This is a genomic window from Mycobacterium sp. DL440, from assembly GCF_011745145.1.
In the GTDB taxonomy this organism is placed as follows: Bacteria; Actinomycetota; Actinomycetes; order Mycobacteriales; family Mycobacteriaceae; genus Mycobacterium.
Window position 1 is genome coordinate 2,557,054 of record NZ_CP050191.1, and the last position, 57,106, is coordinate 2,614,159.

Genomic DNA, 57,106 nt, shown 5'->3' on the forward strand with positions numbered 1-57,106 from the left:
CTCAGCCCTGCATCGGATTCCAGGGCCGGGTGGCCATCAGGTCGGCCGTCCACGTACCGGACTTGACCAGGGCCGCGACTTCTTCACGGATGTTGTCGCCGATCTTCACGCTGAGTTCGCGTGGCAGGTCGAGTTGTGCCGTCGCGGCGACACCGAGCCGCTGAGTCAGGGACGCATCTCCGATCGGTGCGAATCGCAAACGCCCATCATCGATTTCGCGACGGCATGCCGACAGAGGCAAGACCCCGTAGGAGATACCCGCCTCGATCACGTTCTTCATCACGGCAACGGAATCGGTTGTCGTCTGGTGACGGAACGTGACCTTCGTGCGCAGCGCCGCATTCTGCAGCGCCGTACCGACGCCCGACGCCGACCGTGGCACCACGAGGGGCAACCCGACGACATCGCCGAACCCGACGGCGCGGGTGGCGTCGAGGTTCGATTCGGGTCCGCCGATCAAGAACAGCTGTTCGGACAACAACTCTCGATAGAAGACTCGCTCATCGGGCACCGGGTTGATGAGCGCTATGTCGACGGCACCTTTGAGCATGGCCTCGACGAGATGGTCGGTGCTCCCGGCGGTCACCGAGAACGTCGCCTCGGGGAACACGGTCGTCAGATTGCCGAGAAGTGGTGCGGCCAGCAGGTCGACGGTCGACTCTGGTAGGCCGAGACGCAGGGTCCGGTCGAGCCGGGCCAACGGCGTCCCGGCGTACTGGACGGCCAGTTCCAGCTGCCGCAGCGGCCCGGCCGTCGAGGCCCGCAGCCGTTCACCGGCCTCGGTCAGCTCGACACCGCGCCGGGTGCGGGTGAACAACGTAACGCCGAGGTCCTCTTCGAGCAGCTGCAGTTGACGGCTCAACGCCGGTTGGGCGATACCCAGCACGCCGGCCGCGCGCGTGATGGAGCGTTCCTCTGCGATGCGCAGGAAGTACTTGAGCCGGTGGGTGTCCATACACTTCGAGATATACCAGCCATCGAATATCGGCATGACTGGATTCCGAAATCGGTATTACCTCACCATTCGGCCGCGGCCCTAGCGTTTCCCTCGAAGCCATGGTGAGAGGAGCCAACCCCATGACGGTCCATAACGATGCCGACGCCATCGCGGCACTGAATCTCGACAGCCTGCCCCGGCACATCATCGACAAACGAGTCACCGAGTTGATGGATCTTTCGGGCAAGAAAGCGTTTGTCACCGGTGCCGGTGGCGATGGACTCGGCCAGGCCATCGCCAACCGCTTGGCCGGGCTCGGGGCCGACGTCGCATTGATCGGACGCACTTTCGAGAAAGTCGAACGCCGCGCGCACGACATCGAGCAGCGGTGGGGCGTCAACGCGCACCCGGTGAAGGCCGACATGTCGGACTGGGATCAGGTGCACGACGCGATTCACATCGCACACGAGCAGCTGGGCGGATTGGACATCATGGTCAACAACCCGGTGATGGTGGTCGGTGGCCCGTTCGAGAAGCACACCAAGGCCGACATCGACCACACCGTGCTGGGCAGTCTGACCATGATGATGTACGGCGCCCATGCCGCGTTGGAATTCCTGCTCCCGCAGGGGTCGGGCAAGATCATCAACATCGGATCGGTGGGCGGTCGCATCCAGCAGCGCGGGCTGGTGGTGTACAACGCGTGCAAATCGGGCGTCGTCGGGTTCACCCGAAACCTCGCACATGAAGTCGCGCCGCGGGGAGTGAATGTGCTCGGTGTAGCGCCGGGGATCATGATCAAACCGGAGATGATGGAGTACCTGCTCGACCCGAAGACCCCGGCACATTTCGCGGGCCGCGGCGCGATCTTGGAGGCCATCACCACCCAGGTGCAACTCGGCCGGGCGTCGCTACCCGAGGAGGCGGCCAACATGGTGGCCTTTCTGGCGTCGGAGGCGGCCGACTACCTGTGCGGGCAGACGATCGACGTCGCCGGCGGGCAGTGGATGAACTGAGATGCCCACCGTCAGCGACATCAAGGCAGATGCTGTCGAGCAGACCGGCCTGACGGACTTCGGCGACGGCACCTTCGAGGAGGGCCTGGCGATCCTGCTGTCCTCGCTGGATACCGAGGCCCGGCTGAACGCGCGGGGCGAGGCGTTTCTCTACCCCCGCCTCACCGGGTATCTGGCTCAGCGACTGCAGGTCGAAGAGTGGTATCGGCGCCACCCCGAGATCGACGAGGTACCCATCATGACGCCAGTCATTGGCCTGGGCCTGCCGCGCACGGGTTCCACGGCGCTGTCGATGCTGCTCGCGCAAGACCCCGACGTGCGTTACCTGCGGCGCTGGGAGTCGTCACAGCCGTGCCCGCCGCCGTCGACGGTGCTGGGCGCAGATCCCCGAATCCCGTCCGGGAAAGGGGAAATGGTCGGGACGCGGCATCACGTCCCGGCGGACACGCACGGCCCCATGGAATGCCATGAGCTGATGGCCCTGGACTTCAAATCGCATCTGTTCCAGTCTTTCGCCCAGGTACCGACGTATTCCACCTGGCTGGTGGAAAAGGCCGATCTGACCACGACTCTGGCTTATCAGCGGCGGGTGATGAAGCTGCTTCAATGGGGTGAACCCGACTGGCCATGGCGGCTGAAATGCCCCTCGCATGTGTTGTGGCTGGATGCCGTCAGCAAGGTCTTCCCGGATGCCAGATTCGTGATGACACATCGCGATCCGACCGACGTCATCCTGTCGGTGGCCGACCTGTACGCCGACATCATCGGCACCTTCACTGACCAGATTGACCGGCCCTACATTGGCCGGCTCAACGTCGAGCACTGGTCCGTCGGTATGGACCGGGCGCTGGAGTTCCGTGTGAGAACAGGCCAGGACCGGTTCTACGACATCGATTTTCGTGCTATGCAGGCCGATCCGATCGGCGAGGTCACCGCCCTGTACTCCTGGCTCGGCCAGCCCGTAACCGACGAATTCGCGCAACGGATGGACAGTTGGTGGACTCAGGCCGCCGCCGAACGCGAGCCCAGCTCCCACGCCGACCCGGCAATGTTCGACATCGACCTGGATCAGGTTCGGCCCCGCTTCGCCCGGTATGCCGAACACACCGCCCGTTGGACCACTCACGAGAACAGGAGCCCGCATGGCAATTGACCTCACCGGCGGAATCGACCCGTCCCGCGAATTCGTATTCGCCCACCGCCCGGACAACCCGGAAATGCGTGACTCGGTGAGCTTTTGGACAGTCGACGACCGTGGCGAGATCGGCTTGCCCCGCATCGGGATCGAGGCGGTCGCCGCGAACTGGGACAACCACGAGATGCAGATCAACCTCGCGTTCCCTGACGGGCGGGTGTACCGCCTGCGCGACGGCGCCCCCTCGCTGCCACCCGAGGGGCCCCACGGGAAGCCCACAGTTCTCGGAGCGGGCGGGCTGGCCTTCCGCTGTGTCGAGCCGTTTCAGACCTGGACGATGACGTACGCGGGCAAGGCCGTCGAGACATCGTCGGCCGATCTGGTCGCCGGCATCTCCGATGGTCCTCTGGTAGACGTGGCGTTCCACATCGAGGCGAAAATGGCTGTCCCTCCGTGGATCCAGGGCTCGTTACAACAGGCCGCGGCGGACCGGATCAGGAACTCGGTGGAGGGCGACCTCATGGGTGGCCCCCGATATGAGCAATTGTTCCGGGCGAGTGGCTCGGTGACCGTCAACGGGGACAGCCGGGACTTCAGCGGCAGCGGTCTGCGGATCCGCAGGCAAGGGGTACGCAAACTGGGTAGTTTCTGGGGTCACGCCTGGCAATCGGCGGTGTTCCCCAGCGGCAAGGCATTCGGCTACATCGCCTACCCTCCGCGCGACGACGGCCAGTCCACCTTCAACGAGGGCTATGTCTTCACCGGCGACGGCGACCTGATCCCGGCCCGTGCGGTGCAGGCACCTTGGCTGACGAAACTGCAGGCGCTCGGGGAAGACGTGTCGGTAGTGCTGGAAACCGCCGACGGCCAGGTGCATATCGAGGGGGAGACGGTGTTCTCCACTCACGACATCCACCACAACGACAACACATACTCGGTTCGCGAGATGAAGAAGGAGAACCCGAACTTCCCGGCCCTGCAACAGGCCGGCGTGCGCTACCGGTGGGACGGTGAGGAAACCTACGGCATGCTCGAACGCTCGAACCCGGTCGACAAGATTGACCTCGGCGATGCTCGGGCTTGAGGGCAAGACGTTCATCGTCGCCGGCGGAGCGACGGGTATCGGCGCCGGCACCGCCAAGCGGTTGGCCGCCGAGGGTGCGTCGGTCGTCGTGGGCGACGTCAACATAGCAGGGGCCAAGGCCACCGTCGAGACGATCGCCACGTCGGGCGGCAGCGCCATCGCCGTCGAATTCGACCTCACCGACGACGAATCCGTTCGGTACCTCGTCGACGCGACGATCTCGGAGTTCGGTGCGGTCCATGGATTGGACAACGTCGGTGCCGATCTGTCGGAGGACAACCTCGGACGTGACACCACGATTCTCGACACCCCGTTCGAGGTATGGCACCGCACCCTCGACGTCAATCTGCTGGGCTTCGTGCGCACCATCCGTGCCGTGCTACCACACCTGCTCGAACACGGGGGCGGCAGCATCGTCAACACCTCGTCGGGCGGATCGCTGGGCACCGACCCGATGCACGTCGCCTACAACGCCTCCAAGGCTGCCGTCAACCAGCTCACCCGCCACGTGGCGAACAACTATGGGGCACAAGGTATTCGCAGCAACGCCGTGATGCCGGGCCTGGTGATGGGGGAGACCCAGGAACGTCAGGACGATCAACAGATCCAGCAGATGTTCCTGAGGGCGGCCAAGGTCACGCGCCTCGGCAGGCCTGCCGACCTGGCCGCCGTCACCGCGTTCCTGTTGTCCGACGACGCCGAATGGATCAACGGCCAGACCTGGTACATCGGCGGCGCATCGCACATGCGTCAGTGATGGAGGTACGAATACCCCGCGAAAACCTCAGTCCTCCTTGCGGATCAACCGTCCGAGCGCCTCACGATCGGGTGCCAGCAGCTCGTCGATGCGAGCCTGGTTCACATCGGCCACGATGATCTCACCGACCTCCTGGTACACATCGCTGAAGATGCCGTGCGCCTTCATCTTCTCGGTCTGATAGACGTTGTCCTCCGTCGGCGTCACGTAGTAGACGATCTCCGGCTTGAACCGGTGGATCAGCCACACATGGATCAGATCCATCAGGCGCTTCTTACGCAGCTTCTCGGCGAAGGTGTTCTGATCGCGCACAGTTAGGATGTTGCGGCCATGCCGATCCTTGATGGGGTCGACGACGACGTTGGCCAGTGGCTCGTCACCGTCGCCGTAGATACCGAGGTCGAGGACGTCCGAACCGGCACGGCGCGGGCGCAGCTGCACCTGCAGGTTCTCGCCGATCTTGTAGTGGTCGCCCCATATCGCCAGCCACTCCTCGAGGAGCTTCTTCGGCACCTCGGTCTGCACCAGGTGCTGGTGCTGCGTGGAGCCCGCGCCCATGGACTTGGTGGTCGCGGTACGGCCCGAGGAGGCGGCCAGCGCGGCGTCGCTGCGCGGACCGCCGACCAGTGTCTGCGGTGTGCGGTAAGGAGATTCGACCAGTCGCATCTTGCGTTGCAGCCGGGCCAGCGCCAGCATGCCCTCCTGCTGCAGCGACGTGGCGAACTCCTCGCACGCGACGCCGTCGACCTGGTGGCCGCCGTAGGTGATGAAGTTGAAGACGAACCCCATCTTGCCGAGTTCCGCAGGGAAGGCCCGCATCTCGTCATCGGTCATGCCGGTGGTGTCCCAGTTGAACGACGGTGACAGGTTGTAGGCCAGCATCTGGTCGGGGAACTCGGCGTGGACCGCGTCGGCGAACTGTTTCGCGTCGGCCAGATCGGCGGTCTTGGTCTCCATCCACAGGATGTCGGCGAACGGTGCGGCCGCCAGCGACTTCGCGATCGCGTACGGAATGCCACCACGGACCTGGTAGTAACCCTCAGGGGTTTTGACCCGCTCGCAGTCCCAGGCCACATCGGCGCCCAGTTCGTGCGCCTTCTCCTGTGCCGTGTACAACGATGCGCGCGCGGCGAAGCCGCGCCAGTCGGCGGCGCTCATCGCGGCCGGCTCACCCTCGCGTTCCCGGAACTCCAGCAGCTCGGCGACCGCCTCGCCGTAGGTGTTCAGGCCGGCGTCGGCCTGCCACGCTTCGACGAACTCCGACTCGACCTTGTCGAACAGGGCGTCCACCGAGTCGCCGGCAGTGTGGCCCTTGGCAGCCTCGGCGATCGCGGCTGCGATGCCCTGGCGTTCTAGCCAGGCCTCCGCGGTTGCGTACTCACCGGCGGGCAGCGCATACAGCAGATGGCCGTTGAGGTCGGTGACCCCGAGATCGTAGAACCGGCGCACCATTGCCAGGAAACACGACTTGTACGTCGGCACCGATAGATTCGTCGCCCCCAGCAGGAACGGTTGATCACGCTCATCTGCGCGGCTGTCGATCAAGTTGGCCGCCTCGGCGTCGGTGCGCGCGACGATGATGCCGGGAACCCGCATGATGTCCAGCTGGAATCGCGCGGTGTTGAGCCGTTTGATCTGCTCATCAGAGGGCACCAACACCTTGCCACCCTGGTGACCGCACTTCTTGGTGCCGGGCCGCTGATCCTCGATGTGATAACCGGGCACCCCGGACTCGACGAAGCGGCGGATCAGGTTGCGCACATGTGGATCGCCACCGTGACCGGTGTCGGCGTCGGCGATGATGAACGGCCGGTAATCGACCGCCGGGGTGGCCGCGCGCTGTTCGGGCGTCATCCGCAGCCGCAGATACTGTTGATTGCGGTCGGCGGTCAGCAGCGCCCGCACCAGCCCGGCTGCCTCGTCGGGCACCTGGCTCAGCGGATAGCTAGCCAGGTCGGGTCCGGGATCCTCACTGATGGATCCCTTGGCCGAAGTGGCCCATCCACCCAGGTAGATCCCTCTGATCCCCATCCGTTTCATCACGACCGCCTGACCCGGCGAGTACGGCCCAAAGGTGGTGATGCTCAGCTTCTGGGCGAACAGATCGCGTAGGTAGGGAAAGAACGCCGTGGCGGCCTCCCGGGCCACCGGATAATCCGACGGGATCGTGCCGCGCTGCTCGGCGACCTGACGCGCCGAATACAGCCGGGTGATGCCCGCGAACCGAGGACTGTCGATGTAGGCCTGGGTCGCCTCGACATCCTCCCGGAACGGTGACGTCTCTGCGTTGGCTTCGATGGTGGCCATAGGTTTGCTCCTTCGCAAGCTCGGCTTCCTCGAGTATCGCGGCCGAGACGATTCGAGGGACCGGTTGCGGAAAAGTCGTCGCCGTGGCCGCTGTGTCGATTCGCCCCTACGATCGGGGTATGTCGAAGCTGACCAAGAAGGTGAAATCGCTGTTCACTAGGCGTCGGCCAGTCACGCGCGAAGATGCCGCAGAGATTGCCGACTGGCTCAACGAGGGCGGTGCGCTGCATCCTGACGGACCGCCGACGGTCGTCGATCCGAAGAAGAACAAGAAGGCCTGACACCGGGCTAGGCTGCACGCCATGTCGATAGACCGGGCCGCACTGGCCGCCGGTGCCATCCGATTCGCTTCGGGCGTCTCGTTTCTCGTCGACCCGAAGCGGGCCGACCGGCTATGGGGTGGACGGCACACACCAGACGCCACCGCGCAGCTGATGTGGCGGTCGATGGGATATCGCGATGCGCTGATCGGTGGCCTGCTGCTGACGGCCGGGCTGCGCGGCAAGGACACCCGCGGCTGGTTCCTGGCCTCCGGCGGGGCCGACGCCGCCGATCTGCTCGGCGGCGTCGCGGTCCACGACCAGCTGCCACGGTCGCAACAGGTCATCGGCCTCGGGGGAGCAGTAGTCGGCATCGCGGTCGGGCTGTGGGGCTCCACCCGGCGCCGGGTGCGTGCGACAGAGAGCGCGGCTGACTGAGTCGGGCCTAGGCGCCCACCTCGACGATGTCGCCGCGGTACCAACGCGTGCCCATCAGATAGCAGCCCATGGCCAGCAGTTGCAGCACCGGTACCAGGATCAGCAGGGCCCGGCCCAGCGCGCGTGGGCCGAGCTCAGGCGTCAATGTGTCACTGATCAGGCCCGTGACGAACGGGCCGACGGACCCGAGGGTGGCGTTGAAGAACAAGAACATCGCCGATGCGGTTGCCCGTTGCCCGGGCAGCGCCAGACGCTGGATGGCCGCGATGGACGGGGCCATGTACGACGGGCCGATGATGTAGCTGAGCGCCAGGAACCACACGCATGCCACGCGGCTCTCGACGGTGAAAGCCAACACCGACGACGGCAGTAACAGTGCCGTGGTCAACACCACGATCCACAGCAACCAGCGCGGATCGCGCACGGCCAGTCGATCGGCCAGCCGGCCCACGATCAGCAGCCCGAGGACACCGGCGATTCCGGTGGCCAGGCCGTACTCCCACCCCACTTCACTGAGCGACATGGACCGGGTACGCATGAGGAAGGCCGGGGAGAAGGTGGTTAGCGAGTAACCCGCGGCCGCGATGCAGGCGGTGCCGGCGACGAGTGACAGAAAACTGCGTTTGCGGAGCAGTGCCCACCACCTGGTCGGCGTGCCATGGTCCTCGGGCGCTACCACCGGCAGCGACTGGCGGGCACCGACCACCACCAGCACCAACGGAGCGAACACCACGCTGAGCGCGCCCATCACCACGAAAGCTGTTCGCCATCCCAGATTTTCGGCCAGCAGGCCGCCGCCGATCAGGCTGGCACCGCTGGCCAGCGGGATCGCGAAGGTGAGAACCGCCAGCGGTGCCGCGCGACGCGACGGGGCGAAGTTGCGGGCCACGTAGGCGTGTGCGGCCGGGGTACTACCCGCCTCGCCCACGGCGACGCCCACTCGAGTGAGCGCGAGCTGAAAACCGGATTGCACGGCACCGCCGAGCATGGTCATCGTGCCCCACAGCGTCAGGCAGGTGGCGGTCACCGCACCGAACGCTCCGCGGTCGGCAACCCGGGCCACCGCGACGCCGAGCACCGCGTACACGATCAGGAAGCCGAACCCGTTGATCACCCCGATTGCGGTGTCCGACAGGGCGAGCTCGTGCTTGATCGGCTCGGCCAGCACTGCGGGGAGGAACCGGTCGACGTAGTTGAGGGTTCCGACCAGGGTCAGCAGTGCGACCGCGGCCCAGGCGCGCCGCGGTCCGTGCACGTGGCCCGTCTCACCCACGTCGTACGCCGCGGGCGAACCGCCAAAGATACCGCGGCAGCCGGCGCAGAGGAACGGCCTTCGGCCACTCCTGGGGGCGGAAGAAGGCGTCGGAGCCTCCGTCGACGAAAATCACACTGCCGCAGAGGAAATCGGCCGAGTCCGACAGCATGAAACACATCCAGTCGGCGAGGTGGCCGGCATCGCCGTATCCGCCGATCGGTACCGGGAACCGCCGCACGGCGGCGCCCTCGCGCGGATCGGCCAGTTGGGCCTGCAGGAGTGGGGTCAGGATCGCGCCCGGGGCCAGCGCGTTCAGTCGGATACCGGCACCGGCCCAGGCGGCGGTGACCGCATTGATCCGCAGCCAGCGGCTGACCGCGATCTTGGAAGCCGCGTACATGATGGCCGACCCGTTCCGCCCCAACAGGCGCAGTGAGCGGACCGCCCTGTCGGTGTCGCGCGCGAACAATGCCCGAATGGTCCGGCGTGGAACGACCGGCACCGTCGTCGTCGAATTGCTGGAGATCACCACGACTTTGGCGCGGTCCGCCTTGGCCAGCGCGGGCCGCCAGGCCTCGAGGAGCTCGACGACGCCGAGGAAGTTGACCTCGGCGATCAACCGGTTGCGGTCAGCACCGGGGCCTGGGCCGAGCCCGGCGGCCAGCACGGCCCCGTCGAGAACTCCGCCGCACGCCGCCAGCACGCCCGCGGCCGCCGCCCGGCGGCCCTGCGTGGTGGACAGGTCGGCAACCACCTGGCCTTCCTTGAGGTCCACACCGATCACGGTGTGCCCGAGGTCCTGGAGCCGCCGGGTGGCCTGCAGTCCCATGCCGGATGCGGACCCGGTGACCGCGTATGTGCCGATGATCGCCTCCTTGCCGCCCGGATCCGGGCTGGTTCGGCGGCCAAAATAGCATCCGGGTGAATTCTGGGTGCCCAACCGGTTACCGACCCCTTCTCCGGGATGCCGATGCGCGCATGGCGACTTAGGCTCGTCGCGGCCGGGTGCCGGTCACGCGAGAGGAATCGAGGTCGCAGGGTGAGGACAGTGCTGGGGCTGTCGGTGACTTCGCACGGCATCGCCTGGGCACTCGTCGGCGGCGATGGTCGCACCACAGATCTCACCCCGCTCGATGATGACGCCTTCGATGTCGACGCCGCCGATGACGTGACCGCCTGGGCCGCTGCCGCTGCCCGCAGCGCCCAGGCCATCGGTGCCGCCAGTGGTCAGAACCTGGCCGCGGTCGGCGTATGCGCGGCCGGCCTCGTTTCCGATCACGGCGATGACCCCGTGGCCCGACTCCTCGACCTGCTCGCCGCCGCGGGATTCGACGATGTGCGGATCGTCCCCGGACGGCCCGACACCACCGCCCGGGCCGCCGCAGAGGCTGTCGCGACCAACGCGGTGGCCAGGACGCCGAGGCCTGCCGCGTCCCGGGCCCCGGCCCCGGCCCCGCGCCGGCGCACCGCGGCACGGGCGGTGGCCGCCGCGGCCGCGGCGATCGCGGCGGGACTGCTCACGGTCGGCTCGCAGTCCGTCGAACCGGTACCGGGCCCGGCCGCCGACGACGCTGACATCTCCGCGGCCGCGGAGCCGCAACTCGTCACCGTCAGCACCCCGCGGGGCATGACACGGGCGGTGACGGAGTCGCCTGCCGAGCCGGACGTCGAACCGGTCTCGATGGTCGAACCAGCTGCGCCCGCGCCGTCGCAGACGCAGACGGTGCCGATCCACCAGCCGGTCGCGGTTACCGTCCCGCACCATCCGGCAGCTGAGCCACACCTACCCGTACCCGCCGCCCAGCCGCACATGGCGGCAGACCCGTCGCCGGGGCCTGGACTACCCGCGGTACTTCCCGCGGCGCTACCGGGTCCTGCCGTTCCTGTGGCCCAGCCGAGTCCGGCGCCCGTGGCCGGCCTGTGGTTCCTCGGCGCGATGCCGTAGTCCAGACCGGCTATTGCATCTGATCGAGCATGGTCGAGAAGGCTGCCTTGAGCCGCAGTGCCTTCTTGATCTCGTCGGCGGTGATGTAGGGGTACTCACCATATTCCAGGAAGCTCGGCACCTGGTGGGCCCGGACGAAGTCGATGAACGCCTGGGGATTCTCCTTCCAGTCCTCCGGGAACCCTTCCAGATTGGTGAACACCGTGGTGATGCCGGTGGCGCCGAACAATTGCACTGCGTCCTCGGTGTACTTGTCGAAGTCGGTGTCGAAGATGCCCTGGTATTGGAAATGCAGGCCCGAGCCAACGTCGAACAGTTGCCAACGCAAATAGTGCAGCCGTAGTGGCGCAAGGACTTCGGGGTTGGCGGCGACGGCGGCCTCGATCTGCTTGCCGTAGGCGCGCACCGCCTCCTCACGGCCTTCCTTCACCTTCGCGATGATGGAAAAGCCATGGCACGCGGGCGTTCTCGGGTAGGTGGGGCCGTATCGACCCTCCTTGAGTTCGAAATAGCCCTCCGGCGGGATGGCCATCGCGGCGGGCTTGGTCCAGTCACGATCGTCGGTAGGCATGCGGAACTCCCAGATGCGCTCAGGTAACGCCGAACGCTAGCACCGTGGTGCCTCCCGAAATGTGGATTGAATTGACGTGCCCTCAAATTTGCCGAGGCATTTGGTGGAAAACCCGGAAAACACCCGTGCGCGGCGTATTGTCGCTATGCCGGGGCCGTTGAGGGGTTGGCCACGGGGCGATGATGACAGTCGTTGCGACCACAGCTGGGGCTACTGGGTCAGGAACTGAGCCGGACGAAGCCCGATCTGCTATGCGTTCTCGGCACCGTTCAGAACGGCAGTGCGAGCGAAGGTGCGAACGCGGTCCTTGGCGACCTTGCCGTTGCCGGTCAGCGGTAGCGCCTCGGTGAACAACACCACCCGTGGCCGCTTGAAACCCGCGATCGTGCCGCGCACGTGGCTGATCAACTCGTCAACGGTCGGCCGGGGCCCCGGTGACGGGACGACCACCGCGCACACTGCCTCGCCCCAGTAGTCGTCGGGAACCGCGACCACGGCGACCTGGTCCACCCCCGGATGTCCGGACAGGGCGTCCTCGACCTCGCGGGAGGACACGTTCTCTCCGCCGGTCACGATGATGTCCTTGAGTCGGTCGACGACGAACAGCCTGCCGTCGGCGTCGGTGCGACCCATGTCGCCGGTGTGCAGCCAACCGCCTTCGATGGGCGTCACCTGTGCGCCGCGTACCAAGATCTCGCCCACCTGCCCGGGCGGCAACAGTCCGCCGTCCGTGTCGGCGATGCCGATCTCGACGTCCCGGTGCGGATAGCCGGCACTGGTGAGCAACTCGGGGTGGCCCGTGGCCCCGGCGCGATGGTCGTCGGGGCCGAGAAATGTGATATTCCCGCCGGTTTCGGTCATCCCGTAACCCTGGTGGAAGTCGACGCGGAGAGTGTCGATCGCGCGACGCAGCAGATCCAGCGGCATCGCGGCGGATCCGTAGGCGATCGCGTCGAGAGTGGGCAGATCGGTCCCGGTGCGCTCGAGATGGCCGAGCAGCGAATGCAACATGGTTGGCGCCAGCGAACACGAGGTCACCTCGTGGGTACGCACCAGGTGCGCGAAGCCCTCGGGACGGAACTGGGCGCACAGGACCACCGTCGCGGCGACCGCATGCTGCACCAGCATGTTGTAACCGGCGATGTGACACATGGGAAACGGCAACAGGTAAACCCCGCTGGGCTGCACCGAGCGGCCCGCCACCGAGCCCCATACCGCCCCGAGGATCGAACGGTGGCTGTGCACAACAGCTTTCGGAACTCCGGTGGATCCGCTGGTGAACAGCAGCCAGGCGGGATCGTCGGGCTCGGCGTCTGCGAAGGGGAGATCGGCCGCGGGTGCTTTCTGCCACTCGTCGGATTCGAATGCGACGGCGGGCGCTCCGGTGTGTGCGAGAGCCGACAGATACCGCTCGTCGCCGAGCAACAGTGCGGGCCCGGCGGTGACCAACTGGGCTGCCTGCTCGGCCGGGCTGAGACGCTGATTGATCAGCGTCAGGACGCGCCCGCTGCGCGGCACCCCGTAATACAGCTGGGCATAGGCGGCGCTGTTGTCGGCGACCACGGCCACCCGATCACCCGGAGCGGTCCGGGCAGCCACCCATCCTGCCACGCCACGGATCTGGCGGTCGAACTCGGCGAAGGTCGCGGTGGCGCCGTCGTCGGTTACCAATGCCCGGCGCTGCGGTGCCTCGGCCGCCGCCGCCGAAACCAGCTCGTGCAGAAGGCTCATGCCGGATCCCCCTGGGGCACCCTTGACCACGCGCGGCGACGGCTGCTAGACATGGCCTGATTGTAATTATTGGGCGATCGCCCAAAGTTGGGGGAGGGTGGCGATGAAATGAGCGTCTATTACGACCCGTACGACATCGGCATCGTCGCCGATCCCTATCCCGTCTACGCCCGGCTCCGGGACGAGGCCCCGATCTACTACAACGAGCGGTACGACTTCTGGGCACTGTCCCGGCACGAAGATGTCGAGAAAGCATTGTCGGACTGGGAAACATTCTCCAACAGCCGAAGTGACATCCTCGAACTGGTCAAGTCGGACTTCGACATGCCGCCGGGCGTGATGATGTTCGAGGACCCGCCCATGCACACCTTGCTGCGCGGGTTGATGTCGCGGGTGTTCACGCCGCGGCGGATGGCCGAGATCGAGGACCAGATCCGGCAGTTCTGCGTGCGCTGCCTGGACCCGCTGGTCGGCTCGGGCGGATTCGACATCATCGCCGAACTTGCCTCGATGATGCCGATGCGCGTGATCGGAATGCTGCTCGGCATACCGGAATCCGAGCAGATCGGGGTGCGCGACGCCAACGACGCCAATCTGCGCACCAAGCCGGGTACGCCGATGAACGTGGTGCAGGCCGACCGCATCGCCGACGGCCGGATCTACGCCGACTACGTCGAGTGGCGGGCCAACAACCCCTCCGACGATCTGATGACGGCTCTGCTCAACGTCGAGTTCACCGATGAGTTCGGTGTCACCCGCAAGCTCGAGCGCAAAGAGGTTCTGCACTACGCGCAGGTGGTGGCCGGTGCGGGAAACGAGACCACCGGCCGGCTCATCGGCTGGCTGGCGAAAGTGCTCGCCGAACATCCCGACCAGCGTCGCGAGGTGGATCAGGACCGCTCGCTGCTGACCCGCGCGGTCGATGAGACGCTGCGCTTCGAACCGACCGGTCCGCATGTGGCGCGTTGGGTGGCAAGGGATTTCGTGTACAACGGCACCATGGTGCCGGCGGGCAGCGCGATGCTGCTGCTGTTCGGGGCGGCCAACCGTGACCCGCGTCGCTACCGCAACCCCGACACCTTCGACATCCATCGAGACAACATCAGCCACCTGACCTTCGGCAAGGGGCTGCACTACTGCCTGGGCGCCAACCTGGCCCGGCTGGAAGGCCGCGTCGCCCTGGACGAACTGCTCAACCGTTTCCCCGAATGGGAGATCGACTACAACAGTGCGCAACTGGCGCCGACCTCGACAGTGCGGGGCTGGGAGACGCTGCGCCTTGTGGTGAACTGAGTACCGTGAGCATCTGGATCGGGCAGGCCCGACGCAGTGTCAGCGGTGAGGTACCCGCGCCGCCGGAACGGGTGCGGGCGTTCTACGTCGACCTGGACCACATCTCGCAGGTACACCCGCTGGTGCAATGGGTGCGCAGCACGTCCCGGGAGGATCTGGCCGACGGGTACCGGCAGGACTATCGGGTGCGCGACCGAATCCCGTTGGGGCCGTTCTCGCTTCCGATCACCTACCGGGCAAGGCTTACTGTCCCCGCCACAGGTGCGGTGAGTGCGCAGGCCCGACAGTTCCCGCAGGTGCGGCTGGACAGTCGGGTGGAATTCGCGCCGATCGACACCGGCACCCGGATCACCGAAGAGCTGACCATCGCCGCGCCCAGGCCACTCTTGGCGATCACCGTGGAGCAGGCGGTCGCCGCCCACGCCACGATGCTCGCCGCGATCGGGAAGCTGTTCGCGTCCTGAAGTTTTCGGGCTACGAGGTGCTGACCGCTTCGGCGTGCTCCGCGGCCACCGACTTCGCCCAGCGGTAATCGGCCTTGCCCGCGGGGGAGCGCACGATCTGGGGTGACCGGACGAACGCCTTCGGGATCTTGTAGCGCGCGATCGCGCGCTCACACACTTTCGCGAGTTCCTCGTCGGTGGCCGAGGCACCCTCGGCGAACTGCACGACCGCGACGACCTCGTTGCCCCAACGCTCTGAGGGGCGGCCGACCACGACCACGTCGTAGACGGCGGGGTGCGCGGCGACGGCACGCTCAACCTCCTCGACGAAGATCTTCTCGCCGCCAGAGTTGATGGTGACCGAATCCCGGCCCAGCAGCTGAATCCGCCCGTCTTCCAGGACATTTGCCCGGTCGCCCGGAACCGCCCAGCGCACCCCGTCGATGGTGGGGAAAGTGCGTGCGGTCTTGGCCTCGTCGCCCAGGTAGCCCAGTGGGATCAGGTCCCGCCGTGCCAGCCAGCCGCCGACCTCGCCCGGGCCGAGCACCCGAGACATATCCTCGGCCACCACAGCGGTGTCGGACTGGGCATTGAAGGTGGCTGCCTCGGACTCGGTGCCTGCGGTGGAGGCGACGCTCATCTGGGTGCCCGACTCCGAGGAACCGACGGCATCGAGCAGCATCAGATGCGGCAGCGCGGCCAGGATGCGCTCACGCACGGTCGGGGAGAGCGGCGCGCCGCCGTTGGTGATCGTGAACAGGCCGGACAGGTCGTAGTCGCCCTTCTCGATCTCGTCGATCAGCGGGCGGGCGATCGCGTCGCCGACCACCGGGATGCTCAGCACCCGTTCGCGTGCGGCGAGCTCCAGCACGTTGTCCGGACGCATCTTCACCACATCGTCAGGGATGACGAGTTTTCCGCCCATGGTGATGGCGTTGTAGGCAGCCCACTGGGCGGCACCGTGCATGAACGGCGGGATCATCAGGAGCGACAATCCGCCGCCCGCGGTGGCGGCCCGCTCGGCGAGTTCCTCGTACGAACCGATGAAGGTGTCACTGCCGAACGGCCGGCCACCCATCGAGGACAGGAAGATGTCGTGCTGGCGCCACAGCACGCCCTTGGGCATGCCGGTGGTGCCGCCGGTGTAGAGGACGTATAGATCGTCGCCCGACGGAGACGGCATTCCCGCCTGTGGCGCAGGGGTTTTCAGGATCGTCTCGTAATCGACGGCACCCGGCAGCAGTTCGTTGCCGGATTCGTCATCGACCTGGATCAGGACCTGCAGGTTGGGCAGCTGGTCGCGGATCGCGGCCACCCGGGGAGCGAACTCGGCGTTGTAGATCACCGCGCGGGCGTTCGAATCGGCCAGCAGGTAGAGGAGTTCCTCCTCCACATAGCGGTAGCTGACGTTGAACGGCGCCACCCGTGCGCGGTAGCTGCCGATCATCGACTCGAGGTACTCGTTGCCGTTGCGCAGGTAGATGCCGAGGTGGTCCTGACCCGATTCGTGCCCGGCCAGCGCGTCGCGCTCGGTGTGCGTGCCGAGGCCCGCCGAGACGAGGTAGTGGGCGAAGCCGTCGACGCGGGCGTCGAACTCGCTGTAGGTCAACCGGCGGTCCCGCCACACCAGGAAGGTCTGATCGCCGATGGCTTTCGCCACCGTCGAGAACACTGTGGACAGGTCGAACTTCACGTCAGCGCTCATGGCACTCCTGGTGTGCACGGATTCGGGCCCCACGACCATACACGGAGCATTCAGCTGTATGGCCGAGGGTCTGTGACCGCGCCTCAGACCGGGAAGAAGCCGTCTCCGGTCAGGATGCCGGCCTGCCAGCCCTGCTCACCCAGGCACAGCATCGGCCGGCCATCAGGCGACTGCGCCGCCTCCTGCGGCCCCGGGCAGGGTGAGCCGATCTCCTGCACACCGTTCAACGGATAGGCGTAGGTCCAGAAGCCGGTATAGACCGGGGGCCACTGATTCGGGATCCACTTGCACTGCATCGCCGTGCCGCCCGGGCCGCGGCCGAACACATTGCGTTCCCAGCTGAAGCACGGTGCGCCGTTGGAAGCCTCGTAGCTCATCCCGGGGACATCGGTCGGATAGCGCCCGGGATTGTCCGGATACATATTGCTGTTGTCGTCGGCAAGAGCACCCGGCGCCGCGGAAATCGCTGTTGCCAGTGCCGCAGCGGCGATCGCCGTCGTGGCGAAGAGTTCGCGAATCATGTCCCACCCAGTTCGTTGACTTTGGGGCAGAATCCTAGCCGGTCGCGGAGGTCGGCAGACGACATTTCGGGCCGTTGTTACTCGCCGGTATCGGTGGTATCGGTGTCGAGCACGCCGACGGCGATGCCGTAGGGCAGGAACCGGACCCGACGGCCGGGATCGGTATTGCCGGCATTGGCCCGCAGGGCCTCGAGCTCACTGGGGTAAACCTGCTCGATATGGGCGCCGCCGGCCTCGTCGACGGAGTAGATGGCCCACACCCCGTCACCTTTCTCGCCGGTGGTCTCCGGCTCCGCTCTGGGCCGGGAGAACCGGGCGAACTCATCGAGCAATCCGGCCCAACCGGTCGCCTGGCCGGGATTACCGATGAACTTGCCCAACCCGTCGAGGGCATCGCGCAACCCTTCGCCGGCCTCACGGGCGACGCGGTCGAAGTCCTCAGGGTCGAATCCGAACGGTCCACTGCCACTCATGGCGCTCTCCTCGGTGGTTGTGGGCAATCTCAAGGTGTCAAAACACCAGTGTGCGCGCACGCGGCGGCGGGTGGGATGGTAAACGAAGCATATGGCCTTAACACGGGACGACCTGCTAGCCACCGTCGAATTGTCACCGCAGGCAGCGGGCGCGCACGACCGTCAAGGATGGGTGGGACTGTTCGCTGCGGGCGGAGAGGTCGAGGACCCGGTGGGCTCCCGGCCGCACCGCGGGCCCGCCGAGATATCGCGGTTCTACGACACCTTCATCGCCCCGCGCGACATCACCTTCCACCGCGACGTCGACGTCGTTGCCGGCTCCACGGTGATCCGTGATCTCGAGCTTGAGGTCGCCATGAGCCCATCGGTCACCATGCGGATTCCGGCCTATCTGCGCTATACCGTCACCGCCGACCCGGCCGGCCCGCGGGTTGACCAGCTCCAGGCGTACTGGGAGCTGCCCGCGATGATCGGACAGTTCGCCCGCGCCGGACTCGGTGCTGTGCCGGTCGGGCTACGCCTGACCGGGGCGTTGCTGCGCAACCAGGGACCCGCGGGCGCGGTGGGCTTCGCCAAGGGAATGGCCGGTGCCGGGCGGGCAGGCCGGCGGCTGGTCTCCGGGCTGCTCGACGACCTGTGCGCCGGAGACACGGTGGCGGTGCAACGGCGATTGAACGCCGAAACCGACATCTACTCCGGTGACGACATCCCGCTGAGCACCTCCGGGCTGGTGGAACGCACCTCGGGTGCCTCCTGGCGCAAACTGATCGGGTCCGGACACAGCCTCGTGGCCGGGCTGGACCGCGACGGGCGCCGGGCCGTACTGATCGCCGATCTCAGCAGCGGGCCGGTCGCCGTAGTCCGGTTGCGGTACTTCGCTGACGCGGCGTGAACGACGCGACGTGACGCGCATTACGGCCCGGCTTCACCGTCGCCACACACCGTCGTGAGACCGTAGAGGGATCATGGCTGATCACGCTTACATCACCTACGAGGAATTCGGGCGCCGGTTCTTCGAGGTGGCGGTATCCGAGGACCGGGTCGGCGACGCCATCGGCTCGATCGCCGGCGACGCGTTCGAGATGGGTCCGATCGCCCAGGGGCCGGGCAAGATCGCCAAGGTCACCGCACGGGTCAAGATCCAAAAGCCCCGGGTGAGCCGCATTGTGGGCGAAACCATCACGTTCTCCATCCGCATTCCGCTGGAGATCGACATGGTGATCGACCTACGCATCGACCGGCCCAAGTTCATGGTGTTCGGTGAGATCGCCCTGCGGGCTTCGGCGTTGGCCGCCGAGCCGCTCCTGCTGATCCTCGACGTGAAGAAGCCGCGGCCGTCCGACATCTCGATCCACGTCACCTCCACGTCGCTGCGCGCCGAGCTACTGCGCGTACTGGCGGGCGTCGACGCGGAGATCAAACGGTTCATCGCCGCGCACGTGGCCGGTGAGATCGACAGCCCGGCGTCGGAGCAGGCCAAGGTGATCGACGTCGCCAAGGAGCTCGACTCCGCATGGGGCGGGGTCTAGGCGCTCAGATACATCAGGGCCGGCCGCCGGGCTGAGCGGCCCGCGCCTCCGGACTGGCCGCGAAGATGACGCCACAGCCACGGCATGAGCATGTTCTGCGTCCACAGCAGTTGTGAATAGGCCCGGGACCGAAACGACTGGATCTGGTCCGGGCCGGTGGCCAGGGCCCAATCATGGTTGCTGTCAGGCAATCCGAGCGCTTCGGCCGCCGCGGCCGCGAACAGGCCGTGTCCCTTCGCCGACCCGTGGACCCGGTCCTGGCTCCAGGTTTCCGGTTCGCGCATCGAGGGGGCCGAGTACAGATCGACGAGGTGAAACCCGTACTGATCGGCGGCGTCGTTGATCGTGTCGTTGATCCGGACCACCCGCTTCCCGAGCAGTCGGCCCACCGGCAGGATCTGGGTGATATCAGGGAACGTCGTGGTGACGACGGTGGCGCCGGTTGCGGCGAGCGTGCGGTAGACGGTGTCGAGGTCGCCCAACGCGCGGGTGAACGAGCGCCCGGGCCGGGTCACGTCGTTCATGCCGATGCAGACGGTGACCAGGTCGGGTCGCATCGACAACGCGGTGGGGAGTTGGGTGTTCAGCACGTCGCCGATGCGGTGACCGCGAACGGCGAGATTGGCGTAACCCAACCCCGGATGGAGCCCGTCGAGGCGGACCGCGAGACGGTCGGCGAAGCCCATCAGGCCGACGCTGTCGTCGCCATCCCACAGCCCTTCGGTCTGGCTGTCACCGAGGGCGACATATCGGGTAAAACGTCGCACGCTGGCGACTCTAGCGCCGACCGGCCCGGCCGCTTCGCGCGGACACCAAGGAGGGGCGCCCGAAAAGGGCGCCCCTCCTTGATGTTCCGAGATGTTTGGGCTTACTTCACATCTACGTAAACTGTCTTGTTGAGCACGGTCGTCTGCAAATCGCCGCCCGGGCTACTGGAATCCGTCCGGCTGTAGGTCTGTCCCGGTCGCACGGCAATCACGGAGGCCTTGTCCAACGGGGTGGAGCCGACGTGGTTGACGATCACCTTGTAGCCCTGAGCCTGCAATTGACTGATGGTCTGCTGGGCGTTGCCCGGGCCGGTCGGTGCCGCCTGGGCCGGTGCCGCCAGGCCGATCACCGCTGCGGCAGCCGCGCCGGCAAGTGCCGTGGCAAGTCCGATCCTCATCATCTTTGGTGCCTTCTTTCGCTCTTCTGTTGTTTCGCGTGGTACCGACGACGGCTACCCGCCCAAGCGCCGTCGTGATCTCCGTTTAGGTGTTACTCAATAGTTAACCGGCAGTTCACAATCTAAATTCCGGCTGACCGAAAATATTGACGAGTCGTGCGTCACATCTGGGAACGCGGCATCCGCGTAGCGTGCACGGAGTGGCCAAGCTGAGCGCAGGTGTCCTGCTGTACCGTCTCGCCGGGGCGGAGGTCGAAGTGTTGATCGCCCACCCGGGCGGGCCGTTCTGGGCCCGCAAGGATGCCGCGGCGTGGTCGGTGCCCAAGGGGGAGTACGTCGACGGCGAGGACCCATGGTTGGCGGCGCAACGCGAGTTCACCGAGGAACTCGGCTCGCCCCCGCCTGCGGGCCCGCGCATCGACCTAACCCCGGTGCGGCAGGCGGGAGGCAAGGTGGTCACCGCGTTCGCGGTGCGCGGGGACTTCGATCCCGCCACAGCCGTGAGCAACACGTTCAGCGTCGAGCTGCCTAAAGGGTCGGGGCGGCTCGTCGAGTTCCCCGAAATCGACCGCGTCGCATGGGTTTCGGTGGCGGTAGCCCGTATCAAGCTGCTCAGCGGACAGCGTCCCCTGTTGGACCAGCTGATGGCCGCACCCGAGCTGGCCGGCTACGGCGAAGGCACCCCGGAGGGCGGGTAGCGACTCAGAGCTCGAGCGTCAGCCGGTGCCCGGCCTCGGCCCGCGACACGCAGGTCAGCAGATACCCGGCGTCGCGCTCCGGGTCCGTCAACAACGTATCGCGGTGTTGCACAGTCCCGTCGGTGCCCGGAACGGTCCGAATTCGGCAGGTGCCACAGAAACCCTGCTGACATGAGTACGGGGCATCCACCCCGGCCCGGCCCAGCGCCGCAAGCAGGGTCTCGTCGGCTCCCACCGTCACCGTGGCCCCGGTAGAGGCGACGGTCACCGAGAACTCTGCGCCGTCGACAACCGGTGGCGCCGCGAACCTTTCGAAATGCAACTCCACGTCGTCACGGCCGGCGAGCGTGGTCCGGATTCCCGTCAGCATCGGGGCCGGACCGCAGGCGTACACGGTGGTGCCGTCGGGGCAGTCGCCGAGAAGGTCGTCGGCTCCGGGCAGTCCGTCGACGTCGTCGGTGCGGATCTCGATGCGGCCGCCGAACCGGGCGAGCTCGTCCAGGAACGGGAGGCTGTCGCGACTGCGTCCGGCGTACACCATCGACCAGTCGACACCCAATCGCGCCGCCAACCCGAGCATCGGCAGGATCGGGGTGATGCCGATGCCGCCCGCGATGAAGCGGAAACGCTGGGCGGGCGACCCGTAGCCGGGCACCGTCAAGGCGAACGCATTGCGCGGGCCGTGAGTGCTCACCCGGCCGCCGACCTGGAGGCTGTCGTGTACCTCGACGGAACCGCCGCCGCCATCGGGTATGCGCCGCACCGCAATTCGGTAGCTGTGGCGGACTGTGGGATCACCGCACAGTGAGTACTGCCGGACCCGTCCGCTGGCCAGATGTAGGTCGATGTGCGCGCCCGGGTACCACTGTGGCAGCGGGCCGCCGTCAGCCGCGGCCAGGGTCAGCGCGATGACATCCTGGTCATGGGCAACCACTTCCCGCCCGGTCACGGTCAACGTGATCGTGCGGTCCAGTTCAGGTGGCGGCGAGGGCCGCCGCAGCAAGCGGCTCACCCCCCACATGGTGGCGATGGATACCTCGGCCAAACCGAGCATGGGATCGTGCCGGAACCGCCCCGACGCGCTCGGTGGCAACTGACGGTAGCGGGACAGCAGAGGCGACATCACCGCCGCCCTCACAGGTGGGCGGCCCGCGCCGCGGGGGAGCTGGCCAGATAGGCCACTGCCTGGGCGGTCGAGCCCATCTCCTCCGGTGAGAACCCGGGCCGGCAGTAGGCCAGGGTGTTGGTGCCGAACATGCGGGAGAACTTCGGCAGCAGCCCCAGCTTGGAATCGCGTATCCGCAGCCGGTTCATCTGCCACCAGCCGATGTTGAGGTTTGGATCGCTCTTGACCATGGCCCAAGCGCCGCGCTGGAAGAACATGTAGACGGCGGACGCCGCGATCGACATCGCGCGTACCCGGCTGAAGTAGCTGTCCTGGAAGTACACCGCCACATCGTGGGCGACGCTGCGGTGCTCGACCTCCTCGCTGCCGTGCCAGCGGAACAGGTCCGTCATCGTCGGGTCGGCGTCGAAGTCCTCCCACGTGCAGTTCAGCACGAAGTCGCCCAGCACCGCCGTGTAGTGCTCGATGGCCGCGATCAGCCACAGCCGATCGCACAGGTTGGACAGCCGGCGGCGCGGGTCGGTGGAAGTCGTCGGCCCCAGCATCTTGGTGAAGACGTGCTCGACCATGGCCATCAGCGGCTGGTAGTCCACGCCGTGGGCGGTCAGGAACTGATCGAGAACCTGGTCGTGGGTCTCGGCGTGGGTGGCTTCCTGGCCGATGAAGCCGCGCATGTCATCGGCGAGTTTGGGATCGCGGACATAGGGCAGTGCTTCATTGAACGTCGCGACGAACCAGTGCTCGGCCATCGGCAGCACCACGTTGAACAGGTTCACCATCGACGAGGCCACGGGATGGCCCGGGATCCAGTGCAACGGGATGTCGTCGAGATCGAAGTGCACCTTGCGGGCCTGGATCTGTACCGGGCCTGGATCGATCTCGTTGTCGAACCGCAACGGACGCAACATTGAGAGCCTCCCTGTGATGAGTGGACTCTCAGCAGTGTACGGATTTAGGTGGGAACGGCGGTACCGGGTGTGGGATCAGGCCGGGGGCGGAGTGCCCGCCCCAGGAGCGCCGGCGATCGGGACCACCGGTGTCGGCGTCACCGTGGTCACGCCATTGCTGCCGACTCTCGGGCCGCCGGGCACGGCCGAATCGGCGGACTGGTCGGCGGCGGCCTCGCTGCAGTCCAGCATCAAGATCATCTTGCCGCCGGAGTTGACCTTCTGGGAATCGACCAGGCACTCGGCCTGCGGCAGGGCACTGCCGAAGGAGCCGCCGAAGGTGGCCTTGACACCCTGGCTCTTCAGGATCGCCAGCGCCTTCATGTACGGCTCGCCGACGACGTTGACCGAGGACGAGCTCGGCTGTGAGGTGGCGGTGCCCGCGGCCATCAGGGCGATCGAACCGGCGGCAAGCAGACCGCCGCCGAGCGCAACAAGCTTCTTCACGTGAACTCCGTCAGTCGGGTGCGTTTGCGAACATATCTCAGCGGTGACGAATGTGAAACCGGAGCGGAAGCCCGGAGTGTTACATCCCGGCCCGGTCCGGTTGCCCGGTGATCCCCGCCATCACCTGGCTCAACGCGGCTGCCCGCGGATCGATGAACACGTCTTCGAGCAGTAGTCGTCGGCCGTCCGGACCGGCCAGCGGGATCCGCCAGTTCGGGTATTCGTCGGTGGTTCCGGGCTGATTCTGGGTCCGCAACTCGCCGACTGCGTCAGCAAGCGACAGTGCCAGCAGCTTCGACGGGGTTCGGGCCAGATACCGGTAGAGCGCCGTCACGATCTGATCGGTGTCTGGATCGGGTCCGAGCAGACCGACCCGGCGCAGTTCGTCGAGCCAGGCCGCCTGCGCGGCGCGGTCCGCGGCCAACTCTTGATCGGCGGGCCTGGTGAGCAGGCCGAGTTCCTCCCGCAATCGCACGTGCTCGCCCGCCAGATAGCCGGGCGTCGGCGGCAGGTCATGCGTGGTCACCGAGGACAGGCAGTACTCGCGCCAGCGTTCGGCGGGTAGGGGCTTTCCGGACTCGTCCGACTCGAACCACAGGATCGAGGTGCCGAACAGGCCGCGCTCGCGCAGGTAATCACGCACCCACGGTTCCACCGTGCCCAGATCCTCGCCGACCACGAGCGCACCGGCCCGGTGCGCCTCGAGCGCGATGATGCCGATCATCGCGTCGTGGTCGTAGCGCACATAGGTGCCTTCGGTCGGTGCGGCGCCCTTCGGGATCCACCACAGCCGGAACATGCCGATGATGTGGTCGATGCGCACCCCGCCGGCATGCCGGAGCGCCATCTCGACCAACGCCCGGAACGGCTCGTACGCCTGCTCGGCGAGCCGGTCCGGCCGCCACGGGGGCTGTGACCAATCCTGGCCGAGTTGGTTGAACTCGTCGGGTGGGGCGCCGGCGGTGACTCCAAGGGCCAGCACATCCTGCAGGGCCCACGCGTCGGCACCGTCGGGATCGACGCCGACCGCGAGGTCACTCATGACGCCCAACGCCATCCCGGCTTGAACCGCCGCGGCCTGAGCCGCGCTGAGTTGGTCGTCGAGAACCCACTGCAGCCAGCGATGGAAATCGACGGCGACCGGATGGGCCGCGGCGAACGCGGCGACGTCAGGGTTCGCTGGATGTTGCAGTGCGTGCGGCCAGGCATGCCAGTCGGCGCCGTACTGTTCGGCCAGCGCGCACCAGGTGGCGAACTCTTCCAGGCTTCGGCCGCGCCGGGCCCGGTAGGCGGCGTACGCCAGTTCCCGGCCTGCCGAGCGTTCAACCCGGTACACGTGCTCCAGGGCGGTGCGTTTGGCCTGCCAGGCCGCGTCGCGGTCGATGGTCGGGGAGCGGTCGGCGCGTTTGTTGACCGTGCTGCGCAGGCCCCGGAGCCGGCCGCGGTTGCGGACCGCAGCGAATTCGGCGATGGACTCCACGCGCAAGTAGAGCGGATTACCGAAGCGTCGGGAGGTGGGCAGATAGGGCGAGGGCTCCATCGGCGCTGTGGGGGCGGCCGCGTGCAGCGGGTTGACGAGAATGAACCCGGCGCCGTGCGCGGCGGCCGACCATACGGCCAGATCGGTGAGGTCCGTGAGATCGCCTGTGCCCCAGGAGTGTTGCGAGCGGACGCTGTAAAGCTGGACGGCCAGACCCCAGGCTCGGCGGCGGCCCAGTCGGGTGGGCGGTCCCACGGTGGCCGGGGAGACCACCACGGCCGTCTCGGTATGGAATTCTCCGTCGCTCAACCGCAGCCGGTGATAGCCGAGCGGCAGGTCCGCCGGCAGTTCGAAACTGGCCTCACCGATCAACCGGTCGCCGAGATCGTATGGGGGCCGGTTGTTCTCGAGTTGCCGTAAGCTGCCGCGTTCGGTGCCGTCCTCGAGCAACAGCGTGAGGTCTACCGGATCACCATGTGTGACGTGAACCCAAAAACTCGACGGCACTCCTGCCCGGCCCAGCACGATCGGCGGCAGGCGATGCTGCCAGTGCTGCCGGTCGTGCGCCGCCAAGGCGTCCGCGCGCTCCCGTTCGGTGCCGGCCTTCACTCCCAGCGCGTCCAGCACGGCGACCAGGGTGGACTCCGTGACTGCGGTACGGCGGCCGGTCCAGTCGTCGAACTCCGCGGCGACGCCGTAGCGGCGGGCCAACTCCAGCAGGGTCGACGACGGGGCCGATGACGAAGAGGTCATGGTGACAATCTTGGTGCCCAGAACGCGATCGTGCTGCCCGCGAGCACTGTTAGCCTGTCTGTAACGATCCTTACAGACAGGTTGACATGATGTCTCCAGCCACCCGAAGGCAACGGCAGGGCGCGGACTCGCGGGAGCAGATCCTCGAGGCCACCGAGCGGCTGATCGCCACCCGCGGTTACGCCGCGACCTCGATCAGTGACATCCGCAAGGCCTGCGGCCTACCGGCCAGCTCCATCTACTGGCATTTCGGCTCCAAGGACGGAGTCCTCGCGGCGGTGATGGCCCGCGGGGCCGAACGATTCTTCGCGGCGATACCGAGCGAAGGCGGCATCGACGAACGACTGGCGGTCCTCGCCGAACTGCAGTCGCAGCGCCCCGAATTCCTGCGGATCCTCTACCTGCTGTCCCTGGAACGCAGCGATGATCCGACGGTGACGCAGGTGGTGCGTCGCGTGCGTGACACCGCGATCGGGCGATTTTCCGACGCCGTCCGCCGCTTGCTGCCCGACGGCCTGCCGCCACACCGCGCCGAGCGGGTGGTCGCCGAACTCACCGCCTTCGCCGTCGCGCAGTCAGACGGCGTGTTCTTCGCCAACCACCTCGAACCCGGCACCACCGACGTCGTGCGCATGTACCGGAGACTGTGGCAAGCCGTCACCGCTCTGGTCCCGATAATCCTGGAGGACGAACAGTGAGCGACAAGACCGCGATCATCACGGGCGCGAACACCGGGCTCGGATTCGAATGCGCGCGTTCCCTCCTGGAGACCGATCCGGGGTGGCACGTGGTGCTGGCCGTGCGCGATGCCGCGCGTGGCGCCGACGCGGCGGCACGGCTCGGCAGCCCCGGTCGCACCACGGTCGGTGAACTCGATCTGGCCTCGCTGCGGTCGGTGCGCGACTTTGCCGGCAGATTGCCGAGATTGGACGTGCCGCCGGTGACCGCGCTGGTGTGCAACGCCGGGCTGCAGATGGTTACGGGTGCGCAGACGACGGCGGACGGATACGAAATGACGTTCGGCGTCAACCATCTCGGTCATTTCGCCCTGGTGCAGCATCTGCTCGAGCACTTGGACACACCGGCACGGATCGTGGTGGTCAGCAGCGGCACCCACGATCCGGACAAGTTCACCGGTATGCCGGCTCCCCGCTACACCTCGGCCGACGACCTGCTCAGCCCTCCGCCGGACGGTCTCACCGGCGAAGAGGGCCGGCGTCGCTACACCACCTCCAAGCTGTGCAACCTGTTGTTCGGCTATGAGTTGGACCGGCGGCTGGGCCACGGTGCCCGCGGAATCACGGTCAACGCGTTCGATCCGGGCCTGATGCCGGGCTCGGGGCTGGCCAGGGATTACTCGGGCGTTCAGCGAATGGCCTGGCGTCTGCTCATGCCTGTCCTGCGGATACTGCCCAATGTCAACAGCACGCGACGCTCCGGAGACAATCTCGCCGCGCTGGTGGCCGGTCCGGACCTCGACGGCGTCACCGGCGCGTACTTCGAAGGGAGCCGCCGGATACGGTCCTCGCGTGATTCCTACGACGCGGCCAAGGCGGCCGACCTGTGGCAGGTCAGCGAACGGCTGGTGGCGGCGGCCGGCTGACCCGTCAGCCGCGCAGTAGTGTCGGCTCAGTGGTATCCGCCTTACGCCGGGCCCGCATCGCGGTGGGAGCGTTGTTTCTGACCAACGGCGCGATCTTCGCCAATCTGCTGCCCCGTTATCCGGAGATCAAAACCGATCTGCACCTGAGCAATGCGGTGTACGGCGCGGCTGTCGCCTCGTTCGCCGGCGGCGCGCTGGTCGCAGGATTGACTGCGGCGACCCTGATTCGACGGTTTCGCAGCGCACGGGTGGCAGTCATCGGCACCGTGGCGCTGGCTGCCTTCGTCGTACTGGCCGGCCTGGCGAACACACCGCTGCTGTTGGCGGCCGCGTTGTTCCTGGCCGGGGCGTGCGATTCGGTGGTCGACGTCGCGCAGAACGCACACGGGCTGCGACTGCAGCGCGAACACGGCCGGTCGATCATCAACTCACTGCACGCGGTGTGGGCCGCCGGTGCGATCCTCGGCGGGCTCACCGGTGCCGGTGCGATCGCCCTCGGGATCCCGCGCGCCATCCATCTCTCGGTGATCGCCGTGCTGTTGAGCGCGGTGGCTCTGGCCGCCTACCGCCACCTGATGCCCGGGCCCGACCATGACGATCACCCGGCAGCGCACGCCCCGGCCGGGACGGGGGCCGGGCCACGGGTGTACCTGATCCTGCTGGCCCTGGTGCTGATCGCCATCGCAGGCGCCACGGTCGAGGACGCCGGAAGTTCCTGGGCCACCCTGTATCTGCGTGACAGCCTGCACACACCACCGGCTTTGGCGGTCTTCGGGTACATCGCACTGGTCGGGTTCATGTTCGTCGGAAGGCTGATCGGCGACCGGTTGGTCGACCGGTTCGGAGAGGCCACCGTGGCGCGGGTGGGCGGACTCGTCGCCGCCGCCGGGATGTGGACCGCGCTGGCGTTCCCGAACATCGCCACCACGATCGCGGGCTTCGCGCTGGCGGGTCTGGGGGTGGCCACTCTGGTGCCGGCCGCGATGCACGGCGCCGATCAGCTGCCGGGGCTGCGATCCGGGACCGGGCTGACCGTGGTCACCTGGCTCATGAGGGTGGGGTTCTTCGGTGCGCCACTGCTGGTCGGGTTCGTCGCCGACGCCGCCGGGTTGCGGGTCGGCCTCTTGGTCGTCCCGCTCGCCGGGATGGTCGCCGCCCTGTTGGCCGGGGTGCTGCCGGGACGACCGTCGTCAGTGCGCCGTTCCAGGGCCGATGCCGGCCAGCTCGATCGTGAACACACCTGACACGATCAGCGCGATACCGAGCATCATCACCGGGGTGAGCGGTTCGGAGAACAAGAACTTGGCGATGACGGCGACCAGCGCGACCCCGCAGGCGGTCCAGATTCCGTAGGCGATGCCCACGGGCACACCCAACGACAGGGCCAGCCACAGCAGATAGAAGGACATCACGTACCCGGTGATCACCGGCGCGATCCACGCCTTGCGGCGGAAGCCGTCCGACGCGCGCAGCCCGAGCGTGGCGAACACCTCGACCAGGATCGCCCCGGTCAGGGCCAGCCACATCATGGTTTGGCCTGACGCGGGTGCGACCCGAGTTCGACCAGCAGCACGCCGGCGATGATCAGACCGATACCGGCCATGATCGGCCACGTGAACGGATCGCCGAACAACGCGGCAGCCAGCACAGCGGTGGCCGCGGTACCCAGCGCACCCCAGATGCCGTAGGCGACACCGACGGGCATGCCCGTCCGCAGCACCAGTGTCAACAACACGAATGCCGTCAAATAGCCGACCACCACCAGTGCCAGCCACCCGGCGTGGTCCTGCGACGCGCGCAGCGACAATGTGGCGGTGACCTCGGTGATGACGGCCGCGATCAACAAGGCCCACTTCCGCACCGGACAAACCTAGCCGAGCCCACCCCGGGCGGTGAGTACCGTGGGGGAGTTCGCTCAAGCTTCACCGAGGAGTCCCCATGACCGATCCGACGTCCGCCCGCACCAGGGGTGGGCCCGTCGTCGAGACCGGAAACGGGCCGGTTCGCGGGACCGACGACGGAACGGTCCAGCAGTGGCTCGGTATTCGCTACGCCGCAGCGCCGGTCGGCGAGTTGCGGTGGCGGGCGCCGCAACCGCCCGCGCGTTGGCACGAGACCGCCGATGCGACCGTGGCAGGGCCGGTGTGCCCGCAGATCACCGACCCGAGGATCCCGCTCGACCTGGGCGGCCGCCAGGGTGAGGACAGCCTGGTGCTCAACGTCTGGGCACCGGCCGGCACCGAGCCCGGCGCCGGCAAGCCCGTGATGGTGTGGGTTCACGGCGGCGCCTACGTGCTGGGTTCGGGAAGCCAGCCGCTCTACAACGGGGCAGTCCTGGCCGCCGAGGGCGATGTCGTGGTCGTCACCATCAACTACCGGCTGGGGCCGTTCGGCTTCCTGGACCTGTCCGGGTTCAACGGGCAGCCAGGTGCGAAGGGGCTCCGGTTCGATACCAACCTCGGGCTGCGCGATGTGCTGTGCGCGTTGGAGTGGGTACGCGACAACATCGCCGCCTTCGGTGGTGACCCGGAGCGGGTGACCCTGTTCGGTGAGTCGGCCGGCGGCGGCATCGTCACCACCCTGCTGGCCAGCCCGGCCGCCGAAGGGTTGTTCAGCGCGGCGATAGCGCAGAGCTCACCGGCGACATCGGTGTACGACGCAGACCGGTCCGGTGCCGAGGCCGCGCGGTTCCTTGAGCGGCTGGGAATCGAGCGCGACGAAATCGGGCAACTCGCCGGCGTACCGATACCGGCGATCCTGGCCGCGGCCAAGGACCGCTACGACGCGGTCCCGATCCAGACACCCGGCCTGCTGGCGTTCGCCCCGATCGTCGACGGCGATGTGGTTCCGGACTATCCGGTCTCGGCGGCAAGGGCGGGGCGCACCCATCCGGTGCCACTGATCATCGGCACGAACGAGCACGAGGCCACCGTGTTCCGCTGGATGAAGTCTCCACTGGTGCCGATCACCCCCGGCGCGCTGCGCTCGATGTTCTCCGCGATCGCCGCCGAGCAACCCGGCCTGCAACTTCCGACCGAAGCCCAGATCACATCGGCCTATGCGGGCCTGCGGCCCAAGGCGATCGGGCTGGGTATGGCGCGCGACGTCGGATTCCGCATGCCGACACTGTGGTTCGCCGAAGGTCACAGTGCCGTCGCCCCGGTGCACCTGTACCGCTTCGACTACACCACTCCGATGTTGAGACTGCTGCGACTCGGCGCCGCCCACGCCACCGAACTGCCCTACGTCTGGGGCAATCTGGTTGCCGGACCGAAGGATCCGACATTCAAGCTGGGCGGGCTCAAGCACGGACGTGCGGTGTCGGGGCGGCTGCGCCGCCGGTGGGTCAACTTCGCGACGACCGGACAACCGACGGGAGCGCCGGGAGAGCCGGTATGGCGCCCCTATCGCCGCGAGGACCGCGCCACGTTGCTCATCGACAAACAGGACAAGACCATCGCCGACCTGGACCGTGATCTGCACGCGGCCTGGGGCAGCCAGATACTCAATTTCCGTTGAACCGAAGATACTTACATGGACATGATCCGGTCCGTCCTGGACTTTCTGCCCCCGCCGATGCGGGATCCGGTGTTCTTCGCGATCCCGTTCTTTCTGGTGTTGTTGACCGTCGAATGGATTGCCGCGCGTCGCCTGGAGCACATCGAATCTCGACGGGCACCCGCAGGCGCGTTCAACGCCCGCGACGCGTGGACGAGTATCTCGATGGGGTTGGTGTCCATCCTCACCACGGCTGGATGGAAACTGCTGGCGCTGTTGGGTTATGCCGCGCTCTACGCGTACCTGGCGCCATGGCACCTGCCGGGGGACCGGTGGTACACCTGGGTGATCGCGATCGTCGGGGTGGATCTGCTGTTCTACACCTACCATCGGATTGCGCACCGGGTGCGGTTGATCTGGGCGACGCATCAGGCCCACCACTCAAGTGAGTACTACAACTTCGCCACCGCGCTGCGCCAGAAATGGAACAACAGCGGTGAGATCCTGGCCTGGATTCCGTTGCCGCTGCTCGGCATCCCGCCGTGGCTGGTGTTCGCGAGCTTCTCGGTGAACCTGGTCTATCAATTCTGGGTTCACACTGAACGGGTCGGAAAGTTGTGGCGGCCAATCGAATTCATCTTCAACACCCCGTCACATCATCGCGTGCATCACGGGCGCGATCAGCTGTATCTGGACCGCAACTACGGCGGCATCCTCATCGTCTGGGACCGGCTGTTCGGCACCTTCCAGCCGGAGGTGTTCCGCCCGCACTACGGGCTGACCAAGCCGGTGAACACCTTCAACATCTGGAAGCTGCAAACCCACGAATATGTGGCGATCGCCCGCGACGTGCGGCGGGCCCGCCGTCTGCGTGAGAGGCTGGGCTACGTTTTCGGCCCACCGGGCTGGCGGCCCGTCGAGTATTCCGAATCCCAGCCGGTCGGGTGATCCGGGTGGCCCCGGCCACCGACGGCATGGTCAGAACCATTGGCCGGCATGGGAATTGACGCGAGCTACTATTCCCGCTGCCCCTGCCGATCCCATGGCTTGTGCTCTGGAGCTTTCCAGCGTTTCCCAGTGTTTGTGTGACGTTTGAATTCGAGCCGAGCCGAATAGCACCAAAGCAAACTCGAAATCAGTAAGGTCTACAGAACCCGGGTGCTACAACCCGGATCACGGTCACGAAAGGGGCATTGCGTGGGAGACACACTGACCGAAGGACAGAAGCTGGAGAAGGGGGGGTCACTCACCTCCAACAACGGCGCGTACACGCTGACGTTGCAGGATGACGGCAACCTCGTGTTGGAAGCACGTGGCCAGGCGGTCTGGTCGACTTCCACCAACGGCCAGGACGTGCAGCGGGCGGAGGTGCAGACCGACGGCAACTTCGTGCTGTACACGTCCGAGAAGCCGGTGTGGCACACCGACACCAAGGGCAAGAAGGACGTCAAGCTGGTCCTCCAGGACGACCGCAACCTGGTGCTGTACGCCGCGGACGGCCCCGCGTGGAACTCTGAGACCGCAACCTCCGAGCCGCCACCGCCGGCGCCCGAGGCCGCCGCGCCCGAGGTCGAGGTTGCCCCGGCCGCCGTCGAGGAGCCGGTTGCCGCGCCCGAGCCGGCTGCGCCGCCGCCACCCCCGCCGGCACCCGAGCCGCGCACCTACACGGTGGTCTCCGGCGACACCCTGTGGGCGATCGCCGAGCGTTTCTACGGCGATGGCAACCGCTACCAGCAGATCGCCGATGCCAGCGGCATCGCCAATCCCGACCTGATTCACCCCGGACAGGTCTTGACGATTCCTTGACCTGAACAGACGTACGGCCCGGACCATCTGGTCCGGGCCGTCGTTGTTTCTGGCGTTGGATCTCAACGGATGTGGGTACCCCCGGTAACAAAGTTGCCGCCTGAACCGATATTGATGTCGGTAGGGTGACATTCACCACGTCCGTACAGCGAGGGAGGCCGGCCGTGAAGAAGTGGCTAGGTGGGGCGATGCGGGCGCTGGCCGGGGTGCCGGTGGCGGGGTTGTTGGTATGTCCGGCGCCGGTTGCAGCCGCCGGGGGTTCACTGGTGTACCCGGGTATGGAGGTCCGGCAGGGCACGAATGTCTGCACGCTGGGCTACGTGGATCCGATCAGTCGGGTCGCGTTCACGGCGGGCCACTGCCGGGGAGGCGGACCTGTGGACGACCGCGACGGCAACTTCATCGGGCACCTGGGTTCCTTCCAGGACAACACGCCCGACGGCGCCACCGTTGACACCAACCACATGATTTCCGATTGGGAGACCATCCAATTGGCCGGCGACGTCGCGGCGAACAACATCCTGCCGGGTGGGCGGACGCTGGTGGAGGATCCTTCGGTGATGCCGACGCCGGGTGCGCCGGTCTGTCACTTCGGTGTGGTCACGGGTGAAAGCTGCGGCACCATCGAGGCCGTCAACAACGGGTGGTTCACCATGGCCAACGGCGTGGTCAGCCAGAAGGGCGATTCCGGTGGCCCCGTGTACGTGGTGATGCCCGATGGCCATGCCGCGATCGTCGGGATGTTCAACAGCACGTGGGGTAACTATCCGGCTGCGGTGTCCTGGCAGAATGCCAGTGGGCAGGCTCGCGGTGGCGGGTCGCCTGCCGGTGAGGTCTCGAATCTGGCCGGGCAGCCCTGACCGGTGTGTTCCGCTAACTAGAACACGTTCTAGCCAACCCGGCGGCCGGGCGATATTCTCATGGGCGATGCCTAATCAGACACCTGTCCAGATCGCGTGGGTTACCGCGGATCTGGACGCCACCGAACAGGCCCTCACCACCCTGCTGGGGGCACGGCGGTGGGTACGTATGCCTGAGGTGCATTTCAGCCCGGAGACCTGCCGCCACCACGGCCGGCCCGCCGATTTCGTGGCCGACATCTCGCTGAGCTACGCCGGCGACACCCAGCTCGAACTCATTGCGCCGGTCAGTGGCGAGAGTATCTACACCGAGTTCCTGGAACGGCACGGGGCGGGCCTGCACCACATCTGCGTCGAGGCGGCCGACCCGGAGGCGTTCGAGGCGCGACTGCGCGACGCCGAAGGCGCCGGGACGCCGGTGGCGTGCCAGGGCGAGATGCCCGGGGGAATGAGATTCGCCTACCTGTCGGCCGCCGGCGCCGGGGTGCCTTATCTGGAGATCGCTTACATCCCGCCCGAGATCCGGGCGTTCTTCGAGTATGTGAAACAGGAGCAGCAGTGAAGGAAATCCCCGAGGTCGTCGAGGCCGCGGACGTCGAGTCCTGGTCCGACGAGTTCGATGTCGTGGTGATCGGATTCGGCATCGCCGGAGGCTGTGCGGCGGTCAGCGCCGCCGCGCAGGGAGCCCGGGTCCTGGTGTTGGAGAAGGCTGCCGCGGCCGGCGGCACCACCGCGATGGCCGGTGGGCACTTCTATCTCGGTGGCGGCACGGCGGTGCAGGAGGCCACCGGGCACCCCGACACCGCCGAGGAGATGTACAAGTACCTGGTCGCCGTCTCGCGCGAACCCGATCTGAACAAGATCCGCGCCTACAGCGACGGTAGCGTCGAACATTTCAATTGGCTTGAGGCACTGGGCTTTCAGTTCGAGCGCAGCTTCTATCCGGGCAAGGTGGTGGTCCCGCCGGGTACCGAGGGGCTGTCCTACACCGGTAACGAGAAGGTGTGGCCGTTCACCGAGCAGGCCAAGCCGGCGCCCCGCGGTCACTCGGTCCCCGTGCCCGGCGAGCTGGGCGGCGCGGCGATGGTGATCGATCTTCTGCTGAAACGCGCTGAGACGCTGGGTGTCACGATCCGCTACGAGGTCGGGGCGACCAATCTGATCGTGGAAGGCGGTGCGGATGACCGCACGGTGGTAGGCGTGAAGTGGAAGCACTTCGGCGAAACCGGTTGCGTCAAAGCGACATCGGTCATCATCACTGCCGGGGGATTCGCGATGAACCCCGAGATGGTTGCCGAGTACACCCCGGCGCTCGGCAAGAAGCGTCGCACCAAACACCACGGCGAGGTGGAGCCCTACATCCTGGGCAACCCCAACGACGACGGCCTGGGTATCCGGATGGGCGTCGCGGCAGGCGGCGTGGCCAACGGCATGGACCAGCTGTTCATCACCGCCGCGGCCTACCCTCCGGAGATCCTGTTGACCGGCGTGATCGTCAACAATCAGGGTCAACGCTTCGTCACCGAGGACTCCTACCATTCGCGCACCTCGGCGTTCGTGCTGCAGCAGCCCGATCAACAGGCATACCTCATCGTGGACGAGGCTCACATGGAGATGCCGGCCATGCCGCTCATCCAGTTCATCGACGGCTACGAGACGATCGCCGAAGTCGAAGAGGCACTGAGCATCCCGGCCGGGAACCTGGCGGCGACGCTGGACCGCTACAACACGAACGCGGCCAATGGTGAGGATCCCGACTTCCACAAGCAACCCGACTACATCGCCGCGCAGACCACCGGCCCGTACGCGGCGTTCAACCTGTCGCTCGGCGTCGCCATGTACTCGGGATTCACCATGGGCGGGCTGACGGTCTCCATCGACGGCGAGGTGCTGCGTGAGGACGGCAGCGTGATCGCGGGTCTCTACGCGGCGGGGGCCTGCGCGTCCAACATCGCGCAGGACGGCCTGGGTTACGCCAGCGGCGTGCAACTCGGCGAAGGATCGTTCTTCGGGCGCCGCGCCGGTACGCACGCGGCGGCAGGTTAGGCCGGTTCCCCGGCTAGACCTGTTAAGTCGGCAAGCCAACGGGCGCGAGCTGCCACCGACCGCCGCCGAGCAATTCCAGGCGGCGGTCGTGGAGCCGGTTGACGCTGTCCCGATGGCTGATGCTGACCACAATGCAGTCGGGCAATTCGGTGCGCAGGGTCGAGTACAACGCGTGCTGTTGACCGGCATCGAGCGCCGAGGTGGCCTCGTCCAGGAACACCGCACACGGCCTCGCCAACAGGATCCGGGCGAACGCGATCCGCTGCTGTTCACCCGGGGACAGCACCTTTGCCCAATCGGCCTCCTCGTCGAGGCGGGAGGACAGATTTCCCAGCGCGACCGTGTTGAGCGCTGCCCGGATCTCGTCGTCGCCGTAGGTACCCGTCGGTGCCGGATAACAGGCCACCGTGCGCAGATCGCCCAGTGGGGCATAGGGGAGTTGGGACAGGAACATCACCTCGCCCTCCTCGGGATAACGCACCGTCCCCGATCCGTACGGCCACAGCCGTGCCAGGCTTCGCAGCAACGTCGTCTTCCCGGTGCCGGACGGCCCGGTGATGACCAACGAATCACCCGGTGCCAGTTGCATGTCGAGGTCGTGCAGCAGCAGATCGCCTTCGGGTGACCGCACCTCGACGTCCTCGAGTTCGACTCCGCCGTTGGCGCTCACGCCGATATCCAATCGCGGTAGCGCCCTTGCCTGTTCGTTGGCGGCGACCAGTCCGTCGAGTCGGATGATCGCGGCCCGGTATCCGGCGAATGCGTCGTACACCGAGCGGAAGAAGCTCAACGAACTCTGCACCCGGTTGAATGCGCTCGCCGACTGCAGGACGTCGCCGTAGGTGAGCTGACCCGCGAACAACCGTGGTGCCTGAACGATCAACGGAAGCGGATCGATGATCTGGTTGATGGATCGATTCCAGCCGAGAAACGCCACGCCCCGCAGGACAAGTCGCCGGTAATTGGCGATGACCTTGGCGAACCGATCTGCCAGAGTGCCACGTTCGGTGCGTTCACCGTGATAGAAGCCGACCGCTTCGGCGCCGTCGCGGACGCGGACAAGTGCATACCGGAAAGCGGCGTTGGTGAGCGAGTTACGGAACGTCAGCCGGATGATCGGCCTGCCGATCCAGAACGCCACGACCGTGGTGATCGCCACCCACAGCAGCGCGATCCAGAACAATGCCTTGGGTACCGTCACGCCCAGAAACGTCAAGGGGCCGGCCAGATTCCACAGGATCGGCGTGAACGCCACGACCGACACAATCGAGTAGACCGATCCGAACAACAGCGTCTGCGCGGTGGCGACAGTCGGTGTGTTGGTTTCTGGTCCGGTACCGGTGGTGAAGACGTCGATGTCCTGCTGGATGCGCTGATCCGGGTTGTCGATCGGAGTACCGCCGAAGCCGGCGATGAATCTGCCGCGGTAGTAGGCCCGTTGGTCCAGCCAGTCCCCGGTGAGCCGGTGGGTGAGCCAGACCCGCCAGCGAACGATGAAGTACTGCATGAGATACAGGTCGAGCAAGGTGCGGGTGATGTCGGCGGCCACCAGCAGCCCGAAGATCAGGATCGAATGCCAGAAACCGTCGATACCCGAGCGACGCACCGCTTCATTGCCCGAACCGGCGCCGGAGAACGCCACCTGCAGCGCTGTCGTCTGGTCGTTGACGTAGTAGCTGAACAGCACGTCCATGCGCACCGAGAACATCACCGACAGGAGTAGTACGCCCAGCAGTACCCACACCGGAATGCTTTCGCGGCCAAGGAAATAGCCGCCGGTAACCCGCCAGAATTGACGGCCCCACGTGGTGAGACGCGCCAGCACGGCTGCGGTGGCCACGAGGGCCACCGCACCGATCGCCCAGGCTTTGGCGACCCACCACAGCGAGGCCAGGATCTCGTTGCCCCAGTCCAGAGACTGGGTGAACATATCCATACCCCGGCAAGTTACCGGGAACTACCGCCTGATCAGCGTTGCTTGACCAGGCCGGTCGTGTCGTCTTCGATCCGGCCGAGTCGCCATTCGCCGTCACCGAGCAGCTCGAGTTCATGGGTGTGGTGCTGCTCGACAGTGGTGCGGTGACTGACGCTGACCAGAATCGTGTCCGGCAGATCCGTGCGCACCCGCTGATAGAGCATGAACTCGAGACCTTCGTCGAGCGCGGATGTGGATTCGTCGAGGAACACCACCTTCGGCTTGACCAGCAGGATCCGGGCGAACGCAATCCGCTGTTGCTCACCGGGAGACAGCACCTTCGCCCAGTCCTGGACGTCGTCGAGCCGGGCGACCAGGTGCGACAGGGCCACCTCGTCGAGGGTCCGCTTGAGGGTCTCGTCGTCGACCGACCCCTCTTCACCCGGATAAGTCACCACCGCGCGGAGGTCGCCGAGCGGAACATACGGCAGCTGCGACAGGAACATCGTCTCGTTCGGGCCGCACGGACGGGTCAACGTGCCCGAGGTGAACGGCCACAACTCGGCGAGGCTGCGGAGCAACGTGGTCTTGCCGCTGCCCGACGGGCCGGTGACCACGAGTGTGTCGCCCACCTGCAGGTGCAGGTCGAGGGGATTGATGAGCTGTCGCCCGTCGGGTGTGCGAACCTCGATGTCGGTGAGCCGTACCGTGCCGTCCACACACGGTGTCGTGGTCACCTCCGGCAGATCTCTGGCCGCGTCGTTGGCCGAGACCAGGCCATGAAGACGAATGATGGCGGCGCGGTAACCGGCGAAGTTGTCGTACGCGCCGCGGAAGAACGAAAGTCCGTCCAGCAAACTGCGGAACGCACTGGCGGTCTGCGACAGCGCGCCCAGGGTGATCTCGCCGCTGTAGAACCGGGGGAACTGCACGACATAAGGGATGAGCTCCTGCGCCTGGTCGATGGTCAGGTTCCAGCCGAGGAACTTGGTCATCCGGTTGACGTAGTGCTTGTAGTTCGAGACCACCGGCGCGAACAGCCGTCGAAGCCCGGTGCGCTCGGCGATCTCACCGCGGTAGAACGCCACCGCTTCCGAAGCATCGCGCAGGCGCACCAGGGCGTACCGGAAAGCAGCGTTGTACTTCTCGTTGTTGAACGACAACGTGATGATCGGCCGCCCGATCCAGAACGCCACCGCGGTGGCGAACAGGACGTAGACGATGCCGATCCAGAAAATCGCGCGCGGGAGTTCGACGCCGACGAACGGCAAGGTGATCGCGCCCGACAGATTCCACAGAATCGCGGTGAATGAAATCATCGAGGCGATGGCGTTGATGGCGCCGAACAGCAAGGTCGCGGTTGAAGTGTTGTTGGGCCGGTTCGGCAGGGAGTCCGTGCTGCCGGTGAAGGTGTCGATGTCGGTCTGGATGCGCTGATCAGGGTTGTCGATCGTCCGGTCGATGAAACGAGCGCGGTAATAGGCCTTGCCGTCGAGCCAGTCGCTGGTCAACCGGTCGGTGAGCCAGGCGCGCCATCGCAGCATGAAGCGCTGGGTCATATAGAGGTCGAGCATGATGCGGGCGACGTTGAGCACCGCGAGCACACCGAACACGGTCATCGCCATCCAGAAGCCATCCCGGCCGGACACCTTGACTGCCTCGTTGCCGCTGGATATGCCGCCGGCGATGACTTGGAAGCTGGTCATCAGATCGTTGCCGTAATAACTGAAGAGCACGGTAAGACGCACGCTGGTGATCACCGACAGCAGCAACGCCGCCAGCCAGGCCCACACGATGACGCTGTCGGGACCGGTGAAGTAGCCGCGGGTGATCCGCCAGTACTGCCGGCCCCACGTCGTGAACTTGGCGAGCAGAAACAGGATCGCCATCGTGGACACCGCTGCGATCAGCCAACCTTTGGCGATCCACATCAGCGACGTCGGAAGCTCGTTGCCCCAGTCCAGTGTCGGGGTGAACATGTCCATGCGGGCAAAGTACCCCGACGAACCCCGGGCAGGCTCGGCCGAGGGCTCTCTGCGCGTCCGCGTACCGTGAACATGTGCCGAAGACGTCCAGCGCCAAACCGGGCCGCTTGAGCAGCAAGTTCTGGAAACTACTGGGGGCCAGTACCGAGCGCAACGAGGCCCGGTCGCTCTCAGAGGTCAAGGGTGCGGCCGAGTTCGAAGACAAGGCTGCCAAACTCGACGACGAGCAGCTCACCAAGGCTGCCAAGCTGCTCGAGCTGGCGGACCTGGCCGCATCGGCCGACATGCCGCAATTCCTGGCGCTCGCCCGCGAGGCCGCCGACCGGACGACTGGCCTGCGTCCCTTTGACGTACAGCTGCTCGGGGCGCTGCGCATGCTCGCCGGGGACATCGTGGAAATGGCCACCGGTGAGGGCAAGACCCTGTCCGGGGCGATCGCGGCGGCCGGCTACGCCATCGGCGGCCGGCACGTCCACGTCATCACCATCAACGACTATCTGGCCAAGCGCGACGCGGAATGGATGGGCCCGCTGCTGGAGGCGCTCGGCCTGACCGTCGGCTGGATCACCGAAGATTCGACGGCCGAAGAACGCCGCGCCGCCTACGAGTGCGACGTCACCTATGCGTCGGTCAACGAGATCGGCTTCGATGTCCTGCGTGATCAGCTGGTCACCGATGTCGCCGACCTGGTGTCGCCCAATCCCGATGTCGCGCTCATCGACGAGGCCGACTCGGTGCTGGTCGACGAGGCGCTGGTGCCGTTGGTGCTGGCCGGCACCAGCCACCGAGAGCAGCCCCGCGTGGAGGTCATCCGCATGGTCGGCGACCTCGTCGCCGGAACGGATTTTGACACCGACGACGACAACCGCAACGTCCACCTCACCGAGGCCGGTGCCCGCAAGCTGGAGGCTCGCCTGGGCAATATCGACCTGTACTCGGAGGAGCACGTCGCCACCACGCTCACCGAGGTCAATGTGGCCCTGCACGCGCACGTGCTGCTGCAGCGCGACGTGCACTACATCGTCCGCGACGGAGCGGTCCACCTGATCAACGCGTCCCGCGGGCGTATCGCCTCACTTCAGCGCTGGCCGGACGGCCTGCAGGCCGCGGTGGAGGCCAAGGAGGGCATCGAGACCACCGAGACCGGCGAGGTGCTCGACACCATCACGGTGCAGGCGCTGATCAACCGCTATCCGACGGTGTGCGGCATGACCGGTACCGCGCTGGCCGCCGGCGAACAGCTGCGCCAGTTCTACAAGCTCGGCGTGTCGCCGATTCCGCCGAACATGCCCAACGTCCGCGAGGACGAGACGGACCGGGTGTACCTCACCGAGGCCGCCAAGAACCATGCCATCGTCGAGCACATCGCCGAGGTGCACGAAACGGGCCAGCCCGTGCTGGTCGGCACCCACGACGTGGCCGAGTCCGAAGACCTGCACCGCAGGCTGGTCAAGGCCGGCGTCCCCGCCGTCGTGCTCAACGCGAAGAACGACGCCGAGGAGGCGGCTGTGATCGCCGAGGCGGGCAAGCTCGGTTCGGTCACGGTGTCGACGCAGATGGCCGGTCGCGGCACCGACATCCGGCTGGGCGGATCCGATGTGGGTGACGACTCGGCCGAGAAGGAGAAGGTCGCCGACCTCGGTGGGCTGCACGTGGTCGGCACGGGCCGGCATCACACCGAACGCCTGGACAACCAGTTGCGCGGGCGGGCCGGACGTCAGGGCGACCCCGGCTCGACGGTGTTCTTCTCCAGCTGGGAGGACGAGGTGGTGGCCGCCCACCTCGACGACACCAAGCTGCCGGGAGAAACCGACGAGGACGGCCGGGTCGCCGCACCCAAGGCCGCCGGTCTGCTGGACCACGCGCAGCGGGTCGCCGAGGGCAGGCTGCTCGACGTGCACGCCAACACCTGGCGCTACAACCAGCTCATCGCCCAGCAGCGCGCGATCATCGTGGAGCGTCGTGAAACCCTGCTGCGCACCGATACCGCACGCCAGGAGCTCGAAGCTCGGTCACCGGAGCGGTATGCGAAGTTGGCCGAGGGGCTGGGTGAGGATGCCGAGGAGAGGCTGACCAAGATCTGCCGGTTGATCATGCTCTATCACCTCGACCGTGGTTGGTGCGACCACCTGGCGTTCCTCGCCGACATCCGCGAGAGCATCCACCTGCGGGCGTTGGGACGGCAGAACCCGCTCGACGAGTTCCACCGGATGGCCGTCGACGCGTTCGCCTCGCTGGCCGCCGACGCCATCGAGGCCGCCCAGCAGACCTTCGACACCGCAGAGGATATCGAGGACGAGCCGGGTATCGATCTGTCCAAGCTGGCGCGGCCGACATCGACGTGGACGTACATGGTCCACGACAACCCGCTCAACGACGACACCATGTCGGCGCTGAGCCTGCCGGGTGTGTTCCGCTAGGTTTTAGGCATGGACCACGCGCCTGCTCCGGAGGGCAGGAGCGCAGAGAGCCGGGCCGCACCATCTTCGTCGGATCGGGTGCTGACCGTGCCCAACGCGCTCAGTGCGCTGCGCCTCGTGCTGGTGCCGGTCTTCCTGTGGCTGCTGTTCGGTGCGCACGCCAACGGGTGGGCCGTTGCGATCCTGATGTTCAGCGGCTTTTCCGACTGGGCTGACGGCAAGATCGCTCGCCTGGTCGACAACCAGTCATCGCGGCTCGGCGAACTGCTCGACCCACTCGTCGACCGGATCTACATGATCACGGTTCCGGTCGCCCTGGCGCTGTACGGCGTGGTGCCGTGGTGGGTGGTGCTGACCCTGCTCGGCCGCGATGTGCTGCTCGCCGCCACGCTGCCGCTCTTGCGCCGCCGGGGACTGACCGCGTTGCCGGTGACGTATCTGGGTAAGGCTGCCACCTTCGCATTGATGTCGGGTTTCCCGTGGGTGCTGCTCGGCCAGTGGGACGCGACGTGGAGTCGGGTCGCGCTGGCCTGCGGATGGGCCTTCCTGCTGTGGGGCGTGGCGCTCTACCTGTGGTCGGCGGTGCTGTATCTGGTGCAGGTGGGCATGGTGGTGCGACAACTCCCCGTAAAACGGGCATGAGCACCCTGGGCGGTTACGAGTCGGGGGCCGGACTCAATGACCATGAGGCCCACGCGCCCAAGCGAATCCCGCTGCCCTCACTGTTGCGGTCGCTCCTGTCGGAGCACCTCGACCCCGGCTATGCCGCGGCCGCCGCGGCGCGTGAGGCCGGTGACCGGCCGCGCCGGCGAGTCCGCGATTTCGGGTGGTTGGTGGTCGGCGCGGGGGCGATCGCCACGGTGTTCGCCGTGGCTGCCGGCCAGGCACAGACGGCGGCGCCGGCCGCCCGCGAAGCCCAGCACACTCTGGCCGGGCGGGTGCGCGCGGCACAGATCGGTGCCGACGGGGCGAGTTCCCAACGCGATGCCCTGGTCGATCAAGTCGACGCCGAGCGCCGCAGCCGGCTCGGTATGGACGAGAACGGCCAGCATCTGCTCGGCAGCCTGGACACCGCCAACATCGAAGCGGCGGCCATCCCGATGATCGGTCCCGGGCTGACCGTGACGGTCACCGACCCCGGCCTGTCCAAGGACCTGAGTGACGTGTCCAAACAGCGGGTTGCCGGCGGCCAGCAGATCATTCTCGACCGGGACCTCCAGTTGGTGGTGAACTCGCTGTGGGCCAGTGGCGCAGAGGCGGTGTCGGTGGGTGGCGTGCGGGTCGGCGCCGGCGTCACGATCAGGCAGGCCGGGGGTGGAATTCTGGTCGACAATCAGCCGATCACCAGTCCGTATGCCATTGTGGCCATCGGACCACCGAAGGGGATGGCCGATGCCTTCGACCGCACTCCGGGTTTGCAGCGGTTGCGGCTGTTGGAGACTTCCTACGGGGTAGGGGTGAATGTGAGTGCGGGTGACGGGCTGACCGTGCCCGCGGTGTCGGTGCGAGATGTCAACTTCGCCAAAGAGATTGGATAGCCCTGACGTGCACAGGATGGACCGTTAGATGATCGGGATCGTCGCACTGGTCGTCGGGATCGTGCTCGGGTTGGTGTTCCACCCCAGCGTTCCCGACTTCGTCGAGCCGTATCTGCCGATCGCCGTGGTGGCGGCATTGGATGCGGTGTTCGGCGGGTTGCGTGCCTACCTGGAGCGCATATTCGACGCCAAGGTGTTCGTGGTCTCGTTCGTGTTCAACGTGTTGGTGGCGGCGTTGATCGTGTACGTCGGTGATCAGCTGGGCGTGGGTACCCAGCTGTCGACGGCGATCATCGTGGTCCTCGGCATCCGGATCTTCGGCAACGCCGCTGCACTACGGCGCAGGTTGTTCGGCGCCTGACATGAGCGAAGCGGAGCCCCCACCCCAGGATGAGCCGGACCGCCCGGCCGAACCGGCCGAGGCAGACACCCAGCCCGAGCCCGAGCCTGAAACCCCGCCCGAGGCCAAGGCTGAAACCCAGCCCGAGCCCAAGCCCGAACATCACGCAGAGCACCACGGCCGCCACGAGATGCCCGCCGACGTCTCGCCGCGCCGGTTCCGGAATCTGCGGGTCATGCGCCGTGGCCGTTCGCAGTTGATGTTCGGCGCGCTGGGGGTGTTGCTGTGCATCCTGCTGGGCATGGCGATCGTCACGCAGGTTCGCCAGAACGAGTCGGGGGATTCGCTGGAGACCGCGCGTCCGGCGGATCTGCTGGTGCTGCTGGACTCCCTGCAGCAACGTGAGGGCTCGCTCAACACCGAGGTGGCCGACCTGCAACGGACACTGCAGCAGCTGCAGGCCTCGGGCAGCAGTGATCAGGCCGCGATCGAGAATGCCCAGTCCCGGTTGGAGGCGCTGTCCATCCAGATCGGGACGGTGGCCGCCACCGGCCCGGGCGTGACGCTCACCATCGAAGACAATGCGCCCGGGGTGCCCGCCGAGACTCTGCTCGACGTGATCAACGAGTTGCGCGCGGCGGGCGCCGAGGCCATCGAGATCCGCGGCGGAGACCAGCAGTCCGCGGTGCGGGTCGGCCTCGACACGTGGATGATGGGTACCCCCGGGGCGCTGACCGTCGACGAGGTGACTCTGCGGCCACCGTATTCGGTTCTGGCCATAGGGGACCCGCCGACACTGGCGGCGGCGATGAACATTCCCGGCGGGGCAATGGACAGTGTCAAGCGGGTCGGCGGCACGATGGTGATACAACAAGCCGAGCGTGTCGACGTCACCGCCTTGCGACAACCGAAACCACGCCAATACGCTCAGCCCGTCAAGTGAGCATCAAATGAGCACAGCAACCAACTCCACGAATAAAGGAGCGCCGTGAGCGAGATCCCAGCCGACCTGTACTACACCTCGGAGCACGAGTGGGTGCAGCGCACCGGTGACGACACGGTGCGCGTCGGCATCACCGATTATGCGCAGTCCGCCCTTGGCGATGTGGTGTTTGTCCAACTGCCTGATGTCGGCGCCCAGCTGGCCGCCGGCGATGCGTTCGGCGAGGTCGAGTCCACCAAGTCAGTGTCGGATCTCTACGCCCCCGTCGCGGCGAAAGTCGTTGCGGTCAACGGTGATCTGGACGGCAGCCCGCAGCTGGTCAACTCTGACCCCTACGGCGAAGGCTGGCTGGTCGATCTGCGGCTCGAGGACGGGACGCTCGAGGACGCCCTGGCTGGTTTGCTCGACGCGGACGGCTACCGCGCCGCCGTGACCGAGTGAGGGATTGTTAGGGTTTCGAAGGCCGGTCGCCAGGACCGGTTCGGCAGTACCCGGCGCGCAGATATCTTCCCCATCGGATCCGGCGGTGGTGGACACAACGATGCCTGATGCGCGGTACGGTCGACGTGAGACCGACGATGGGCTGGGGCCGCGCCGGCCAACGCCACAGCAGCCAGTGAGGAGCAGCGGGTGACGGAAAAGGACAGCAATTTGGGGGCCGACCAGTCGGAAGACGTGACGGTGGAAACCACATCGGTTTTTCGCGCGGACTTTTTGAACGAACTGGATGCGCCCGCAACGGCTGGTACCGAAGGCGCTGTTTCCGGCGTCGAGGGCCTGCCCGCGGGTTCGGCATTGCTCGTCGTCAAGCGTGGACCGAACGCCGGATCGCGTTTCCTGCTCGATCAGCCGACCACGTCGGCGGGGCGTCACCCGGACAGCGACATCTTTCTCGATGACGTGACGGTGAGCCGTCGACACGCCGAGTTCCGGTTGGAGAGCGGCGAGTTCCAGGTTGTCGATGTCGGCAGCCTCAACGGCACGTACGTCAACCGCGAGCCGGTCGATTCGGCCGTGCTCGCCAACGGCGACGAGGTGCAGATCGGGAAGTTCCGCCTGGTGTTCCTCACCGGCCCACGATCTGACGACGACAGCGGCCCGACCAGCTAGCCGATATGACTGCCCCCGACAGACCTGCGCTGACCGGGATGTCGATCGGCGCAGTGCTGGACCTGCTGCGGGGCGACTTTCCGGACGTCAGCATCTCCAAGATCCGGTTCCTCGAGGCCGAGGGGCTGGTCACACCGCAGCGCACCGCGTCGGGGTACCGGCGGTTCACTGCATACGACTGTGCGCGGTTGCGGTTCATCCTCACCGCCCAGCGTGACCAGTATCTGCCGTTGAAAGTGATCAAGACTCAGCTGGATGCCCTGCCGGACGGTGAGTTGCCGCAGGCCGGATCGGCCTATCCGGTGCCCCGTCTGGTGGGGGTGTCCGACGGTGCAGACCGCGGAGGCGACGGGGTGGACGGCACCGCCGGCATATCTGGGGTGGCGCCGACGCAGGTCCGGCTGTCGCGTGAAGATCTGTTGACCCGGTCGGGTATCGATGAGGAGATGCTCGGGGCGCTGGTCCGCAACGGCATCATCACCGCCGGGCCCGCCGGGTTTTTCGACGAACATTCCGTGGTGATCGCCCAGTGTGCGCGGGCCCTGGGTGATTACGGCGTCGAGCCCAGGCACCTACGGGCATTTCGGTCCGCGGCAGACCGGCAGTCCGACCTGATCTCCCAGATAGCCGGCCCGGTGGGCAAGGCGGGCAAGGCCGGTGCGCGCGATCGCGCCGACGATCTGGCCCGTGAAGTGGCCGCCCTGGCGATCACGCTCCACACGTCACTGATCAAGTCCGCCGTACGCGACGTTCTGGATCGCTGAGGACTAGACTCGTTTTGACGGCTAGCTCGTCTAAGTCGGGACCCCTGAGGCGAACTGGCGAAGGACGAAGATTCGACGAAACGGCACGGCGGTGCGGAGGGCAGGCACAGATGGCTGAGGTTCGCGTGGTCGGCATTCGGGTGGAGCAGCCGCAGAACCAGCCCGTATTGCTGTTGCGGGAATCCAACGGTGACCGGTACCTGCCGATCTGGATCGGGCAGTCGGAGGCTGCCGCGATCGCCCTGGAACAACAGGGCGTCGAGCCCGCCCGGCCGCTCACTCACGACCTGATCCGAGATGTCATTGCCGCCCTGGGGCATTCACTCAAAGAGGTGCGGATCGTGGATCTGCAGGAAGGCACGTTCTACGCCGACCTGGTCTTCGACCGCGACATCACGGTGTCGGCCAGGCCTTCGGACTCGGTGGCGATCGCCCTGCGTGTCGGCGTGCCGATCTACGTCGAGGAGGCGGTGCTGGCCGAGGCCGGCCTGCTGATTCCCGACGAGAATGATCAAGACGGCGGCACGGGCGGTGGTGTGCCTGAGGACGAGGTCGAGAAGTTCAAGGAGTTCCTGGACAGCGTTTCGCCGGACGACTTCAAGGCGACATGACGGCCGCCCGCCCTGCTGTGCCACCGCAGATCACGGATACGTCTCAACTGGGCATACCGGTGTCAACACGCGGCGCGGGAGTCAATCGGGCGGGAATTCGAACGCCATACTTTCTTCGCAGCGGGCAATCAGGGCCCGGCGGGAAGCGTATGCTCGACACATTCGAGCTCACAGCAAACCGCCACAGTAGAGATTGCTGCGGTGCGGGACCTATAAGTACGACGCGGGCGAGCTCGATCGGCGAGAGGATTCACAGTGGGTGACACGCCACGGCAGGAAGAGTTGGATCTGGCGACCGGGAGCGGCGCGGAGCCGCCTGTCAGGCCAGCTGGCGAACCCGTGCAGGGTGGGCTGTTCCCCGACGATTCGGTGCCCGACGAACTCGTCGGTTACCGCGGCCCCAGTGCGTGCCAGATCGCCGGCATCACCTACCGGCAGCTCGACTATTGGGCGCGCACCTCCCTGGTCGTTCCCTCCATCCGGGGTGCGGCCGGCTCGGGCAGCCAGCGCCTCTACTCGTTCAAGGACGTTCTGGTCCTCAAGATCGTCAAGCGGTTGCTGGACACCGGCATCTCGTTGCACAACATCCGGGTCGCGGTCGACCATCTCCGCCAGCGCGGTGTGCAGGATCTGGCCAACATCACCCTGTTCTCCGACGGCACCACGGTCTACGAATGCACCTCGGCCGAAGAGGTCGTGGATCTGCTGCAGGGCGGTCAGGGTGTGTTCGGCATCGCGGTGTCCGGCGCCATGCGTGAGCTGACCGGCACCATCGCCGATTTCCCGGGCGAGCGTGCCGACGGTGGCGAGTCCATCGCGTCACCCGAAGATGAGCTGGCCTCGCGGCGCAAAAGTCGCGACCGCAAAATCGGCTGACTTTTCCGCACAGTTCCTCCCGCGAGCAGACACTTAGGTACCCGAAATTCGACGTTGACGGGTACCTAAGTGTCTGTTCGCGGGCATAGGTGAGTGGCCGGTAGAATTGCCGACGCATCGCCCTCGTGCGGGAGAGTTTCGTGACAGCCAGTCACGGACGCCGAAGGAGCAATACCTCTCCGTCAACCTCTCAGGCACCCAGGACCGCGCCAGGCCCCGATGCCTCTGGAAAGTGGTGCCCGCTGGGTACCCGCCCATGGGGAAAGGTCCTGTAGCGGGGGCTGAATCTCTCAGGCGCCCGGACCGGGTCGACGACAGAGGGAGAGGGACTGCTACGACGTCTCAGCACGTCTGCGCCTCAGGGGAGTGTCGTGTCCGACCAGCATCAACCGCGTTTTGCCGATCGTCACATCGGCCCGGACGCCGCCGCCGTGGCCACCATGCTCGAGGTGATCGGAGTGGCGTCACTCGACGAACTCGCCGCCAAGGCACTGCCCGCAGGCATTCTCGATGCGCTCGACGCCGACGGGGTCGCCCCAGGCCTGGAGGGCCTGCCCGCACCCGCCACCGAAGAGCAGTCGCTGGCCGAGCTGCGTGAGTTGGCCGATTCCAATACGACCGCGGTCTCGATGATCGGCCAGGGCTACTTCGACACCTTCACTCCCGCCGTGCTGCGGCGCAACATTCTTGAGAACCCCGCCTGGTACACCGCCTACACCCCGTATCAGCCCGAGATCAGCCAGGGCCGGCTCGAAGTGTTGCTCAATTTCCAGACCATGGTGTCGGATCTGACCGGACTCGAGGTCGCAGGAGCGTCGATGCTCGACGAGGGCACTGCCGCGGCCGAGGCCATGACCCTGATGCACCGCGCGAGCAAGGCCAAGACGAATCGACTCCTGGTCGACACCGATGTGTACACGCAGACCGCGGCCGTGCTGGCCACCCGCGCGCAGCCGCTCGGCATCGAGATCGTCACCACGGACCTTCGCCAGGGGCTGCCCGACGGTGAGTTCTTCGGTGTCATCGTGCAGCTGCCCGGCGCGAGTGGCGGCGTTGTGGATTGGACGAGCCTGATCTCCGCTGCCCATGAGCGTGGCGCACTGGTGGCCGTGGGTGCCGACCTGCTGGCGATGACGGTGATCACCCCGCCGGGTGAGATCGGGGCCGACGTCGCCTTCGGGACCAGCCAACGGTTCGGCGTGCCAATGGGATTCGGCGGTCCGCACGCCGGCTATCTGGCGGTGCATGCCAAGCACGCCCGGCAGTTGCCGGGTCGGTTGGTCGGTGTGTCCGTCGACGCGGATGGGTCGCCGGCCTACCGCCTGGCGCTGCAGACCCGCGAGCAGCACATCCGCCGGGACAAGGCGACCAGCAACATCTGTACCGCGCAGGTGCTGTTGGCGGTGATGGCCGCGATGTACGCCAGCTACCACGGCGCCGCAGGTCTGACCGCGATCGCCCGCCGCGTTCACGGCCATGCCGCCGCGATCGCGGCCGCACTCGGCGATGCGCTGGTGCACGACACGTTCTTCGACACCGTGCTGGCCCGGGTTCCCGGACGCGCCGACGCGGTGGTCGCGGCCGCCAAGGCCAACGGCATCAACCTGTGGCGCGTCGACGCCGACCACGTGTCGGTGTCCTGCGACGAGACCACCACCGATGAGCACGTGGCCGCCGTCCTCGAAGCGTTCGGAGTCGCCCCCGCGGCCGATCCGGTGAACACCGGGATCGCGACGCGCACATCGGAGTTCCTGACGCATCCGGCATTCAACTCCTACCGCACCGAGACCGAGATGATGCGGTACCTGCGGATGCTGGCGGACAAGGACATTGCCTTGGACCGCAGCATGATTCCGCTCGGCTCCTGCACGATGAAGCTGAATGCGGCCGCCGAGATGGAGCCGATCACCTGGCCCGAGTTCGGGCGGCAGCACCCGTTCGCGCCGGCGTCGGACAATCCGGGTCTGCGTAAGCTGATTGCCGACCTGCAGGACTGGCTCATCGGGATCACCGGCTACGACCAGATCTCGTTGCAGCCCAACGCCGGTTCCCAGGGGGAGTACGCCGGCCTGCTGGCGATCAAGGCCTATCACGATTCGCGTGGCGACACCGAACGTGATCTGTGCCTGATCCCGTCGAGCGCGCACGGCACCAATGCCGCCTCGGCCGCGCTGGCCGGCATGCGCGTCGTGGTGGTGGCCTGCCGCGAGAACGGCGACGTCGACCTCGACGACCTCCGTGCCAAGATTGCCGAACATGCCGATCGTATTGCGGCGCTGATGATCACCTATCCGTCGACGCACGGGGTGTACGAGCACGACGTCGCCGACATCTGCGCGGCCGTGCACGACGTGGGTGGCCAGGTCTACGTGGACGGTGCGAACCTCAACGCGCTGGTCGGGTTGGCCCGCCCGGGCCGCTTCGGCGGCGACGTCAGCCATCTCAACCTGCACAAGACGTTCTGCATCCCGCACGGTGGCGGCGGCCCCGGCGTCGGACCGGTCGCGGTGCGCTCGCATCTGGCGCCGTTCCTGCCGGGCCATCCGCTGGCCGATGAGTTGCCCGATGAGCACACGGTTTCGGCCGCCCCCTACGGGTCGGCATCGATCCTGCCGATCACCTGGGCCTACATCCGGATGATGGGTGCCCCAGGGCTGCGTACCGCGACCCTGACTGCGATCGCGTCGGCCAACTATGTGGCCCGGCGTCTCGACGAGTACTACCCGGTGCTCTACACCGGCGAGAACGGCATGGTCGCCCACGAGTGCATCCTGGACCTCCGGGGGATCACCAAGGCCACCGGGGTGACCGTGGACGACGTGGCAAAGCGCCTGGCGGACTACGGTTTCCATGCGCCGACCATGAGTTTCCCGGTGGCCGGCACGCTGATGGTCGAACCCACCGAGAGCGAGAGCCTGACGGAGGTCGACGCGTTCTGTGACGCGATGATCGCGATCCGCGCGGAGATCGACCGGGTCGGTTCGGGGGAGTGGTCGGTGGACGACAACCCGCTGCGCGGCGCTCCGCACACCGCCGAGTGCCTGTTGGTCGCCGACTGGGATCACCCCTACACGCGCGAACAGGCTGCCTACCCGTTGGGTAAGGGTTTCCGTCCGAAGGTGTGGCCGCCGGTGCGTCGTATCGACGGTGCCTACGGCGACCGGAATCTGGTGTGCTCCTGCCCGCCGGTCGAGGCTTTCGCCTAGCGCGGCGCGGTCACCGCGCACCGGCGCGGCAGGGCGGTGAGGCTCAGCCCAGCATGGTGTTGACGGCGGTGGCCAGTTCGGGTGAGGCCGAGCTGGACAGATGTTGGTAGGTGCCGCTGCTGGCCTGTGCGACGGCCTCCCACGTGGCTCGGTCCGAGCCAGTGCCGAAGTCGATCACGTTGACCGCGATCGGACGGGCGGGGTCGAATGCGCCGCGGATGAAATCCTGCAGCCCGGCCCCATCCAGGCTCTGATCGGTGTGCGGTCCGGTGGTGATCAGCAGGATCGAATTGCTCTGGCCCTCACGATATTTCGACAGTGCTTCGTTGTAGAGCATTCGTAGCGTGGTGAACGACACCGCGCCGCCGCCCGAGGCGGACTGCTCGTCGAGCGTCGAGGTCAGCGCATCGGAGCGACGCTGCCCGTTGACCGGCTCGGCCAACGGCCCGGTCGTAACCTCCGGGCGCCCCTCGGTGCCGTCAAAGGTCCAGAGGCCGACTGCGGCGGTATCGGGCAGTGCCTTGAGCCGGCTGTCGAGCGCTGCCACGACGTTGGCCAACCGTGACTTGCCGCCCTCCTCGTTCGGCATCGACTGGTCGAGCATGATCGTGACCGCAGGGTTTCCCGACGGTGTGGCGGTGGCGTTGGCCAGCGTCACCCGAACGGCGTTGTCACCGATCGACAACGGCGCGGCGAGCTGGCTGAAAGCAGTGACATCGCTGGACGGCGGCGTCGTCCCCTCGGCACGGAACCCCGCCTTGGCGAGCTCGGCGAGTTGCTCGGGCTTGCGCAAGTAGCGGGCGAACTCACTGGCTGCGGTGATCTGTTCCTTCTCCAGCCAGTCCCCGGCCAGCAGCACCGTCGGATAGTCGGCGGTGGCGGTGGGGCCCGGCGGCAGCCAGCCGGCCAACGAGGACTTGACGTTGTCGAGCGAGGTGGCCCGCAGGAACAGCTGCTGCTCGGTGGTGGCCACAGCGTGCACCGGCGCGGTCGCCGGATCGGAGGCGTTGAGCAACGCGTCCATGGCGGTGCCCAGCTCGGAGTCATCGAGTTTGGGCTGCCCGTGGAACAGGCTGTTCACGCCGCTCATGCCGGAGGTCGCCGGCGCGCCCGACGGAGCCGTCGCCGCGGCGACGGCCTCGGCGGCGAGCGGGGCGGCATCGCCGTTGCTGTGGGTCGGCAGCGCCAGTTTGAGCGTGCCCCACCCGGGCAGCTTGAGCGCATTCATCGCCGCCGGGCTGCTCTGAAGTTGCGGCAGAGTAGCCCAGGTCTGTTGTGTCAGTGCGTCCTTGAGTTGCGGGCGGACCGCCAGCAGGACCGGTGAAGTGACCAGGGATCGGCTGTCGCTGACAGTCTTGGCGCCCGCGGTCGCCTCCAGTCGCGCCTCGGCGATGCCGCTGGCCGGAATCCACAGCGCGGGGCGGTCGCCGAGTTCGCTGGGCCACGTGTTGGCAAACCCACTGACCACACGGTCGGATTCAGCGGACTGCACGCGCACCTTGACGCAGCGGTCACCGACCGGGCTGACCGACTCGTTGTACGCGTTGGCCAGCCCCTCGATGTGTGTCGAGATCGTCGGGTCGGCGATAACGGCGACGCCGAGTTCGCCGTCGACGCAGCGTGCGGCGGCAGCGTCGCTGCGACCGGCGAGGACATCGCCGAAGAACTTCCACAGGATCACCGCGCCGACCACGGCCACCACGGTGACCAGTGCGACGATCACACTCACGCTGACACCGCGTCGGCCGGACTGCACTGCGCGATGGCTGCCCGTCCACTCACCGCCGTCCCAGTCCCCGCCGTGTTGGCGGCCGGCCGGGCCCGACGGCGGCGGGGGTTCGCCGACGGCGCCGAACTGGGCGGTCGGCTGATCGTCGGCATACTCCGCGTCGTAGTCGTCGGAGTACTTGTCGCGGTATCCGTCGATGTATTCGCCGTCGTACGCGTCGTCCTCGGCGTAATCCGATTCGTCATAATCGGCGTACTCCGAATCGTGATAGTCCGATTCGTAGTCGTCGTCCCCGTCGGCGTACTGGGGTGCGCGGTAATCGGGCTCGGCCCGGTACCCACGGTCGTCCCGATAGTCGGGCCCGTCCTGGTACGCGGGCGCATCCCGGTAGCCGCGATCGGGCCCACGCCCGGGCGGGTCGAATTCGTCTCCGGCATACCGTGACTGCTCGTGGCGGGGACGTTCGTAATCGTCCCGGTAAGCGGAGTCCTCGACGTGCCCGTGGTCGGGCTCGTCGGGTGCATCCTCAGGGTCGGGAATGCTGTGCCTGCCCATTCCTAACCCCTGTACGTCTCGCGCCGACTAGTCATCCGGACCCGCCGAAGTCTAATCACTTCCCGGCGGTGCTCGCTTTGAACTCGCGGCGGCGCCGGTGCAGGATCGGCTCGGTGTAGCCGTTGGGCTGCTGGGCTCCCGACAGGATCAGCTCCTGTGCCGCACCGAACGCGATGCTGGCGTCCGGGTTGGGCGCCATCGGCAGATAGTCGGGGTCCCCGGCGTTCTGCTCGTCGACGACTGCAGCCATCCGGCGCAGGCTGGCCTTGACGTCCTCTTCGGTGATGACGCCGTGACGCAGCCAGTTGGCCAGCAGCTGGCTGGAGATCCGCAGTGTGGCGCGGTCTTCCATCAGGGCGATGTTGTGGATGTCGGGCACCTTCGAGCAGCCCACGCCGGCGTCGATCCAGCGGACCACGTAGCCCAGGATCGACTGGCAGTTGTTGTCCACCTCTTCATGGATCTCTTCGGGTGACCAGGTCAACGAGGAGTCCGCCAGCGGGATCGTCAGCAGCTCTTCGATCGTGGCGCGCTTGTTGCCGGTCAGATCCTTCTGCACTGCCTCGACGTCCACCTGGTGGTAGTGCATCGCGTGCAGGGTGGCCGCGGTCGGTGAGGGCACCCACGCGGTGGTGGCGCCGGCCTTCGGCTGACCGATCTTCTGCTCGACCATGTCGGCCATCAGATCGGTCATGGCCCACATGCCCTTACCGATCTGGGCCTTACCGGCCAGGCCGGTGGCCAGGCCCACGTCGACGTTGTTGTCCTCGTACGCCTTGATCCACGGCTGGGCCTTCATGGCGCCCTTGCGGATCATCGGGCCGGCCTCCATCGAGGTGTGGATCTCATCGCCGGTGCGGTCCAGGAAGCCGGTGTTGATGAACACCACGCGGTCAGCGGCGGCCTTGATGCACGCCTTCAGGTTGACCGTGGTGCGGCGTTCCTCGTCCATGATGCCGACCTTGAGCGTGCCACTCGGCAGACCGAGCACGTCCTCGACGCGGCCGAACAACTCGCAGGTGAAGGCAACCTCGTCGGGGCCGTGCATCTTGGGCTTCACGATGTAGACCGACCCGGTGCGGCTGTTCTTCAGCGGACCGTTTGGTTCGTCGTCCTTGAGCCCGTGCATGGCGATCAGGCCGGTGAACAGCGCGTCCTGGATGCCCTCGGGGATCTCGTTGCCGTCGGCGTCCACGATCGCGTCGTTGGTCATCAGGTGACCGACGTTGCGCACGAACAACAGGCTGCGTCCGGGCAGGGTCAGCTCACCTTCGCCGTCCGGGGTGGTGAAGGTGCGGTCGGGGTTGAGGACGCGGGTGAAGGTCTTCCCGCCCTTGGCGACTTCCTCGGCCAGGTCGCCCCGGTTCAGGCCGAGCCAGTTGCGGTAGCCGAGGACCTTGTCCTCGGCGTCGACGGCGGCGACGGAGTCCTCGAAGTCCATGATCGTGGTGATCGCGGATTCCAGCACGACATCTTTGATGCCCGCGGCGTCGGTCGAGCCGATGGGGGAATCGGGGTCGATCAGGATCTCGATGTGCAGGCCGTGGTTGGCCAGCAGCACCGACCACTGCGGCTGGCCCAGCTCGCCGGTGTAGCCGACGAACTGCTCGGGCGTGGCCAGGCCACTCGAGAGGTCGTCGCCCAGGGTCACGACCAACTGTCCGTCGTCGATCTTCAGGCCGGTGGCCTCGGCCCAGGTTCCTGCGGCCAGGGGCGCGGCCTGATCCAGGAAGTTGCGTGCGTAGGCGATCACCTTGTCGCCGCGGATCTGGTTGTAGCCCGATCCCTTTTCGGCGCCGTCCTCTTCACTGATGACGTCGGTGCCGTACAGCGCGTCGTACAGCGAGCCCCACCGGGCATTGGCCGCGTTGAGCGCGAAACGGGCGTTGAGGATCGGCACCACGAGCTGCGGGCCCGCGGTCGAGGTGATCTCGTCGTCCACGCCGGAGGTGGTGACGGTGAAGTCGGCGGGCTCGGGCAGCAGGTAGCCGATGTCGGTGAGGAACTGCTTGTAGGCCTCGGGATCGACCGGCTCGAGCACATGAGCGCGGTGCCACTTGTCGATCTGCGCCTGCAGATCGTCGCGACGGGCCAGCAGGTCCTGGTTCTTCGGAGTGAGGTCAGCGACAACCTTGTCCACGCCGGACCAGAAGCTGTCCGGGTCGACGCCGGTGCCCGGCAGTGCCTCGTTCGTGATGAAGTCGTGCAGCACCTGCGCGACGCGCAGGTTTCCGACAGTCACGCGATTGGTCATGCGCGTTTCCTCCCTCGGCTCCAGGCACCGTGCGATGCCTGCCGTTTATCCAGCTTACCCATTGGTAACGTCGGCCTTTCAGCCGTCCAGCCTGGTGAGCAACAGCTCACACCGGTTTGCCAGAGTGACCCGCAACGGCGCCGCCCGTTCGGCGATGCGCTGTTGGGCTCTGACATATTCGGCACGCCCGGCCGGTGTTTCGATGGCGATCGGCTCGAAACCATAGCGCCTCAAGTCGTATGGGCTGGCACACATGTCGAGTGCCCGCGCGTCGGCGGCCAAATCGAGTGCGTCCATCACCAACTCCGACGGCACCAGCGGGCCCAGTTTGTACGCCCATTTGTAGGTGTCCATCGCGGCGTGGATGCAGCCGGGCTGCTCGGCGTCGATCTGCTGCTCCCGGCTCAGTTGCCGGTCGTTGCGGCCCACCGCGGCGTCGGTGAAAAACCGGAATGCGTCAAAATGGCTGCACCGTAACGGCATTGACTCGACGACGCCATCGGTCCCGGCGGTACCGAGGCGCAACGGAACCTGGTCGTGGCGTAGCTGAGGGGCTCGATAGACCATGGCCCACTCGTGCAGTCCGAAGCAGTTCATCCGCGGCGCCCGCGTCGCGGTCGCACGCATCAACCTGGCCACGAATCGGACCGTCTCGATGCGGGAGCGCAGGTAGTCGTCCCGCACCGTGACGCCGTGCCGGTGCGGGCCGTAACCGGTGCGGCGCAGATACGCGCCGGATCCGTCGCCGGCGAGCACCACCCCGGAACCGGGATGCCATTGACGTAGCTGGCGCGGGCGAAGGCTGTAGTAGGTGAACAGGAAATCCCATACCGGGTGCGGCTCACCGGCGTGTCGGCGGCGCACGTGCGGTGTGAGGAAGTCGTCGGCGCGGCGCCGGTGTGACTCTGCTCTTGCAGCCCAGTCCGGGGCCGCCAGCACCTGCTCGGCTTCGGCGGCACCCGGAAGGGTCAGTCGGGCCGCGTCAGATTCAGCGTGTCCTTCCATGTCTCCTCCACCAGGTCCGACGAGTC

General features: G+C 66.7%; 55 protein-coding genes and 1 riboswitch (1 of these 56 cut by a window edge). Of the genes, 32 read left to right on the top strand and 23 right to left on the bottom strand.

Annotated elements, in window-relative coordinates; all coding sequences use genetic code 11:
- Position 1 precedes the first annotated feature (1 nt).
- Positions 2-955: a LysR family transcriptional regulator gene (locus HBE63_RS12385; protein WP_166905007.1), complete on the bottom strand. Its 954-nt coding sequence runs from the start codon at positions 953-955 to the stop codon at positions 2-4.
- A gap of 122 nt (positions 956-1,077) precedes the next feature.
- On the opposite strand from HBE63_RS12385, the gene HBE63_RS12390 reads away from it, so the two are divergent.
- The 4 genes from HBE63_RS12390 (at position 1,078) to HBE63_RS12405 (ending at position 4,929) form a co-directional block, all read left to right on the top strand.
- Positions 1,078-1,953, top strand: a complete 876-nt coding sequence (locus tag HBE63_RS12390; protein ID WP_166905008.1) for an SDR family NAD(P)-dependent oxidoreductase — start codon at positions 1,078-1,080, stop codon at positions 1,951-1,953.
- Position 1,954: 1 nt separating this feature from the next.
- Positions 1,955-3,106, top strand: a complete 1,152-nt coding sequence (locus HBE63_RS12395; RefSeq protein WP_166905009.1) for a sulfotransferase — start codon at positions 1,955-1,957, stop codon at positions 3,104-3,106.
- Between the two features lie 64 nt (positions 3,107-3,170).
- Positions 3,171-4,172, top strand: coding sequence for a hypothetical protein (locus tag HBE63_RS12400; protein WP_208301444.1), 1,002 nt, complete (start codon positions 3,171-3,173; stop codon positions 4,170-4,172).
- A complete protein-coding gene (locus HBE63_RS12405) occupies positions 4,159-4,929 on the top strand; it encodes an SDR family NAD(P)-dependent oxidoreductase (protein WP_166905011.1) in 771 nt (256 codons plus the stop codon). Before HBE63_RS12400 ends, HBE63_RS12405 begins: the two co-directional genes overlap by 14 nt.
- Before the next feature lie 27 nt (positions 4,930-4,956).
- Here HBE63_RS12405 and aceA read toward each other — a convergent pair whose 3' ends face one another.
- The gene (gene aceA, locus HBE63_RS12410; protein WP_166905012.1) at positions 4,957-7,236 is read right to left on the bottom strand and encodes an isocitrate lyase ICL2; all 2,280 of its coding nucleotides are present in this window, start codon (positions 7,234-7,236) and stop codon (positions 4,957-4,959) included.
- 119 nt (positions 7,237-7,355) lie between these two features.
- Between aceA and HBE63_RS12415 the strand changes: the two genes are divergently transcribed.
- Both HBE63_RS12415 and HBE63_RS12420 read left to right on the top strand, forming a co-directional pair.
- Entirely contained in the window at positions 7,356-7,517 is a 162-nt protein-coding gene (locus HBE63_RS12415; RefSeq protein ID WP_166905013.1) for a hypothetical protein, read from the top strand.
- Positions 7,518-7,538: 21 nt separating this feature from the next.
- A complete protein-coding gene (locus tag HBE63_RS12420; RefSeq protein WP_166905014.1) occupies positions 7,539-7,934 on the top strand; it encodes a DUF4267 domain-containing protein in 396 nt (131 codons plus the stop codon).
- Positions 7,935-7,941: 7 nt separating this feature from the next.
- Here the strand turns inward: HBE63_RS12420 and HBE63_RS12425 are convergent, their stop codons facing one another.
- Together HBE63_RS12425 and HBE63_RS12430 are read right to left on the bottom strand one after the other, a co-directional pair.
- Positions 7,942-9,207, bottom strand: coding sequence for an MFS transporter (locus tag HBE63_RS12425; RefSeq protein ID WP_166905015.1), 1,266 nt, complete (start codon positions 9,205-9,207; stop codon positions 7,942-7,944).
- The gene (locus HBE63_RS12430) at positions 9,200-10,054 is read right to left on the bottom strand and encodes an SDR family oxidoreductase (RefSeq protein WP_208301446.1); all 855 of its coding nucleotides are present in this window, start codon (positions 10,052-10,054) and stop codon (positions 9,200-9,202) included. The genes HBE63_RS12425 and HBE63_RS12430 overlap by 8 nt, the downstream gene beginning before the upstream one ends.
- A 174-nt stretch (positions 10,055-10,228) precedes the next feature.
- On the opposite strand from HBE63_RS12430, the gene HBE63_RS12435 reads away from it, so the two are divergent.
- Entirely contained in the window at positions 10,229-11,134 is a 906-nt protein-coding gene (locus tag HBE63_RS12435) for a hypothetical protein (protein ID WP_166905016.1), read from the top strand.
- Between the two features lie 10 nt (positions 11,135-11,144).
- Here the strand turns inward: HBE63_RS12435 and HBE63_RS12440 are convergent, their stop codons facing one another.
- Both HBE63_RS12440 and HBE63_RS12445 read right to left on the bottom strand, forming a co-directional pair.
- Positions 11,145-11,705, bottom strand: coding sequence for a hypothetical protein (locus tag HBE63_RS12440; RefSeq protein ID WP_166905017.1), 561 nt, complete (start codon positions 11,703-11,705; stop codon positions 11,145-11,147).
- A 249-nt stretch (positions 11,706-11,954) separates the two neighbouring features.
- Complete coding sequence (locus HBE63_RS12445; protein ID WP_166905018.1) at positions 11,955-13,436, bottom strand: AMP-binding protein; 1,482 nt, start codon at positions 13,434-13,436, stop codon at positions 11,955-11,957.
- A gap of 108 nt (positions 13,437-13,544) precedes the next feature.
- Between HBE63_RS12445 and HBE63_RS12450 the strand changes: the two genes are divergently transcribed.
- Together HBE63_RS12450 and HBE63_RS12455 are read left to right on the top strand one after the other, a co-directional pair.
- Positions 13,545-14,729 (top strand): cytochrome P450, encoded by a 1,185-nt coding sequence (locus HBE63_RS12450; protein WP_166905019.1) that lies wholly within the window; start codon positions 13,545-13,547, stop codon positions 14,727-14,729.
- A 5-nt stretch (positions 14,730-14,734) separates the two neighbouring features.
- Positions 14,735-15,193, top strand: coding sequence for an SRPBCC family protein (locus HBE63_RS12455; RefSeq protein ID WP_166905020.1), 459 nt, complete (start codon positions 14,735-14,737; stop codon positions 15,191-15,193).
- A 10-nt stretch (positions 15,194-15,203) separates the two neighbouring features.
- Here the strand turns inward: HBE63_RS12455 and HBE63_RS12460 are convergent, their stop codons facing one another.
- The 3 genes from HBE63_RS12460 to HBE63_RS12470 all read right to left on the bottom strand — a co-directional run bounded on the left by HBE63_RS12460 (position 15,204) and on the right by HBE63_RS12470 (position 17,871).
- Complete coding sequence (locus HBE63_RS12460) at positions 15,204-16,877, bottom strand: acyl-CoA synthetase (protein WP_166905021.1); 1,674 nt, start codon at positions 16,875-16,877, stop codon at positions 15,204-15,206.
- An 83-nt stretch (positions 16,878-16,960) separates the two neighbouring features.
- The gene (locus HBE63_RS12465; RefSeq protein WP_166905022.1) at positions 16,961-17,398 is read right to left on the bottom strand and encodes a hypothetical protein; all 438 of its coding nucleotides are present in this window, start codon (positions 17,396-17,398) and stop codon (positions 16,961-16,963) included.
- 77 nt (positions 17,399-17,475) lie between these two features.
- Positions 17,476-17,871, bottom strand: coding sequence for a hypothetical protein (locus HBE63_RS12470; protein WP_166905023.1), 396 nt, complete (start codon positions 17,869-17,871; stop codon positions 17,476-17,478).
- Positions 17,872-17,962: 91 nt separating this feature from the next.
- Between HBE63_RS12470 and HBE63_RS12475 the strand changes: the two genes are divergently transcribed.
- Both HBE63_RS12475 and HBE63_RS12480 read left to right on the top strand, forming a co-directional pair.
- Positions 17,963-18,763 (top strand): nuclear transport factor 2 family protein, encoded by an 801-nt coding sequence (locus HBE63_RS12475; protein ID WP_166905024.1) that lies wholly within the window; start codon positions 17,963-17,965, stop codon positions 18,761-18,763.
- A 73-nt stretch (positions 18,764-18,836) separates the two neighbouring features.
- A complete protein-coding gene (locus HBE63_RS12480) occupies positions 18,837-19,400 on the top strand; it encodes a hypothetical protein (protein ID WP_166905025.1) in 564 nt (187 codons plus the stop codon).
- On the opposite strand, the gene HBE63_RS12485 is transcribed toward HBE63_RS12480, so the two are convergent.
- Together HBE63_RS12485 and HBE63_RS12490 are read right to left on the bottom strand one after the other, a co-directional pair.
- On the bottom strand, positions 19,397-20,167 hold the full coding sequence (locus HBE63_RS12485; RefSeq protein WP_166905026.1) for an SGNH/GDSL hydrolase family protein: 771 nt from the start codon (positions 20,165-20,167) through the stop codon (positions 19,397-19,399). The genes HBE63_RS12480 and HBE63_RS12485 overlap by 4 nt on opposite strands.
- Positions 20,168-20,268: 101 nt before the next feature.
- Complete coding sequence (locus HBE63_RS12490) at positions 20,269-20,568, bottom strand: hypothetical protein (RefSeq protein WP_166905027.1); 300 nt, start codon at positions 20,566-20,568, stop codon at positions 20,269-20,271.
- Positions 20,569-20,765: 197 nt separating this feature from the next.
- Here HBE63_RS12490 and HBE63_RS12495 point away from each other — a divergent pair, with 197 nt between their 5' ends.
- Positions 20,766-21,263 (top strand): NUDIX domain-containing protein, encoded by a 498-nt coding sequence (locus HBE63_RS12495; RefSeq protein WP_166905028.1) that lies wholly within the window; start codon positions 20,766-20,768, stop codon positions 21,261-21,263.
- A 4-nt stretch (positions 21,264-21,267) separates the two neighbouring features.
- Here the strand turns inward: HBE63_RS12495 and HBE63_RS12500 are convergent, their stop codons facing one another.
- From HBE63_RS12500 to malQ, 4 genes are all read right to left on the bottom strand, one after another.
- Positions 21,268-22,386, bottom strand: a complete 1,119-nt coding sequence (locus HBE63_RS12500; RefSeq protein WP_166905029.1) for a PDR/VanB family oxidoreductase — start codon at positions 22,384-22,386, stop codon at positions 21,268-21,270.
- An 11-nt stretch (positions 22,387-22,397) separates the two neighbouring features.
- Positions 22,398-23,297: a metal-dependent hydrolase gene (locus tag HBE63_RS12505; RefSeq protein ID WP_166905030.1), complete on the bottom strand. Its 900-nt coding sequence runs from the start codon at positions 23,295-23,297 to the stop codon at positions 22,398-22,400.
- A gap of 75 nt (positions 23,298-23,372) precedes the next feature.
- Positions 23,373-23,783, bottom strand: coding sequence for a hypothetical protein (locus tag HBE63_RS12510; protein WP_166905031.1), 411 nt, complete (start codon positions 23,781-23,783; stop codon positions 23,373-23,375).
- Positions 23,784-23,862: 79 nt separating this feature from the next.
- On the bottom strand, positions 23,863-26,016 hold the full coding sequence (gene malQ, locus HBE63_RS12515; protein ID WP_166905032.1) for a 4-alpha-glucanotransferase: 2,154 nt from the start codon (positions 26,014-26,016) through the stop codon (positions 23,863-23,865).
- An 86-nt stretch (positions 26,017-26,102) separates the two neighbouring features.
- On the opposite strand from malQ, the gene HBE63_RS12520 reads away from it, so the two are divergent.
- From HBE63_RS12520 to HBE63_RS12530, 3 genes are read left to right on the top strand one after another with little or no spacing between them, the layout of a single operon-like run.
- Positions 26,103-26,714: a TetR/AcrR family transcriptional regulator gene (locus HBE63_RS12520; protein ID WP_166905033.1), complete on the top strand. Its 612-nt coding sequence runs from the start codon at positions 26,103-26,105 to the stop codon at positions 26,712-26,714.
- Positions 26,711-27,619, top strand: a complete 909-nt coding sequence (locus HBE63_RS12525) for an SDR family NAD(P)-dependent oxidoreductase (protein ID WP_166905034.1) — start codon at positions 26,711-26,713, stop codon at positions 27,617-27,619. Before HBE63_RS12520 ends, HBE63_RS12525 begins: the two co-directional genes overlap by 4 nt.
- Before the next feature lie 29 nt (positions 27,620-27,648).
- Positions 27,649-28,863: an MFS transporter gene (locus HBE63_RS12530; RefSeq protein WP_166905035.1), complete on the top strand. Its 1,215-nt coding sequence runs from the start codon at positions 27,649-27,651 to the stop codon at positions 28,861-28,863.
- Here HBE63_RS12530 and HBE63_RS12535 read toward each other — a convergent pair.
- Together HBE63_RS12535 and HBE63_RS12540 are read right to left on the bottom strand one after the other, a co-directional pair.
- Positions 28,810-29,145 carry a multidrug efflux SMR transporter gene (locus HBE63_RS12535; RefSeq protein WP_166909707.1) on the bottom strand — a complete coding sequence of 112 codons (336 nt, stop codon included), beginning with the start codon at positions 29,143-29,145 and terminating at the stop codon, positions 28,810-28,812. The two genes, HBE63_RS12530 and HBE63_RS12535, sit on opposite strands and share 54 nt — an antisense overlap.
- Positions 29,145-29,480, bottom strand: coding sequence for a multidrug efflux SMR transporter (locus tag HBE63_RS12540; protein WP_166905036.1), 336 nt, complete (start codon positions 29,478-29,480; stop codon positions 29,145-29,147). The genes HBE63_RS12535 and HBE63_RS12540 overlap by 1 nt, the downstream gene beginning before the upstream one ends.
- 77 nt (positions 29,481-29,557) lie before the next feature.
- On the opposite strand from HBE63_RS12540, the gene HBE63_RS12545 reads away from it, so the two are divergent.
- From HBE63_RS12545 to HBE63_RS12570, 6 genes are all read left to right on the top strand, one after another.
- Positions 29,558-31,138 carry a carboxylesterase/lipase family protein gene (locus HBE63_RS12545; RefSeq protein ID WP_166905037.1) on the top strand — a complete coding sequence of 527 codons (1,581 nt, stop codon included), beginning with the start codon at positions 29,558-29,560 and terminating at the stop codon, positions 31,136-31,138.
- 15 nt (positions 31,139-31,153) lie between these two features.
- On the top strand, positions 31,154-32,065 hold the full coding sequence (locus tag HBE63_RS12550; protein WP_208301355.1) for a sterol desaturase family protein: 912 nt from the start codon (positions 31,154-31,156) through the stop codon (positions 32,063-32,065).
- Between the two features lie 249 nt (positions 32,066-32,314).
- Positions 32,315-32,923, top strand: coding sequence for a LysM peptidoglycan-binding domain-containing protein (locus HBE63_RS12555; protein WP_166905038.1), 609 nt, complete (start codon positions 32,315-32,317; stop codon positions 32,921-32,923).
- Between the two features lie 164 nt (positions 32,924-33,087).
- Positions 33,088-33,783, top strand: a complete 696-nt coding sequence (locus HBE63_RS12560; RefSeq protein WP_166905039.1) for a hypothetical protein — start codon at positions 33,088-33,090, stop codon at positions 33,781-33,783.
- Positions 33,784-33,850: 67 nt separating this feature from the next.
- Positions 33,851-34,345 carry a VOC family protein gene (locus tag HBE63_RS12565; RefSeq protein ID WP_166905040.1) on the top strand — a complete coding sequence of 165 codons (495 nt, stop codon included), beginning with the start codon at positions 33,851-33,853 and terminating at the stop codon, positions 34,343-34,345.
- Positions 34,342-35,829, top strand: coding sequence for an FAD-binding protein (locus tag HBE63_RS12570; RefSeq protein WP_166905041.1), 1,488 nt, complete (start codon positions 34,342-34,344; stop codon positions 35,827-35,829). The genes HBE63_RS12565 and HBE63_RS12570 overlap by 4 nt, the downstream gene beginning before the upstream one ends.
- 22 nt (positions 35,830-35,851) lie before the next feature.
- Here the strand turns inward: HBE63_RS12570 and HBE63_RS12575 are convergent, their stop codons facing one another.
- Positions 35,852-37,765: an ABC transporter ATP-binding protein/permease gene (locus HBE63_RS12575; protein WP_166905042.1), complete on the bottom strand. Its 1,914-nt coding sequence runs from the start codon at positions 37,763-37,765 to the stop codon at positions 35,852-35,854.
- Between the two features lie 32 nt (positions 37,766-37,797).
- Positions 37,798-39,729 carry an ABC transporter ATP-binding protein/permease gene (locus HBE63_RS12580; protein WP_166905043.1) on the bottom strand — a complete coding sequence of 644 codons (1,932 nt, stop codon included), beginning with the start codon at positions 39,727-39,729 and terminating at the stop codon, positions 37,798-37,800.
- 74 nt (positions 39,730-39,803) lie between these two features.
- Between HBE63_RS12580 and secA2 the strand changes: the two genes are divergently transcribed.
- The 11 genes from secA2 to gcvP all read left to right on the top strand — a co-directional run bounded on the left by secA2 (position 39,804) and on the right by gcvP (position 51,537).
- Positions 39,804-42,149 carry an accessory Sec system translocase SecA2 gene (gene secA2 / locus HBE63_RS12585; RefSeq protein ID WP_166905044.1) on the top strand — a complete coding sequence of 782 codons (2,346 nt, stop codon included), beginning with the start codon at positions 39,804-39,806 and terminating at the stop codon, positions 42,147-42,149.
- 9 nt (positions 42,150-42,158) lie between these two features.
- On the top strand, positions 42,159-42,791 hold the full coding sequence (locus tag HBE63_RS12590; protein ID WP_243858621.1) for a CDP-alcohol phosphatidyltransferase family protein: 633 nt from the start codon (positions 42,159-42,161) through the stop codon (positions 42,789-42,791).
- On the top strand, positions 42,788-43,687 hold the full coding sequence (locus HBE63_RS12595; RefSeq protein WP_166905045.1) for a DUF881 domain-containing protein: 900 nt from the start codon (positions 42,788-42,790) through the stop codon (positions 43,685-43,687). Before HBE63_RS12590 ends, HBE63_RS12595 begins: the two co-directional genes overlap by 4 nt.
- Before the next feature lie 28 nt (positions 43,688-43,715).
- A complete protein-coding gene (locus HBE63_RS12600) occupies positions 43,716-44,048 on the top strand; it encodes a small basic family protein (protein WP_036449743.1) in 333 nt (110 codons plus the stop codon).
- Between the two features lies 1 nt (position 44,049).
- Positions 44,050-44,970, top strand: a complete 921-nt coding sequence (locus HBE63_RS12605) for a DUF881 domain-containing protein (protein ID WP_371814981.1) — start codon at positions 44,050-44,052, stop codon at positions 44,968-44,970.
- Positions 44,971-45,015: 45 nt separating this feature from the next.
- A complete protein-coding gene (gene gcvH, locus HBE63_RS12610) occupies positions 45,016-45,411 on the top strand; it encodes a glycine cleavage system protein GcvH (RefSeq protein WP_166905046.1) in 396 nt (131 codons plus the stop codon).
- A 189-nt stretch (positions 45,412-45,600) separates the two neighbouring features.
- The gene (garA, locus tag HBE63_RS12615; protein ID WP_166905047.1) at positions 45,601-46,080 is read left to right on the top strand and encodes a glycogen accumulation regulator GarA; all 480 of its coding nucleotides are present in this window, start codon (positions 45,601-45,603) and stop codon (positions 46,078-46,080) included.
- Positions 46,081-46,085: 5 nt separating this feature from the next.
- Positions 46,086-46,844, top strand: a complete 759-nt coding sequence (locus HBE63_RS12620) for a MerR family transcriptional regulator (protein ID WP_166905048.1) — start codon at positions 46,086-46,088, stop codon at positions 46,842-46,844.
- Between the two features lie 110 nt (positions 46,845-46,954).
- Positions 46,955-47,455 (top strand): bifunctional nuclease family protein, encoded by a 501-nt coding sequence (locus HBE63_RS12625; RefSeq protein ID WP_166905049.1) that lies wholly within the window; start codon positions 46,955-46,957, stop codon positions 47,453-47,455.
- Between the two features lie 255 nt (positions 47,456-47,710).
- Positions 47,711-48,331, top strand: a complete 621-nt coding sequence (locus HBE63_RS12630) for a MerR family transcriptional regulator (RefSeq protein ID WP_166905050.1) — start codon at positions 47,711-47,713, stop codon at positions 48,329-48,331.
- Between the two features lie 118 nt (positions 48,332-48,449).
- Positions 48,450-48,548, top strand: a riboswitch (glycine riboswitch).
- Between the two features lie 154 nt (positions 48,549-48,702).
- A complete protein-coding gene (gene gcvP, locus HBE63_RS12635) occupies positions 48,703-51,537 on the top strand; it encodes an aminomethyl-transferring glycine dehydrogenase (protein ID WP_166905051.1) in 2,835 nt (944 codons plus the stop codon).
- Positions 51,538-51,580: 43 nt separating this feature from the next.
- Here the strand turns inward: gcvP and HBE63_RS12640 are convergent, their stop codons facing one another.
- The 4 genes from HBE63_RS12640 to HBE63_RS12655 all read right to left on the bottom strand — a co-directional run.
- On the bottom strand, positions 51,581-53,821 hold the full coding sequence (locus HBE63_RS12640) for a substrate-binding domain-containing protein (RefSeq protein WP_166905052.1): 2,241 nt from the start codon (positions 53,819-53,821) through the stop codon (positions 51,581-51,583).
- 55 nt (positions 53,822-53,876) lie between these two features.
- The gene (locus HBE63_RS12645) at positions 53,877-56,075 is read right to left on the bottom strand and encodes a malate synthase G (RefSeq protein ID WP_166905053.1); all 2,199 of its coding nucleotides are present in this window, start codon (positions 56,073-56,075) and stop codon (positions 53,877-53,879) included.
- Positions 56,076-56,153: 78 nt separating this feature from the next.
- Positions 56,154-57,080: a 3-methyladenine DNA glycosylase gene (locus HBE63_RS12650; RefSeq protein WP_243858623.1), complete on the bottom strand. Its 927-nt coding sequence runs from the start codon at positions 57,078-57,080 to the stop codon at positions 56,154-56,156.
- Positions 57,081-57,104: 24 nt separating this feature from the next.
- Positions 57,105-57,106 carry a 2-nt sliver of a hemolysin family protein gene (locus HBE63_RS12655; protein ID WP_166905054.1) on the bottom strand. It continues 1,201 nt past the right edge of the window, so just 2 of its 1,203 coding nucleotides fall inside the window; its start codon lies beyond the right edge, outside the window; only part of the stop codon is in view: it crosses the right edge, with 2 bases visible at positions 57,105-57,106.

Excerpts from the sequence above, each read along its gene's own strand:
- HBE63_RS12385 (WP_166905007.1), bottom strand. The coding sequence starts at position 955 with ATGGACACCCACCGGCTCAAGTACTTCCTGCGCATCGCAGAGGAACGC.
- HBE63_RS12390 (WP_166905008.1), top strand. The coding sequence starts at position 1,078 with ATGACGGTCCATAACGATGCCGACGCCATCGCGGCACTGAATCTCGAC.
- HBE63_RS12395 (WP_166905009.1), top strand. The coding sequence starts at position 1,955 with ATGCCCACCGTCAGCGACATCAAGGCAGATGCTGTCGAGCAGACCGGC.
- HBE63_RS12400 (WP_208301444.1), top strand. The coding sequence starts at position 3,171 with ATGCGTGACTCGGTGAGCTTTTGGACAGTCGACGACCGTGGCGAGATC.
- HBE63_RS12405 (WP_166905011.1), top strand. The coding sequence starts at position 4,159 with ATGCTCGGGCTTGAGGGCAAGACGTTCATCGTCGCCGGCGGAGCGACG.
- aceA (WP_166905012.1), bottom strand. The coding sequence starts at position 7,236 with ATGGCCACCATCGAAGCCAACGCAGAGACGTCACCGTTCCGGGAGGAT.
- HBE63_RS12415 (WP_166905013.1), top strand. The coding sequence starts at position 7,356 with ATGTCGAAGCTGACCAAGAAGGTGAAATCGCTGTTCACTAGGCGTCGG.
- HBE63_RS12420 (WP_166905014.1), top strand. The coding sequence starts at position 7,539 with ATGTCGATAGACCGGGCCGCACTGGCCGCCGGTGCCATCCGATTCGCT.
- HBE63_RS12440 (WP_166905017.1), bottom strand. The coding sequence starts at position 11,705 with ATGCCTACCGACGATCGTGACTGGACCAAGCCCGCCGCGATGGCCATC.
- HBE63_RS12445 (WP_166905018.1), bottom strand. The coding sequence starts at position 13,436 with ATGAGCCTTCTGCACGAGCTGGTTTCGGCGGCGGCGGCCGAGGCACCG.
- HBE63_RS12450 (WP_166905019.1), top strand. The coding sequence starts at position 13,545 with ATGAGCGTCTATTACGACCCGTACGACATCGGCATCGTCGCCGATCCC.
- HBE63_RS12460 (WP_166905021.1), bottom strand. The coding sequence starts at position 16,877 with ATGAGCGCTGACGTGAAGTTCGACCTGTCCACAGTGTTCTCGACGGTG.
- HBE63_RS12465 (WP_166905022.1), bottom strand. The coding sequence starts at position 17,398 with ATGATTCGCGAACTCTTCGCCACGACGGCGATCGCCGCTGCGGCACTG.
- HBE63_RS12470 (WP_166905023.1), bottom strand. The coding sequence starts at position 17,871 with ATGAGTGGCAGTGGACCGTTCGGATTCGACCCTGAGGACTTCGACCGC.
- HBE63_RS12475 (WP_166905024.1), top strand. The coding sequence starts at position 17,963 with ATGGCCTTAACACGGGACGACCTGCTAGCCACCGTCGAATTGTCACCG.
- HBE63_RS12480 (WP_166905025.1), top strand. The coding sequence starts at position 18,837 with ATGGCTGATCACGCTTACATCACCTACGAGGAATTCGGGCGCCGGTTC.
- HBE63_RS12490 (WP_166905027.1), bottom strand. The coding sequence starts at position 20,568 with ATGATGAGGATCGGACTTGCCACGGCACTTGCCGGCGCGGCTGCCGCA.
- HBE63_RS12500 (WP_166905029.1), bottom strand. The coding sequence starts at position 22,386 with ATGTCGCCTCTGCTGTCCCGCTACCGTCAGTTGCCACCGAGCGCGTCG.
- HBE63_RS12505 (WP_166905030.1), bottom strand. The coding sequence starts at position 23,297 with ATGTTGCGTCCGTTGCGGTTCGACAACGAGATCGATCCAGGCCCGGTA.
- malQ (WP_166905032.1), bottom strand. The coding sequence starts at position 26,016 with ATGACCTCTTCGTCATCGGCCCCGTCGTCGACCCTGCTGGAGTTGGCC.
- HBE63_RS12520 (WP_166905033.1), top strand. The coding sequence starts at position 26,103 with ATGATGTCTCCAGCCACCCGAAGGCAACGGCAGGGCGCGGACTCGCGG.
- HBE63_RS12535 (WP_166909707.1), bottom strand. The coding sequence starts at position 29,145 with ATGTGGCTGGCCCTGACCGGGGCGATCCTGGTCGAGGTGTTCGCCACG.
- HBE63_RS12545 (WP_166905037.1), top strand. The coding sequence starts at position 29,558 with ATGACCGATCCGACGTCCGCCCGCACCAGGGGTGGGCCCGTCGTCGAG.
- HBE63_RS12550 (WP_208301355.1), top strand. The coding sequence starts at position 31,154 with ATGGACATGATCCGGTCCGTCCTGGACTTTCTGCCCCCGCCGATGCGG.
- HBE63_RS12565 (WP_166905040.1), top strand. The coding sequence starts at position 33,851 with ATGCCTAATCAGACACCTGTCCAGATCGCGTGGGTTACCGCGGATCTG.
- HBE63_RS12575 (WP_166905042.1), bottom strand. The coding sequence starts at position 37,765 with ATGGATATGTTCACCCAGTCTCTGGACTGGGGCAACGAGATCCTGGCC.
- HBE63_RS12580 (WP_166905043.1), bottom strand. The coding sequence starts at position 39,729 with ATGGACATGTTCACCCCGACACTGGACTGGGGCAACGAGCTTCCGACG.
- HBE63_RS12590 (WP_243858621.1), top strand. The coding sequence starts at position 42,159 with ATGGACCACGCGCCTGCTCCGGAGGGCAGGAGCGCAGAGAGCCGGGCC.
- HBE63_RS12595 (WP_166905045.1), top strand. The coding sequence starts at position 42,788 with ATGAGCACCCTGGGCGGTTACGAGTCGGGGGCCGGACTCAATGACCAT.
- HBE63_RS12600 (WP_036449743.1), top strand. The coding sequence starts at position 43,716 with ATGATCGGGATCGTCGCACTGGTCGTCGGGATCGTGCTCGGGTTGGTG.
- HBE63_RS12605 (WP_371814981.1), top strand. The coding sequence starts at position 44,050 with ATGAGCGAAGCGGAGCCCCCACCCCAGGATGAGCCGGACCGCCCGGCC.
- HBE63_RS12620 (WP_166905048.1), top strand. The coding sequence starts at position 46,086 with ATGACTGCCCCCGACAGACCTGCGCTGACCGGGATGTCGATCGGCGCA.
- HBE63_RS12625 (WP_166905049.1), top strand. The coding sequence starts at position 46,955 with ATGGCTGAGGTTCGCGTGGTCGGCATTCGGGTGGAGCAGCCGCAGAAC.
- HBE63_RS12640 (WP_166905052.1), bottom strand. The coding sequence starts at position 53,821 with ATGGGCAGGCACAGCATTCCCGACCCTGAGGATGCACCCGACGAGCCC.
- HBE63_RS12645 (WP_166905053.1), bottom strand. The coding sequence starts at position 56,075 with ATGACCAATCGCGTGACTGTCGGAAACCTGCGCGTCGCGCAGGTGCTG.
- HBE63_RS12650 (WP_243858623.1), bottom strand. The coding sequence starts at position 57,080 with ATGGAAGGACACGCTGAATCTGACGCGGCCCGACTGACCCTTCCGGGT.